General features: G+C 72.6%; 47 protein-coding genes, 1 other RNA gene and 2 pseudogenes (2 of these 50 cut by a window edge). 19 read left to right on the forward strand and 31 right to left on the reverse strand.

Annotated elements, in window-relative coordinates; all coding sequences use genetic code 11:
• Window positions 1-716 carry the 3' portion of a M6 family metalloprotease domain-containing protein gene (locus ACWCSU_RS07080; protein ID WP_357697826.1) on the forward strand. 1,396 nt of this gene lie to the left of the window's left edge, so the window shows 716 of its 2,112 coding nt (coding positions 1,397-2,112); the start codon falls outside the window, past its left edge; it ends in the stop codon at window positions 714-716.
• A 161-nt stretch (window positions 717-877) separates the two neighbouring features.
• On the forward strand, window positions 878-3,304 hold the full coding sequence (locus tag ACWCSU_RS07085; protein ID WP_449934138.1) for an ATP-binding protein: 2,427 nt from the start codon (window positions 878-880) through the stop codon (window positions 3,302-3,304).
• A 23-nt stretch (window positions 3,305-3,327) separates the two neighbouring features.
• Here ACWCSU_RS07085 and ACWCSU_RS07090 read toward each other — a convergent pair whose 3' ends face one another.
• Window positions 3,328-4,401 (reverse strand): hypothetical protein, encoded by a 1,074-nt coding sequence (locus ACWCSU_RS07090; RefSeq protein ID WP_449934140.1) that lies wholly within the window; start codon window positions 4,399-4,401, stop codon window positions 3,328-3,330.
• A gap of 73 nt (window positions 4,402-4,474) precedes the next feature.
• Between ACWCSU_RS07090 and ACWCSU_RS07095 the strand changes: the two genes are divergently transcribed.
• Window positions 4,475-5,257, forward strand: a complete 783-nt coding sequence (locus ACWCSU_RS07095) for a tyrosine-protein phosphatase (RefSeq protein WP_449934142.1) — start codon at window positions 4,475-4,477, stop codon at window positions 5,255-5,257.
• Window positions 5,258-5,266: 9 nt separating this feature from the next.
• On the opposite strand, the gene ACWCSU_RS07100 is transcribed toward ACWCSU_RS07095, so the two are convergent.
• Window positions 5,267-6,307, reverse strand: coding sequence for a Gfo/Idh/MocA family oxidoreductase (locus ACWCSU_RS07100; RefSeq protein ID WP_449934144.1), 1,041 nt, complete (start codon window positions 6,305-6,307; stop codon window positions 5,267-5,269).
• Window positions 6,308-6,396: 89 nt separating this feature from the next.
• On the reverse strand, window positions 6,397-7,296 hold the full coding sequence (locus ACWCSU_RS07105) for a proteasome assembly chaperone family protein (protein WP_357697836.1): 900 nt from the start codon (window positions 7,294-7,296) through the stop codon (window positions 6,397-6,399).
• Between the two features lie 196 nt (window positions 7,297-7,492).
• Here ACWCSU_RS07105 and ACWCSU_RS07110 point away from each other — a divergent pair, with 196 nt between their 5' ends.
• A complete protein-coding gene (locus tag ACWCSU_RS07110; protein ID WP_449934146.1) occupies window positions 7,493-7,687 on the forward strand; it encodes a hypothetical protein in 195 nt (64 codons plus the stop codon).
• Between the two features lie 206 nt (window positions 7,688-7,893).
• Window positions 7,894-8,814 (forward strand): terpene synthase family protein, encoded by a 921-nt coding sequence (locus ACWCSU_RS07115; protein WP_449934148.1) that lies wholly within the window; start codon window positions 7,894-7,896, stop codon window positions 8,812-8,814.
• A 10-nt stretch (window positions 8,815-8,824) separates the two neighbouring features.
• On the opposite strand, the gene ACWCSU_RS07120 is transcribed toward ACWCSU_RS07115, so the two are convergent.
• Window positions 8,825-10,945 carry an ATP-binding protein gene (locus ACWCSU_RS07120; RefSeq protein WP_449934150.1) on the reverse strand — a complete coding sequence of 707 codons (2,121 nt, stop codon included), beginning with the start codon at window positions 10,943-10,945 and terminating at the stop codon, window positions 8,825-8,827.
• A 432-nt stretch (window positions 10,946-11,377) separates the two neighbouring features.
• Between ACWCSU_RS07120 and ACWCSU_RS07125 the strand changes: the two genes are divergently transcribed.
• Window positions 11,378-11,854, forward strand: a complete 477-nt coding sequence (locus tag ACWCSU_RS07125) for a VOC family protein (RefSeq protein WP_449934152.1) — start codon at window positions 11,378-11,380, stop codon at window positions 11,852-11,854.
• Here ACWCSU_RS07125 and ACWCSU_RS07130 read toward each other — a convergent pair.
• From ACWCSU_RS07130 to ACWCSU_RS07140, 3 genes are all read right to left on the reverse strand, one after another.
• Window positions 11,847-12,695, reverse strand: a complete 849-nt coding sequence (locus tag ACWCSU_RS07130) for an ABC transporter permease (RefSeq protein ID WP_357697845.1) — start codon at window positions 12,693-12,695, stop codon at window positions 11,847-11,849. The genes ACWCSU_RS07125 and ACWCSU_RS07130 overlap by 8 nt on opposite strands.
• A complete protein-coding gene (locus ACWCSU_RS07135; RefSeq protein WP_449934155.1) occupies window positions 12,692-15,478 on the reverse strand; it encodes a CocE/NonD family hydrolase in 2,787 nt (928 codons plus the stop codon). Before ACWCSU_RS07135 ends, ACWCSU_RS07130 begins: the two co-directional genes overlap by 4 nt.
• Window positions 15,479-15,574: 96 nt before the next feature.
• A complete protein-coding gene (locus ACWCSU_RS07140; RefSeq protein ID WP_357697849.1) occupies window positions 15,575-15,982 on the reverse strand; it encodes a PaaI family thioesterase in 408 nt (135 codons plus the stop codon).
• A 25-nt stretch (window positions 15,983-16,007) separates the two neighbouring features.
• Here ACWCSU_RS07140 and ACWCSU_RS07145 point away from each other — a divergent pair, with 25 nt between their 5' ends.
• Together ACWCSU_RS07145 and ACWCSU_RS07150 are read left to right on the forward strand one after the other, a co-directional pair.
• Entirely contained in the window at window positions 16,008-17,480 is a 1,473-nt protein-coding gene (locus ACWCSU_RS07145; protein WP_449934158.1) for a cytochrome P450, read from the forward strand.
• Window positions 17,481-17,558: 78 nt separating this feature from the next.
• Window positions 17,559-18,743 (forward strand): hypothetical protein, encoded by a 1,185-nt coding sequence (locus tag ACWCSU_RS07150; protein ID WP_449934160.1) that lies wholly within the window; start codon window positions 17,559-17,561, stop codon window positions 18,741-18,743.
• On the opposite strand, the gene ACWCSU_RS07155 is transcribed toward ACWCSU_RS07150, so the two are convergent.
• Window positions 18,701-19,735, reverse strand: a complete 1,035-nt coding sequence (locus ACWCSU_RS07155) for a CopD family protein (RefSeq protein ID WP_449934162.1) — start codon at window positions 19,733-19,735, stop codon at window positions 18,701-18,703. The genes ACWCSU_RS07150 and ACWCSU_RS07155 overlap by 43 nt on opposite strands.
• Window positions 19,732-20,358 carry a copper resistance CopC family protein gene (locus ACWCSU_RS07160; protein WP_357697857.1) on the reverse strand — a complete coding sequence of 209 codons (627 nt, stop codon included), beginning with the start codon at window positions 20,356-20,358 and terminating at the stop codon, window positions 19,732-19,734. The genes ACWCSU_RS07155 and ACWCSU_RS07160 overlap by 4 nt, the downstream gene beginning before the upstream one ends.
• 51 nt (window positions 20,359-20,409) lie before the next feature.
• Here ACWCSU_RS07160 and ACWCSU_RS07165 point away from each other — a divergent pair, with 51 nt between their 5' ends.
• A complete protein-coding gene (locus ACWCSU_RS07165) occupies window positions 20,410-21,171 on the forward strand; it encodes a class I SAM-dependent methyltransferase (protein ID WP_449934164.1) in 762 nt (253 codons plus the stop codon).
• A gap of 58 nt (window positions 21,172-21,229) precedes the next feature.
• Here ACWCSU_RS07165 and ACWCSU_RS07170 read toward each other — a convergent pair whose 3' ends face one another.
• The 4 genes from ACWCSU_RS07170 to ACWCSU_RS07185 form a co-directional block, all read right to left on the reverse strand.
• Window positions 21,230-22,027, reverse strand: a complete 798-nt coding sequence (locus ACWCSU_RS07170; RefSeq protein ID WP_449934166.1) for an SDR family NAD(P)-dependent oxidoreductase — start codon at window positions 22,025-22,027, stop codon at window positions 21,230-21,232.
• A complete protein-coding gene (locus ACWCSU_RS07175; RefSeq protein WP_449934168.1) occupies window positions 22,024-22,995 on the reverse strand; it encodes an AurF N-oxygenase family protein in 972 nt (323 codons plus the stop codon). Before ACWCSU_RS07175 ends, ACWCSU_RS07170 begins: the two co-directional genes overlap by 4 nt.
• A 69-nt stretch (window positions 22,996-23,064) precedes the next feature.
• Window positions 23,065-23,664 (reverse strand): TetR/AcrR family transcriptional regulator, encoded by a 600-nt coding sequence (locus ACWCSU_RS07180; protein WP_449934170.1) that lies wholly within the window; start codon window positions 23,662-23,664, stop codon window positions 23,065-23,067.
• Window positions 23,665-23,675: 11 nt separating this feature from the next.
• Window positions 23,676-25,031 carry a HAMP domain-containing sensor histidine kinase gene (locus ACWCSU_RS07185; protein WP_449934172.1) on the reverse strand — a complete coding sequence of 452 codons (1,356 nt, stop codon included), beginning with the start codon at window positions 25,029-25,031 and terminating at the stop codon, window positions 23,676-23,678.
• Window positions 25,032-25,189: 158 nt separating this feature from the next.
• On the opposite strand from ACWCSU_RS07185, the gene ACWCSU_RS07190 reads away from it, so the two are divergent.
• From ACWCSU_RS07190 to ACWCSU_RS07200, 3 genes are read left to right on the forward strand one after another with little or no spacing between them, the layout of a single operon-like run.
• The gene (locus ACWCSU_RS07190; RefSeq protein WP_357697869.1) at window positions 25,190-26,356 is read left to right on the forward strand and encodes an acyl-CoA dehydrogenase family protein; all 1,167 of its coding nucleotides are present in this window, start codon (window positions 25,190-25,192) and stop codon (window positions 26,354-26,356) included.
• Entirely contained in the window at window positions 26,353-27,387 is a 1,035-nt protein-coding gene (locus ACWCSU_RS07195) for an acyl-CoA dehydrogenase family protein (protein WP_449934175.1), read from the forward strand. Before ACWCSU_RS07190 ends, ACWCSU_RS07195 begins: the two co-directional genes overlap by 4 nt.
• Entirely contained in the window at window positions 27,388-28,896 is a 1,509-nt protein-coding gene (locus ACWCSU_RS07200; protein ID WP_449934177.1) for an AMP-binding protein, read from the forward strand.
• Here ACWCSU_RS07200 and ACWCSU_RS07205 read toward each other — a convergent pair.
• The 10 genes and pseudogenes from ACWCSU_RS07205 to ACWCSU_RS07250 all read right to left on the reverse strand — a co-directional run bounded on the left by ACWCSU_RS07205 (window position 28,857) and on the right by ACWCSU_RS07250 (window position 39,631).
• Window positions 28,857-29,978 carry a C45 family autoproteolytic acyltransferase/hydolase gene (locus ACWCSU_RS07205; protein ID WP_449934179.1) on the reverse strand — a complete coding sequence of 374 codons (1,122 nt, stop codon included), beginning with the start codon at window positions 29,976-29,978 and terminating at the stop codon, window positions 28,857-28,859. The two genes, ACWCSU_RS07200 and ACWCSU_RS07205, sit on opposite strands and share 40 nt — an antisense overlap.
• 34 nt (window positions 29,979-30,012) lie before the next feature.
• Complete coding sequence (locus tag ACWCSU_RS07210; protein WP_449934181.1) at window positions 30,013-30,972, reverse strand: helix-turn-helix transcriptional regulator; 960 nt, start codon at window positions 30,970-30,972, stop codon at window positions 30,013-30,015.
• Window positions 30,973-30,988: 16 nt separating this feature from the next.
• Window positions 30,989-31,882, reverse strand: coding sequence for an NADP-dependent oxidoreductase (locus ACWCSU_RS07215; protein WP_449934762.1), 894 nt, complete (start codon window positions 31,880-31,882; stop codon window positions 30,989-30,991).
• A 12-nt stretch (window positions 31,883-31,894) separates the two neighbouring features.
• Window positions 31,895-32,848 (reverse strand): annotated as a pseudogene (locus ACWCSU_RS07220) (zinc-binding dehydrogenase); the annotation flags it as partial.
• 47 nt (window positions 32,849-32,895) lie between these two features.
• On the reverse strand, window positions 32,896-34,332 hold the full coding sequence (locus tag ACWCSU_RS07225) for an Nramp family divalent metal transporter (protein WP_449934183.1): 1,437 nt from the start codon (window positions 34,330-34,332) through the stop codon (window positions 32,896-32,898).
• A 61-nt stretch (window positions 34,333-34,393) separates the two neighbouring features.
• The gene (locus ACWCSU_RS07230; protein WP_449934763.1) at window positions 34,394-35,257 is read right to left on the reverse strand and encodes a GNAT family N-acetyltransferase; all 864 of its coding nucleotides are present in this window, start codon (window positions 35,255-35,257) and stop codon (window positions 34,394-34,396) included.
• 18 nt (window positions 35,258-35,275) lie between these two features.
• Window positions 35,276-35,689 (reverse strand): SSI family serine proteinase inhibitor, encoded by a 414-nt coding sequence (locus tag ACWCSU_RS07235; RefSeq protein ID WP_397036584.1) that lies wholly within the window; start codon window positions 35,687-35,689, stop codon window positions 35,276-35,278.
• Window positions 35,690-35,962: 273 nt separating this feature from the next.
• Window positions 35,963-37,024: a M20 family metallopeptidase gene (locus ACWCSU_RS07240; RefSeq protein ID WP_357697885.1), complete on the reverse strand. Its 1,062-nt coding sequence runs from the start codon at window positions 37,022-37,024 to the stop codon at window positions 35,963-35,965.
• Window positions 37,021-38,049, reverse strand: coding sequence for a dipeptidase (locus tag ACWCSU_RS07245; RefSeq protein ID WP_449934186.1), 1,029 nt, complete (start codon window positions 38,047-38,049; stop codon window positions 37,021-37,023). Before ACWCSU_RS07245 ends, ACWCSU_RS07240 begins: the two co-directional genes overlap by 4 nt.
• A 10-nt stretch (window positions 38,050-38,059) precedes the next feature.
• On the reverse strand, window positions 38,060-39,631 hold the full coding sequence (locus ACWCSU_RS07250; RefSeq protein WP_449934188.1) for a flavin-containing monooxygenase: 1,572 nt from the start codon (window positions 39,629-39,631) through the stop codon (window positions 38,060-38,062).
• 117 nt (window positions 39,632-39,748) lie between these two features.
• Between ACWCSU_RS07250 and ACWCSU_RS07255 the strand changes: the two genes are divergently transcribed.
• The 4 genes from ACWCSU_RS07255 to rnpB all read left to right on the forward strand — a co-directional run bounded on the left by ACWCSU_RS07255 (window position 39,749) and on the right by rnpB (window position 43,059).
• Window positions 39,749-40,549, forward strand: coding sequence for a Nif3-like dinuclear metal center hexameric protein (locus tag ACWCSU_RS07255; protein WP_357697891.1), 801 nt, complete (start codon window positions 39,749-39,751; stop codon window positions 40,547-40,549).
• A gap of 2 nt (window positions 40,550-40,551) precedes the next feature.
• The gene (locus ACWCSU_RS07260; protein WP_357697893.1) at window positions 40,552-41,292 is read left to right on the forward strand and encodes a zinc ribbon domain-containing protein; all 741 of its coding nucleotides are present in this window, start codon (window positions 40,552-40,554) and stop codon (window positions 41,290-41,292) included.
• Entirely contained in the window at window positions 41,289-42,524 is a 1,236-nt protein-coding gene (locus tag ACWCSU_RS07265; protein WP_449934191.1) for a bifunctional RNase H/acid phosphatase, read from the forward strand. The genes ACWCSU_RS07260 and ACWCSU_RS07265 overlap by 4 nt, the downstream gene beginning before the upstream one ends.
• Before the next feature lie 144 nt (window positions 42,525-42,668).
• Window positions 42,669-43,059: RNase P RNA component class A (rnpB, locus tag ACWCSU_RS07270), an RNA gene on the forward strand.
• A gap of 83 nt (window positions 43,060-43,142) precedes the next feature.
• Here rnpB and ACWCSU_RS07275 read toward each other — a convergent pair.
• From ACWCSU_RS07275 to ACWCSU_RS07295, 5 genes and pseudogenes are all read right to left on the reverse strand, one after another.
• Window positions 43,143-43,466, reverse strand: a pseudogene (locus tag ACWCSU_RS07275) (DUF7144 family membrane protein); the annotation flags it as partial.
• Between the two features lie 218 nt (window positions 43,467-43,684).
• Complete coding sequence (locus ACWCSU_RS07280; protein ID WP_357697899.1) at window positions 43,685-44,701, reverse strand: NAD-dependent epimerase/dehydratase family protein; 1,017 nt, start codon at window positions 44,699-44,701, stop codon at window positions 43,685-43,687.
• A gap of 33 nt (window positions 44,702-44,734) precedes the next feature.
• On the reverse strand, window positions 44,735-46,921 hold the full coding sequence (locus ACWCSU_RS07285) for a SulP family inorganic anion transporter (RefSeq protein ID WP_449934193.1): 2,187 nt from the start codon (window positions 46,919-46,921) through the stop codon (window positions 44,735-44,737).
• Window positions 46,922-47,001: 80 nt separating this feature from the next.
• Window positions 47,002-48,426: a hypothetical protein gene (locus tag ACWCSU_RS07290; protein ID WP_449934195.1), complete on the reverse strand. Its 1,425-nt coding sequence runs from the start codon at window positions 48,424-48,426 to the stop codon at window positions 47,002-47,004.
• Between the two features lie 199 nt (window positions 48,427-48,625).
• On the reverse strand, window positions 48,626-49,138 hold the full coding sequence (locus ACWCSU_RS07295; RefSeq protein ID WP_357697904.1) for a YbhB/YbcL family Raf kinase inhibitor-like protein: 513 nt from the start codon (window positions 49,136-49,138) through the stop codon (window positions 48,626-48,628).
• Window positions 49,139-49,810: 672 nt separating this feature from the next.
• On the opposite strand from ACWCSU_RS07295, the gene ACWCSU_RS07300 reads away from it, so the two are divergent.
• Together ACWCSU_RS07300 and ACWCSU_RS07305 are read left to right on the forward strand one after the other, a co-directional pair.
• Entirely contained in the window at window positions 49,811-50,332 is a 522-nt protein-coding gene (locus ACWCSU_RS07300) for a PH domain-containing protein (RefSeq protein ID WP_357697906.1), read from the forward strand.
• Window positions 50,329-51,876 carry a PH domain-containing protein gene (locus ACWCSU_RS07305; protein ID WP_449934198.1) on the forward strand — a complete coding sequence of 516 codons (1,548 nt, stop codon included), beginning with the start codon at window positions 50,329-50,331 and terminating at the stop codon, window positions 51,874-51,876. Before ACWCSU_RS07300 ends, ACWCSU_RS07305 begins: the two co-directional genes overlap by 4 nt.
• A gap of 335 nt (window positions 51,877-52,211) precedes the next feature.
• Here the strand turns inward: ACWCSU_RS07305 and sepH are convergent, their stop codons facing one another.
• Together sepH and ACWCSU_RS07315 are read right to left on the reverse strand one after the other, a co-directional pair.
• On the reverse strand, window positions 52,212-55,193 hold the full coding sequence (gene sepH / locus ACWCSU_RS07310; RefSeq protein WP_449934200.1) for a septation protein SepH: 2,982 nt from the start codon (window positions 55,191-55,193) through the stop codon (window positions 52,212-52,214).
• Window positions 55,194-55,354: 161 nt separating this feature from the next.
• The gene (locus tag ACWCSU_RS07315; RefSeq protein ID WP_364090196.1) at window positions 55,355-56,305 is read right to left on the reverse strand and encodes a S8 family serine peptidase; all 951 of its coding nucleotides are present in this window, start codon (window positions 56,303-56,305) and stop codon (window positions 55,355-55,357) included.
• 113 nt (window positions 56,306-56,418) lie between these two features.
• Between ACWCSU_RS07315 and ACWCSU_RS07320 the strand changes: the two genes are divergently transcribed.
• The gene (locus ACWCSU_RS07320) at window positions 56,419-57,354 is read left to right on the forward strand and encodes a hypothetical protein (protein ID WP_449934202.1); all 936 of its coding nucleotides are present in this window, start codon (window positions 56,419-56,421) and stop codon (window positions 57,352-57,354) included.
• Here the strand turns inward: ACWCSU_RS07320 and ACWCSU_RS07325 are convergent.
• On the reverse strand, window positions 57,351-57,671 hold the end of the coding sequence (locus tag ACWCSU_RS07325; protein WP_449934204.1) for a D-arabinono-1,4-lactone oxidase. It continues 957 nt past the right edge of the window; 321 of the gene's 1,278 nt are visible here — the last part of the coding sequence; its start codon lies beyond the right edge, outside the window; the stop codon is at window positions 57,351-57,353. The two genes, ACWCSU_RS07320 and ACWCSU_RS07325, sit on opposite strands and share 4 nt — an antisense overlap.

Here is a 57,671-nt window from a genome sequence, read left to right on the forward strand (position 1 = left end):
AGGTCGTGGACCGGATGGGCTCCGACTCCTTCACCCCCGACTCCGGCGTGCTGCTGGCCAAGACCAAGAACGAGGACCGGGCGCCGTTCGAGTGGGTGATCGACGCCAACCCGCAGGACATCGGCATGACCGACTACGTGATGCCCGACGGGACCAAGGTGCCGATCACCGTCGGCGACTACCGCCAGCTCTCCGACGCCCTCTTCCACGCCGGCACCGACTCCGGCAGCCAGTACGAGTACGTCGACCAGGCCAACCGCCTGCACTTCTACGTCACCGACCTCAAGCGCAACCGGAACGGCGAGCTGTCCTACACCGTCGCCATCCGCTCGCTGGACGGCTCGGGCCCGCAGAAGCGCGGCGTCCGGGTGCTGCCCGGGGCCGGCGTCCCCACCGGCAAGAACGTCTCCACCTGCACGTTCCCGGTGTTCAACACCGGCAAGGCGGCCCCCGCCCAGGGGCAGCACCCCGAGGACGTCAGCTCCTACCTCAACTCCGACGTCTACCGGGTCAAGGCCGAGGTGCAGGGCAAGGGCTGGACCGCCCAGGTGCCCAACGCCCTGGCCTCCGTCGCCTTCGGCAAGCAGGCGCCGGTGACGGTCAACGCGGTGCGTGCGCCCGGCGGCGACCGGCTGGCCCGCGTCAAGCTCACCGCCACCTCGGAGAGCGACCCGAGCAAGACCGCCACGGCCACCTGTCACGTGATCGGCCTGTAGCGGAACGATGGGGCACGGCTGGCGCTCGCCGTGCCCCATCGGCTTGAATCACCCTCGGAAGGGGGTGTTCGGTGCCGGGAAACTTACCGGACAAACCACGACGTAGGCGGGCAAAGTGGGCGGCGCCCGTCTCGGCGGGGCTCGCGGCGGGTGCCGCCAGCGTGCTGGCCGCCTCCCTGGAATGGGACATCCCGCCGCTCGCCAAGATCGGGGTGACGCTCACGGCGGCGCTGCTCGTCGGCGTGACCACCTGGGCCACCACCGAGTCCAAGCCCCGGCGGCAGGCCGCGCCCGAGCCCGGCGTCCTGCCGCCCGACCAGTGGCCGCCCGTGCCCGAGCACTTCACCGGGCGCGCCGACTCCCTCGCCGACCTGCGCGCCGTCTTCGCCGCCCGGCGGAAGTCCTCCGACCTGTCCCCGCCCCTGGTCGTCTCCGTGTACGGCCGCGGCGGCGTCGGCAAGTCGGCGCTGATGACCAGGTTCGGGCAGGAGGTCGCCGGCTGGTTCCCCGACGGCCGGCTCCACGCCGACCTGCGCGGCGGCGTCGACGCCCCCGTACGCCCCGAAGAGGTGCTGATCGGCTTCCTGCGCGGCCTCGGCGTGCGCCTGGCCACCGACCCCGGCGGCCTCGACGAACTGCGCACCCTCTGGCTGACCTGGACCAAGGGCCGCAAGATCCTCATCGGCCTGGACAACGCCCACGACGCCGCCCAGGTCAAACCGCTGATCCCGGCCGAGCCCGGCTGCGCGGTGCTGGTCACCTCGCGCTCCCCGCTGTTCCTGGACGGCACGCAGGACACCCGGCTCGGCGTGTTCAGCGAGGCGCACGCCGTGGAACTGCTGGCCCGGCTGGCCGGCGGCGCGCGGGTCGTCGACGACCTGGAGTCGGCCAAGGAGATCGTCCGGCTCTGCGACCACCTGCCGCTGGCGATCAACATCTGCGGCGGCCGGCTGGCCACCCGCGAGCAGTGGACCCTGCGCGAGATGGCCGGGCGGCTGGCCGACGAGCGCCGCCGCCTCGACCAGCTCCAGGTGGCCCAAGGCGTGGACAAGAGCGTACGGGCCTCGGTGCAGCTCAGCTACGACGACTGCACCGGGATCCAGCGCCGCCTGCTGCGCCTGCTCAGCGCGCTGCCCGCGCCGGACGTGCCCGGCTGGGTGGCCGGGGAACTGCTCGACATCTCCGGCCTCGACGGCGCCGACCAGCTCGAAGCCCTGATCGACGCCCAGCTCGCCGAGTGCTCCGGCACCGACCAGGCCGGCGCGATGCGCTACCGCCTGCACGACCTGGTCCGGGTGTTCGCCGCCGAGCTGTCCGGCCAGGACGAGGACGAACGCCGCAGGGCCGCCGTCGAGCGCGTCCTGCACGGCTACCGCCGCCGGGCCGAGGAGGCGGCCCAGAACCGCTGGCCGCAGAACTGGAGCAAGGGCGGCCGCCGCGCCGGGCCCGAGGGCCGGTTCGGGGCGGGCGACTGGCTCAACGCCGAGCGGCTGTCCCTGCTCGCCATGATCAACCTGGCCGAGCAGCTCGGGCTCTGGGAGCTGACCTGGGGGCTGGCCAGGGCGTTCTGCTCGCTGTGTCACTCGCTGCGGGCCTACTGGGCCGACTGGGCGGCCGTCGCCGACATCGGCTGCGAGGCGGCGCGGCGTACCGGCGACCGGCGCGCGCTGGCCATCGCGCTGCTGGACAGCGCGGCGGTGCGCGGCGGCATGGGCCTGCGCGAGCGCGGCCTGCGCGAGGCCGAGCAGGCGCTGGAGATCTTCGACGGCCTCGGCGAGACCTGGTGGGCGGCCCGCGCCACACGCACGGTCGGCATGACCCTGTTCAGCGGCGGGCACCTCGACCGCGCCCAGGACTACCTGGTCAGGGCGATCACCGCGTTCAAGGCCGAGGACGACCTGTGGTGGACGGCCCGCACCCAGCGCAACCTGGCCGAGATGCGCATGGCGGAACGCCGCCCCGAGGAGGCCCGCGACCTGCTCGAAGACGCCCTGGAGATCTTCCAGCGGGCGGGCAACCGCTACTCCGAGGCCCAGACCCTGCGCGTCTACGGCGAGGTGCTGGCCGCCCAGGCGCGCGGCGAGCGCCTGGCCGGCGACCACCGGGCCTCCGACGCCCTGTTCGTCAGGGCCGGGTTCAGCCTCGACCGGGCGGCCGAGATGTTCCGGCAGCGCGGCGAGCTGTGGGAGGAGGCCCGCTGCCTGCGCGCCGCGGGCGAGGTGGGCGATCCGGCGAGCGGGCTGCGGGAGCTGGAGTACGTCCGGCGGGCCGATGAGATCCTGGTGGCGCTCGGCGACTCCTGGGGGGTGGCCCGCACCGCCGTGTCGGCCGGGCGGGCGCTGGCCCGCCTGCAACGGATCGAGGAGTCCGAGCACGAGCTGCGCCGCGCCGTCCGCGGGTTCCAGGAGCTGGAGGACCGCTGGTGGATGGCCAGGAGCCTGCGCTACCTCGGCGAGGCGCATCTGGACGCGGGCGGGTCCGGCGCGGCGGTCGGGCCGCTGGAGCAGGCCAGGGAGATCTACCGCAGCCTGGGCAACGAGGCGGGCATGCGCCGCACCCTGGAACTCCTGCGCCAGGTCCGGCCCTGACCGCCCGCCGGGGGCGCCGGGGGTCAGGAGTCGCGCGAGGGGTGCCGCTGCGGGCCGCTCGGGCGGTGGGCGTTCGCGTCGCCGTGGCCGGTCGTCCCGTGGGCGTTCGTGTCGGTGTGGCGGGGCGTCCCGTGGGGCTGCGTGTCGCCGTGGCGGGTGCCGCCGTGCGCGCGCCGGTCGGGTCCGTCGGTGCGGGGGCCGATCGCGCCGGTGCCGTACGCGTCGCTGAAGGGGCTTCTCAGCAGCTCACCCGCCGCCTGCCTGGCCTGCATGACGCTCTCCTCGAACAACTTGCGCACGTGGGCCGCCTGGTCGGACAGCTCCCTGATGCGCTCGTGCGCCAGCTCGTCCCGGACGGTGTCGGCCAGGAGCTGCTGGTACTCGGGGGTCTTGGCGGCCAGCGTCTCCAGGCGCCTGTGGGCGTGGTAGACCTTGTCCGCCTTGAGCACCTGCTTGGCGTACTTCTCCAGGTGGCGTACGCGGTGCGAGAGCGACGTCCAGGCGGCGTCGAGGGCGCTGGTGTACGGCTTGAACGCGTCCTCCATGCCCGGCGGCAGCTCGTGGGGGATGATCCGGCCGTGCTCGGCGTGCATCGACGACAGCCGCCGCAGCCGGTGCGCGATCTGCCAGACCTCCTCGGGCAGCGACACCTGGTTCTCCACCGAGTCGATCAGCCCGGCCTTGTGCACCTTGGAGTTCAGCACGGCCGAGGCCGCGTCCTGGGCGCGGCGCAGCAGCACCTGGCAGGGACGGTCGAGGTCCTCGGGGAGCACGTAGCGGTCGGCGTACGTGGTGGCGAGACGCAGTCTTCGTTTGACGATCCGGTGGGAACTGTCCAACGCCATCCACCGGATCAGGGCGATCAGCCCCATGCCGAGCCCGGCCACGAAGGCGGCCGAAGGGCTGTCGGTCACGATCAAGATCATCGCCAGCAGGGCCGGAAGCGCGAAAAGCAGGACGGGGCTGAAGCTGGGATCCATCCGCCTGCCGGAACGGGCCATATGAAGGATGTGCGGGCTCGACCGCAACTCGACCGAGATCTCCGGGGGCAGCGATGGATCGATCACCAGCCGGGGAGGCAGTGCGCGTGGATCCATACGTTCATGCTGCGTTATGAACTAGGAATTCGCTCATGATTGGCCGACATATAAGGTCGAGATGATGAATGACATGACAAGATGGATCGATCTGGAAGGCGCCGTCAACGTACGTGACCTGGGCGAGCTTCCCACCCGTGACGGCGGGGTCACCCGCCGCGGCCGGATCCTCCGGGCCGACAACCTGCAGGGCCTCACACCGGGGGACGTGTCGCTCCTGGTGAGCGAGCTGAACCTGCGCCACGTCGTGGACCTGCGCTCGACCGCCGAGGTCTCCCTGGAAGGCCCCGGCCCGCTGACCCGGGCGCCGGAGGTGACCCACCACCATCTGACGCTCTTCGCCGAGGGCGGCAGGCACACCGACGTCGAGGCCGACTCCATCGACGGCGACCGCGTGCTGCCCTGGCAGGAGCGCGTCGTCGACGAGGAGCTCCGCGTCACCGGCTTCTACTTCGGTTACCTGCGCGACCGTCCCGACGCCGTCGTGGCGGCCCTGCGCGCCATGACCCTCGACGACGGCGCCGCGCTCGTGCACTGCGCGGCGGGCAAGGACCGCACCGGGGTGCTGTCGGCCCTGGCGCTGGAGGTCGCCGGCGCCACCCGCGAGGCCATCGTGAACGACTACGTCGCCACGGGCGAGCGCCTGGAGCTGATCCTCAAGCGCCTGCGCGCCAGCGACACCTACCGGGACGACCTCGACTCCCGCCCGACGGACGACCACATGCCCCGGGCCCGTTACATCGAGCAGTTCCTCACGGTGCTGGACGACCGCTTCGACGGCCCGCTGGGCTGGCTGCGCGGCCACGGCTGGACCGAGGCCGACAACGCCGCCCTGCGCGCCCGCCTGCGCGACTGATCGCGGCGATCAGCCCAGGCGGACGACCACGCGCTGGTCGGCCGACAGGCGGGCGGCCTCGATGACGGCCAGCGTGTCGATCGCGCCGCGCGGGTCGACCGGGGGCGGCGCGCCTTCGCGCAGGGCGCGTTCCACCCCGCGGTAGAAGTCCAGGTACGCGCCCGGCTCGGTGGGCACCGGCCGGGCGTCGTCGTCGGTGCCGAGCAGGCCCCAGCGGCTCTCCTCGTCGGCGCCGAACCCGGGCGAGCCGGGCGCCAGGCCCGCCCGCAGGCGCTCCTCCTGCACGTCCATGCCGTGCTTCACGTACGCGCCCGCCGAGCCCAGCACCCGCATCCGTGGGCCGAGCCGCGCCGCCACCGAGCTGGCCCACAGGTGGGAACGCACCCCGCCCGCGTGCCTCAGCGCGATGAACGTGTCGTCGTCGGAGGCCACGCCCTCCCGCCGGACGTCGCTCTCGCAGTAGACCTCGTGCGCCGGGCCGAACAGTTGCAGCGCCTGGTCGACCAGGTGGGTGCCCAGGTCGTAGAGCAGGCCGCCGATCTCCTCCGCGCCGCCGGTCTCCCGCCAGCCGCCCTTGGGCACCGGCCGCCAGCGCTCGAACCTCGACTCGTAGCGCAGCACGTCGCCGAGCCGGCCCTCGGCGACCAGCCGCCGGACGGTGAGGAAGTCGCCGTCCCAGCGCCGGTTCTGGAACACGGTCAGCATGACGCCGGCCTTCTCGGCCAGCCGGACCAGCTCGCGGGCCTCCTCGGCGGTGCGGGCCACCGGCTTGTCCACCACGACGGGCAGGCCCTCGGCGAGCGCGGCGGCGGCCATGCTCACGTGCGTCCGGTTGGGCGAGGCGACCACCACGAGATCGCTGTGCTCCCACAGCTCCCGCACGTCCGCCACGCCGGCCGCGCCGTACCGGTGGGCCACCTCGGCCTGCCGCTCCGGATTGCGCGTCACGACCGCGGACAGCCGCAGGCCCGGCGTGGCATGGACGAGCGGGGCGTGGAAGTACGCGCCCGCGGTGCCGTATCCGATCAGGCCGACCCGGAACTCGCTCATCAGCCCAGGTTAACCGGTACCGCCCCGGAGCCTTCCGTCACTCGTCGTCGTTCGGCGAGGAAACAACGGTACGGCCCCGGAGCCTTCCGTCACTCGTCGTCGCGTTCGGCGAGGAAACGCTCGAACTGGGCGGCCAGCTCGTCGCCCGTGGGCATCGGGGTCGTCTCGGCCATCAGGTTCTCCCGCTCCGCGCCGCCCGCGAACGCGTCGTACTGCTGCTCCAGCCCGCCGATGGCGGTCGACAGCTCCGAGGAGGCCTGGATCTGCTCCTCGATCTCCGTCGTCGTACGGTCGGCCGCGTCGCGCAGCGCCTCCATCGGGAACACCAGGCCGGTGCCCCGCGTCACCGCCTCCAGGCCGGTCACCGCCGCCGTCGGGTACTCCGCCTGCGACAGGTAGTGCGGCACGTGCACCGCGTACCCGACCGCGTCGTGCCCCTGCGCGCCCAGCCGCAGCTCCAGCAGCGCGGCCGCGCTCCCCGGCACCTGGACCCGGCCGAACGCGCTGGTCTGCGAGTTGATCAGCTCAGGACGGCTGGCGTGCATGGTGATGCCCAGCGGACGCGTGTGCGGCACCGCCATCGGGATGCCGTGCAGCGTGACGATCTTGCTCACCTTCAGCCGTTCCAGCAACTCCCCCACCGCGCGGGTGAACAGCTCCCACTCCCGATCCGGCTCCGGGCCGCTCATCAACAGGAACGGCGTGCCCGTGGCGTCATGGGTGACATGGACGGCCAGTTCGGGGGTCTCACACTCGACCCAGCGGTCGGTGTCGAAGGTCATGATGGGCCGCCGGGACCGGTAGTCGAGCAACCGGTCCACGTCGAACGTCGCCACGACCCGGTGCTCCAGCTCGGCCAGCAGGTGGCCCAGCGCGAGGCGTCCGGCGCCGCCCGCGTCGACGAAACCGTCGAAGTGGTACAGCAACACCGGATCGGTCAGCTCGGGCGCGTCGTCTGCGAGCCTGTAGAGATCCTTCGGGTCGAACACGGTTGGACAGCCTTTCCCTAGGTACTCTTCCCCAGAACCTACGGCGAGTCGGATCGATTCCGCGCAAGGCACCCTATCGAGGGGCAATCCATCGCCTGGACGGGGACCGGGCGGTCCGGGCCGGCGGCTCCAGGACGCCGCGCGCCGGCCGGGGGCTGGCGTTCCGGTCAACTTCGCCATCATCGAAGGTGACACTTTGCTGATGATCGCGGACCGGCTCGGGCGCGTGCGGCCGGATGAAGGCTTCTCGCGTACGGATCCGGCTGCGGCCGCGCGGACGGCGTCGCTCGCCGGGGCCGTGTTCGAACAGAAGTCGGTCGTGGTCAGAGCGCTGGCGGAGACGGAGGCCGATCGGCGGGACGGCACCCCGTCGGCATCGAGCCCAGCCTGAATGATGGCGAATGCCTAGTTTATCCACCGGTTCCCTTAGGGGGTTCCATAGTGTGAAAAAGGCATTAAAGGGCTCCAAGTTGCCGAGTGTGGCCTTTTGAACAACAGATGGTCATGCTGAAGGACGTGGCAACTTCTGCGCATTCCTTCGGTAGCCGACCACTGCACGTCCCTCCGCTCCCGTGCCCGTTCCCCAACGAGATCAACGTGCATGCGACGGAGGTCGACGCGGAAAGTCACGCGTGGCTGGCCGCCTCCAACATGCTCAAGGGCGCCGACACCATCGAGCACTTCCGGCGCTCCAAGATCGGCCTGCTCGCGGCCCGTACCAACCCCGAGGTCCCGCGAGACAGCCTCCGGCTGATCAACGACTGGTACAACTGGCTCTTCGCGTTCGACGACGCGTTCTGCGAGGGCGAGCTGATGGGCCACCGGGCCTCCGCGCTCGCCCGCGCCCTGCCGCCGCTCCTGGAGATCCTGGACGACCGCAGAGAGCCCGACGACAAGGACGCCTTCGGGCTCGCCCTCAACGAACTCCTCCACCGCATCGTCGCCACCTCCACCCCGGCGCAGGTGGACCGGTGGCGCATCACCGTCAAGGAGTACCTGTTCGCCCAGATCTGGGAGGCGGCCAACCGCGAGGTCGACCTGATCCCCACCCCCCAGGACTACGTCCTGATGCGCCGCATCACCGGCGCCACCTACACCTGCTTCGCCCTCGTCGACGCGGGCGGCGGCTACCGCCTCGAAGCCGAGGAATGGCACCACCCCGACGTGCGCATGCTGTCCGACCTGGCCTGCGACCTCATCGGCTGGGACAACGACCTCCTCTCCTACGCCAAGGAGCGGGGCAACGACAAGGCCAGGCACAACCTCGTCACCGTGCTGGCCACCCACAAGGACCTCACCCTCCAGGAAGCCCTCCTGGAGGTCTCCGACATGCACAACCAGGCGATCGCGGCCTTCCTCGACCGGCGCAAGGCGCTGGAGGAGTGGGCCCCGCCGCCGGTCCTGAAGTACGTCCGCGGCCTTGAGCACTGGGTGCGCGGACACATCGAGTTCTCGCTCGGCAGCGCGCGTTACGTGCACGCGTGGCCGGAGGGCACTCGCTGGCCACAGGCCGTCTGAGGCCCCGAGGTCAGTCCTCGGCCGGGGCGTCCAGGTCGCCGAGCGCGAGCGCGGACGCCTCGTCGAGGTCGAGGCGGGCGCCGTTCTCGAAGGCGTTCTTGTAGGCCAGCTCGCCCATCATCGACTTGCAGTCCTCGACGCACGCGTCGTGATCGTCGGTCAGGAACGGCGCGCCCAGCTGCGGCAGACCCGCCGAGCGCCAGTTCTGCTGCAACGCGCCCAGCAGCTTGGCCGCCGTCGGCGCCTGCTTGAGCGCGATGAGGATGCGCGCGGTCGTCTCCAGGACCAGCAGCGTGCCCAGCGTGTCGTGGAAGTGCCGCTTGATCCGCAGGCCCTCGCGGGCGTTGTGCAGCGCCTCCGCCGGCCTGGCGGTGGCGAGCCGCGTGCGCGACATCGCCCACTGGGCGTACGAGCTGACCCACAGCTCACCGCGCTCGCGGCACACCTGGAGGCAGTCCTGGAGCAGCGACTCGGCCTCGAACAGCTCACCCTGCGACGACAGCACCAGCGACAGCTCGACGATCGCGGGCAGCAGACCCGGGTTGAGCTCCTTGTTGTCGGTGTTGAACTCGATCGCCACGCCCAGCAGCGCGCTGGCCTTCTGCAGGTCGCCCTGCAGCAGCGCGGCCGTGCCCTGCATCTTCGAGGCCAGGATCACCGCCCTGGAGTCGCCCACCCGGACGGCCTCCGTGCTGCACTGCTCGGCCGCCGCCAGCGCGCCGACGCTGTCACCCTGGGCGCTGCGCACGTAGGACAGCACCCACAACGCCTTGCAGCGCTCCTTGCTCGGCGCCGGGTTGGCCTCCAGCGCGCGTTCGAGGTAGAGCCGCCCTTCCCGGACGAAACCACAGCACACCCACATGAACCACAACGACGCCAGCAGCGTGAGAGCCGAGGCGCTGCGCAGGGGCGAGGACAGCGCGTGCTCCAGCGCGACCCGCACGTTGTCGTGCTCCTGACGCATGCGCACGAACCAGTAGATCTGCCGAGGGCCCGACCACGCGTCCTCGCTGCGCTGGGCCAGGCTCAGGTAGTACTCCAGGTGGCGCTGCCGCATCTGCTCGGACTGGCCGAGCTTGTCCAGCCACTCCTCGCCGTACTCGGCCAGCGTGTCGATCAGCTTGTAGCGGACGCCGGAGTGGTGGCTCCTGATCAGCAGGATCGACTTCTCCACCAGCCCGGTGACCAGGTCGGTGATGTCCTCCGACGGCAGGCGCCCGTCGGAGCAGACGAACCTGGCCGCGTCGAGCTCGAAGTCGCCGGCGAACACCGACAGCCGCGCCCACAACAACCGCTCGGCGGGCTCGCACAGCTCGTGGCTCCAGCCGATCGCCGCCCGCAGCGTCGCGTGGCGCGGCAGCGCTGTGCGGCTCGCGCCGGCCAGCAGGCTGAACCGGTCGGTCAGCAGCCCGAGGATCTGCTCCACCGACAGGGCGCGCAGCCGCACCGCCGCCAGCTCGATCGCCAGCGGGATGCCGTCGAGCCTGCGGCACAGCTCGGCCACCGCGCCGATGTTCTCCTCGTCGAGCTGGAAGTCGGGCACGACCGCCCCCGCCCGCAGCGCGAACAGCTGGACCGACTCGTTGGTGAACAGGTTCTCCGCCGGGTCCTCGCCGGGCACCAGCAGCGGCGGCACCGGCACCACCTGCTCGTACGGCAGGTGGAGCGACTGCCTGCTCGTGGCCAGCACCTTCAGGTTGGGCGCGGCCTCCAGCAGCTCGTGGACCAGCTCGGCGCAGCCCTGCACCAGGTGTTCGCAGGTGTCGATGATGAGCAGCATGTCGCGTTCGCCGACCCACTCCGACAGCGACTCCGACTCCGCTCGCGAGGACTGGTCGGCGATGCCGAGCGCCGAGGCGATCGTGTGCCTGACCATGCCCGCGTCCTGCAACCGGGCCAGGTCGGCGAACCACACGCCGTCGGGGTACTGGGTGCGGACCTGGTGCGCCAGCCGCAGCACCGTACGCGACTTGCCCACACCGCCGATGCCCGTGACGGTCACCAGCCGGGATTCGGCGAGATGCCGCTTGAGGTTGGCGAGTAACCGGGTCCGCCCCACGAAGCTGGTGAGCTCCGCCGGTAGATTGCCTTCTCTCCGCCAGCCTGAAGGGGTGGCCATGCGCAGCCTCACGGGGGATCGGCGACACCTGCCCTGGCATCGTACCGCCGGGCGCGATGGCTGTCCGTGGAGCCGGGAAGACGACCGGTGTTGGTTTGTACATCTCGGTAGCATGTTTCCCGTGGACGAATTTCTCCCGGAGCAGACTTCGGACGACACCGACCTCGGCTGGGGCGATTGGCGCGAAGCCGACGCCGACGCCTTCTACCTCGACAACAAGCCTCCGCACTGGGGCTGAACCGGGGCTGACCAGGCCACCCGGAGCCTGACCCGCTCCGGCGCGCCCCGCGCCTGGCCGGGGCTTCTCCGCCCGCCTCAGACCTTCTGAAAAATTTCTCGGGACGTGTGTCGATCCGGCCCGATCCCGTTCGACGCGTCGATGAAAAGAGGGGGACGGGCACGGACCCGCCCCCCGCGACACGTCTCGGAAGGACGACCGGCGACATGCAGAAGATCACGACCTACCTGTGGTTCGACAACCAGGCCGAAGAGGCGGCCGAGTTCTACACCTCGCTCTTCGCCGACTCCCGCATCGTGGAGGTCCAGCGCTACGCCGAGGGCGGCCGCGGGTCCGCCGGGCAGGCCATGCTGGTCACCTTCGAGCTGGCCGGACAGCGCTTCCACGCCCTGAACGGCGGCCCCCAGTACACCTTCAACGAGGCGACCTCCCTCTACGTCGACTGCGGCTCCCAGGAGGAGGTCGACGAGCTGTGGGCCAAGCTCACCGACGGCGGCGAGGAGTCGCAGTGCGGCTGGCTGAAGGACCGGTACGGCCTGTCGTGGCAGATCGTCCCCAGGGCCATGCAGGAGCTGATGAGCGTGCCGGACCCGGCCGCCGCCCAGCGGGTCGTGCAGGCCATGCTGGGCATGCGGAAGATCGACATCAAGGGCCTGGAGGACGCCGCCAAGGGCGTCAGCTGACCACGTCCTTGCGCCGGAACCTGCGGAAGGCGACGGCGATCAGGATCGCGGCGTAGGTGATCGACACCGAGGCGCCCTTGGCCATCCCGCTCCAGTCGAGCTCGGGGGCCAGGGCGTCCAGCCACGCGTTGTTCCAGAACGTCGGCAGGAACTCGCGCAGCGTCCCCAGCGCCTCGACCGCCTGCAGGATGGTGCACACGATCCACAGGCCCACCGCCCCGCCCACCGCGCCGAGCGGCGAGTCGGTCACCGTGGAGACGAGGAACGCCAGGGCCGCCACGACGAGCTGGCTGACCAGGGCGTAACCGATCACGATGCCGAACCGGGGCAGCACGTCGAGCGCCGGGATCGTCTCGCCGGTGCCGGGCACCTGGATGTCGTTCCAGCCGAACGCGACCGTGCCGGCCAGCAGCGCCATCAGCGGCAGGCAGATCACCGCCGCCGCCGAGAAGCCGAGCGCCACGATCAGCTTCTGCCGCAGCAGGCGGTCGCGGGGGACCGGCGCGGCCAGCAGGTAACGCAACGACGACCAGTTGGCCTCGGCGGCCACCGTGTCGCCGCAGAACAGCGCGACCGCCACCACCAGAAGGAAGCTCGCCGACACCGACAGGGCGAACGCGGCGAAGTTCAGGCCGCCGGCGGTGGCCAGGTCGCTGATCCGCACCGAGGACTGCCCCTGGTTGCCGGACTGCGGCCCGAACTGGAACGCGATCACCAGCACCCACGGCAACGCCAGCAGCAGCCCGAACATGACCAGCGTCCGCCGCCGCTTGAACTGCCTGACGATCTCCACGCGCAGCGGCAGCGTGCGGCGCGGCGCGTAGCCCGGCGCGGCGGTCATGATCTGTCTCCGATGAGGTCGAGGAACACGTCTTCCAGGCGCGGACCGCCGTGCCCGTTGCCGGCCGCCGAGCTCAGCAGCCGCGACACCGGCCCGGTGGAGACCAGCCGCCCGCGGTGCATGACCACCACGTGGCTGCAGGTCTGCTCCACCTCGGCCAGCATGTGGCTGGAGACGATCACGGTACGGCCGTCGCGCGCGTAGCGCTTGAGCACCTCGCGCATCTCCCTGATCTGGGGTGGGTCGAGGCCGTTGGTGGGCTCGTCGAGCACCAGCAGGTCGGGCAGGCCGAGCATCGCCTGGGCGATGGCCAGGCGCTGGCGCATGCCCTGGGAGTAGGTGCGCACGGCACGTTCGAGCGCCTTGCCCAGGCCCGCGATCTCCAGCGCCTCCTCGAAGTGCGCGTCGGCGGCCGGGCGGCCGGTGGCGGCCCAGTAGAGCTCGATGTTGTCGCGGCCGGACAGGTGCGGCAGGAAGCCGGGGCCCTCCACGAACGAGCCGAGCCTGGACAACACGGGCGCGCCCGGGGTGACGGGGTCGCCGAAGATCCGGATCTCGCCGTCGTCGGGGCGGATGAGGCCCATCATCATGCGCATGGTGGTGGTCTTGCCGGCGCCGTTGGGCCCGAGGAGGCCGAGGACCTGGCCCTGCTCGACCCGGAACGACAGGCCGTCGACGGCCCGCTCGCCGTTGCGGTACGCCTTCGTCAGCCCGACGATCTCCAACGGCACCTCCCGCCCATCAGCCACCCGCTCGCCGTCGACGCCCGGCACCGACGGTGCCGCCGCCTCGGCCGCCCGCTCGCCGTTGTCGCTCGCCGCGGCCTTCGCCGCCCGTTCGCCGTTCCTGACCGCGCCGGGTTCGGCTGCTGATGCCGCCGTGAGGACGGCGGCCGGGGACGGTGCCTTGGTGGGGGTTTGGGGCGGTTCCGTTGCGGGGTGCGGGGGAGCCGTGGGTGCGGGGGTGCGGCGCAAGGAGCCGCCGCGGCCCGAGGTGCGGCCGGTGGCCAGCAGGAGGGCGGCGAGGAGGACGGCGGCCAGCGGCATCGCCCACACCCACCAGGCCACCCCGGTCGGCGGCGCGGCCAGCGCGCGGACCGTGGGGACGGCCAGCGCGGGCGAGGCCAGGGAGACCCCGAACGCGGCGGGCTCGGCCGGGGTCGCGAACCCCATGTCCGTCGTGGTCACCACCAGCCGCAGCCGGTGGCCCACGGCGAACTGGTGATCGACGGCCGGCAGGGTGACCGTGGCCTCGGCGGAGCCGGACCCCTCGGGGATCGTGACCCGGAAGGGCGCCACCAGCCCCGCCGGCAGCGTGGGCGGCTGCGCGGCGTCGGCGACGTCGTAGAGCTTGGCGAACAGCGTGGCCCGGCCCTTGCCCGACACCTTGATCTTGACCGTGGGGCTGCCGGTGAGCTGGAGCGGAGCCGTCAGCGGCGCCGACTCGAACGCCGCGCTCTGGCCGGGCATGTCGATGGACACGCCCGCGCCGCCCTGGCCGCTCAGCAGCCCCCCGACGCCGGGGACGGTCGAGATCGAGGCGGGCGCGCCGCCGGGCGGGTTGATGACGTTCTGCTCGGGGCCGGCGAGCTGCACCGTGGTGGTGTCGGTGCCGGCCAGGCCGGGGTAGGAACCGGCCTCGGGATGCAGCCTGATGCGCTGGCGGGTGCCGGGGTCGCGGCCTCCGTCACGGGTGACGGTGAACGCGCTGACCGCGGGCCCGGCCTCGCCCTTGAGGTGGCGGGCGAACCAGGCCGAGGACTGGTCGTAGAGCCAGTCGGCCTCGCCGTTGCCGCCGTCGTGCCCGCCGTCGAACCAGGCCAGGCTCACCGGCGTGCCGGCGGCGGCGATGGCCTTGGCGTTGGCGTCGGCGTGGGAGAGCGGGAACAGGGAGTCGCGCTGGCCCTGGAGGAGCAGGGTGGGCGCCTTGATCCGGCCGGCCACGGTGACCGGGCTGGATCTGCGCAGCAGCGCGACCGCCTCGGGCGTCGCCCGGCCGTCTTCGGCGACCTGCTGGTAGACGTCGCAGATCGCCGGCAGGAAGCGGCCGCACCTGGCCTGCTCGACGGTCAGCGGGGCGGCGGCCTCGCGGCGGGACTGGGCGGCGAAGGTGTCGAGGGAGACGCCCTGGCCGAAGAAGATGCCCGCCCACATGCGCTTGAAGACGCCGTCGGCCGCGCCCTGACCGATGGTGGCCTGGGCGCCCGACCCCGTGGCGGACCCGCCGGCTGCCGCGTCGGGGAAGAGGGCGTCGGCCAGGTCGGCCCAGGTGATCTGCGGGACGATGGCGTCGATGCGCTGGTCGAAGGCGGCGGTCATCAGGGCGATGGCGCCGCCGTACGAGCCGCCCGTGATGCCCACGCGAGGGTCGCCGGCGGCGTCGAGCTGGACCTCGGGCCGCTTGGCCAGCCAGTCGACGAGCTGCTTGACGTCTTTGACCTCGTAGTCGGGGGAGTTGAGCGCGATCTCGCCCGTGGAGCGGCCGAAACCGCGTGCCGACCAGGTCAGTACGGCGTAGCCGTCCTGGGCCAGGCGGGCCGCCTGCTGGCGGACGCTCTGCTTGCTGCCGCCGAACCCGTGGGCGACCAGCACGGCGGGCGCCTTGCCACCCCCGGCGGGCGGGAAGAACGTGGTGTCGAGCTCCACCCGCTGGTCGTCGGCGGGCCCGTCGACGACCGTGATCCGCTGGTCCTGACCGCGCGCCTCTCCGGCGGACGGCCACACCAGCCACGTCGTCACCCCGAGGACGGCGAGCACCGCGACCAGCGCGGCCACACGTTTCATGGCGGTGAGCCTACTTTCCGCACCTGAGAGATCCCTGAGACGGACCGCCGCCCGGGGAAGGCGGCAGCCGTCGACCAGCACGTCGACCAGCAGCCGTCAGCCGAGGATCGCGTAGACGGTCGAGGCGTGCGCGGCCGGGTCGCCGTCGCCGTCGGGCGTCAGCGTGACCTCCGAGAAGGCCAGCGAACGCCCCAGCTTGGTGACGCGTACGTCGAGCAGCACGTCGCGCCCGATCACCGGTCGCTGGAACGTGGTCGACTGCTGCACGGTCGTCATCGGCACGAACCCGCCCCTGGCGGAGGAGATCGCGATGACGGTGGCGGTGTCGGCGGCGGCCATCATCGCCTGGCCACACAGCCCGCCGCCCTCCCTGGCCAGCGAGTCGGACCAGGGGAGCCGGACGAGGGCATGGCGCTCGCCCACCTCCTCCACCCGCAGCCCGAGCTCCTGGATCCAGGGAGCGAAGTATTGCCGGAGAATCGCCTCTGCGTCTTCTGGAGTCACGCGCTCATCATGCACGCTGTAGGGCATGGCGGAGGAGCGGAGCGAGCGTCCTGTGGATAACCCGGCGAGCCCCCGGCCCGGGCCCCCGGCACCCGCCCCGGCCAAGAAGCCGCCTTCGGCGTCCGAGCAGCCCAAGGAGCCGCCTTCGGCGTCCGAGCAGCCCAAGGAGCCGCCTTCGGCGGGTGAGCCGGTCAAGGAGCCGCCTTCGGCGGGTGAGCCGGTCAAGGAGCCGCCTTCGGCGGGTGATCTGGCTGAGGTGTTCTTGCCGTCCAACTATGCGGCAGGCGTTCCCTATGACCTGTACGCCCGGCTGCGCCGCGAGAGCCCCGTCTGCTGGATCCCCGAGCCCGCCGTGGGCCCCTGGCGCGAGGGGCCGGGCTACTGGGGGGTGTTCCGGCACGCCGACGTCAAGCGGGTGCTGCGCAGCCCCGACGACTTCTCCTCTCACCTCGGCGCCACCCAGATCCGCGACCCCGACACCCCGGCCGACCTGGAGTTCGTCCGGTCGATGATGCTCAACATGGACCCGCCGGACCACTCCAGGCTGCGCCGGATCGTGGCGGCCGCCTTCACGCCGCGCGCCGTCCGCGCCCTGGAACGCACGATCAAGGACCGGGTGGCGGCGCTGCTCGCATCGGGCGAGTGCGACTTCGTCGAGGTGGCCGCCGACCTGCCGGTCTGGACGCTGGCCCACGTGATGGGCGTCCCCGAGCAGGACCGGCGGCTGCTGTACGACTGGGCCTCCCGCGTCATCGGCTACCAGGACGACGACTATGCCGGCCTGTCCACGGCCGAGGTCGAGTCCCTGACCCCCGTGGGCCGCCTGGCGGTCGCCGCCCGTCCTGAGCTCAAGCCGGGCATGAACCCCAGGTCCAGGGCCGCGCTGGCCGACATGTTCGCCTACGCCCACGCGCTGGCCGACACCCCGCACGAGTCCGTCATGTCCGCCATGAGGAAGGGCGGCCTGACCGAGGCCGAGTTCGAGAACATGTTCTTCCTGTTCGCCGTGGCCGGGAACGAGACCCTGCGCAACGGCATCCCCGGCGGCCTGCTCACCCTGCTGAGCCATCCCGCCGAGCTGGCCCGGCTGCGCGCCGACCCGTCGCTGCTGGAGCCGGCGGTCGAGGAGATGCTGCGCCACTGGCCCCCGGTGATGGACTTCCGCCGTACGGCCACCCGCGACCTCACGCTCGGCGGCCGGCGCATCCAGGCGGGCGAGAAGGTGGTCGTCTACCACGCCTCGGCCAACCGCGACCCGGCGGTCTTCGCCGACCCCGACCGCTTCGACGTCGCCCGTACGCCCAACGACCACGTCAGCTTCGGGTTCGGCCCGCACTTCTGCCTCGGCGCCCACCTCGCCCGCGTCCAGCTCCGCGCGGTCTTCGCCGAGCTGCTCGCCTGGGACGTCGAACCCGCAGGCCCCCCGGTGCGGCTCACCTCCAACTTCCAGAACGGGCTCAAACACCTCCCGGTACGCCTGACCCGCCGCCTGACGTGAAGCCACCCCGAAGGCATCCATAGTCACACAAAGGAGACATCTGAGACCGACGCGCCGGATGACCGTAAGATTTGCGCCGTGAAGTCACCAGCATCGTTCAAGAAGGCCGCAGCGTGGGCCTTGCCGTACTGGACCAGAGGCCAGGCGGGGCGCGAGACGCCGCAAGACCTGTTCCGGGTGCTCTACCTCGGATGGCTGGTGGCGCTCACGCTCAAGCTGCTCGGTTCGGCCTGGGACGTGTCGTGGCACTTCAAGTGGCTGCGCGACGACCTGGCCCCGCCCCACCTGCTCAACTCCGCCGGCACCGCCCTCGTCGTCGTCCTGACCGTCATCCACGGTTACACCGGCTACGGCGTGGACAAGGCGGCGTTGCGGCTCATCCAGTGGGGAACCGGGATCTTCCTCGTCGCGGTGCCGCTCGACCTGATCAACCACCGCGTCAACGGGCTCGACATCACCTCGTGGAGCCCGTCGCACATCATGCTCTATGTTGGAACGTTCTTCATGATCATGGGCGTGATCAGGGGTTGGTTCATGGGCGCGCCCCCCGGACGCGAGCGCACCGTCGTGCTCGGCGCCTTCCTCGCGTTCTTCCTGGAGAACGTGCACTTCCCCGAGCAGCACCAGGAGTACGGCATCCTCTCCCTCGGTGCCTGGGACAACCACGCGACCTACGCCGAGCAGATCCTGCTGCGCTTCGCCGCCGACCAGATGGGCCGTCCGGTCGACCGGATCATGATGAGCGGGTTCACCCTGCCCGTGCCCGACTACCTCTACCCGGTCTACGCGGTGGTCGGAGGGCTGTCGGTGCTGGTCGCGGCCAGGCTGCTGATCGGCAGGTTCGGCGCGGCGACGCTGGTGGCCGGCGCGTACGTCGGGTTCCGCACGCTGATCTGGCCGCTGCTCACCTTCGGCGGCTTCCCGCCGTCGGCGCTGCCGTTCTTCCTCGTGGTGGCGGGGCTGCTGGTGGACCTGGCGTTCCTGGTGCGCGTCCCGGCCGTGCGTGCCGTCGTGGGGGCGGCCGCGGTGACCGCCGGCGCCTACGGCGCGCTGGCCGCGCAGAACGCGGTCATGGGCCCGGTCTACGGCGCGATCAAGGGCCAGACCGGCCTGTACGGAGCCCCGCCCCTGGCCACGTCGTCGGCCGTCTGGGCCGGGCTCGGGCTGCTGGCCGCCTGGCTGGCCGCCGAGTGGCTGGCCGGGCGGCGCGACCGGCGGCCTCAGCCGATCGAGGCCCGCGTGATCGCGACCGCCACCCCGTAGGCCAGCCCCATCACGCCCACCTCGGCCGCCGTCCAGCTCACCAGGGCGGTGGCCCCGCCGCGGCGGATCACCGGCAGCAGGCGGAAGCGGATGTGGGCGGCCAGCGGCACCAGCAGCGCCACCAGCACCGTCTTGATCACGACGAGCACGCCGTAGTGGCTGGTCACGATCGCGCCCGGCAGCTCGACGCCGGGCGTGAGCGCCATCGTGCCGAGGCCGGTGACCAGCCCCGACAGCGAGACCAGGAGCAGGCAGACGGTGGCCATCCTGGAGAACTTCGGCAGCGCCACGGCCAGCAGACCCCGGTGGGGCGCGACGAACACGGCCGTGGCGGCCAGGCCGCCCGCCCAGGCCGCCGCGCCCATCACGTGGATCTCCATCGAGATCATGATGGGGTCGTGCCAGACGGAGTTGACCGCGTGCCCGGTGACCGGGATGGGCAGCAGCCCGAACAAAGCGACGATGATCCGCAGCTCCGCGGGCACCTTCTCGCCGAACCGCACCGCCATCAGCCCGATGCCCGCCGCCGCCAGCGCGCACGCCGCGCTGAACAGCAGACCCTGCCCGGTGCCCACCTCCTCGACGTAGGAGGCGATCAGGCCGAACGTGGGCACCCGCCCCGGGTTGAGCTCGGCCGTCTGGAACACGATGGTGAGCAGCGCGCAGATCGCCCACGTCCAGGCCGCCAGCACGGCGAGCGGACGCACCCGGCGCAGGACCGGCTCGGTGGCGTCGGGGTCGTCGAAGCCGAGCAGCTTGGGCACGAGACTCAGGCCGACCACGGCGACCGCGGCCAGGTCGAGCAGCACCCGGACGACGGGCAGGCCGTAGGCCACGACCGGCCCGGGCATGGGGATGCCCGGCACGGACTCCTGGGCGGTGAGCGTGGAGGCCGCGACCGCGGCGACGATCCCGCACACGACGAACGCCCCGGCGACGAGCCGCCCGCCCGCGACGCGCTGCCCGGAACGGGACGTGAGGGTCGCGGTCACGCCCGGGTCCCCTCCGACGGCCGCGCCTCGGCCTCTGCTTCAGCCGTGGAGGCGGCGGCGGTGGAAGCGGCGGGGGCGCGGCGGAGGGCGACGGCGGTGCCGGCGGCCAGGAGCAGCAGCGCGGCCACGATCCACACGACCGCCATGCCGGCCCCGCCGTTGGCGGCGGCCTCGGCCGCCTTCGCGCTGTCGGCCCGCTGGTCCTGCCCGGCAGCCGTGGCGCCGTCGCCCTGCTGGGGCTGCCCGGCGGGGGCGCCCGCGGCGGACGCGGCCACGCTGAAGCCGATCTTCCCGGTCACCGGATGCCCGTCGGAGGACAGGATCCGGTAGCCCACCACGTACGAGCCGCCCGCGGGCAGCGGTTTGACCTTGACGGAGACCTGTTCGGCCGACACCTCCGCCGCGCCGTCGGCCCACGACGAGCCGTCCGCCCCCGTCACGCCGACCTGCGCGTAGCCCTGGCGCACCGCCTGGTCGAACACCAGCGTCACCCGCGCGGGCGAGGCGGACAGCGTGGCGCCGTCCTTGGGATCGCTGCTGACCAGCACGTTGTGCGCCTGCGCCGGCAGGGCGAACCCGACCGCGGCGCACGCGAGCAACAGGACCGTGAGTAGCCGCCTCACCGATCAAAACCTTCCATCGAACGAGTCTCGAACCCGTATATGGTCCCACCCATGACGGACCTCTTCGGCGGCGCGGCGCCCTACTACGCCAAGTACCGGCCCGGCCACGGCGATCCCGCCATCGATCGGCTGGCTCGCGCGTTCGGCCCGGACGGCGTCGTGCTCGACCTCGGCTGCGGCCCTGGGACGATCGCGATCCCGCTGGCCCGGCGGGTACGCGAGGTGCTGGCCGTGGACCCCGACGAGGAGATGCTGGCCGAGGGCCGGCGGCTGTCGGCGGACGTGCCCGGCATCCGCTGGCTGCGCGGCGACTCGACGACGCTGCGGGAGCTGCCGCCGTTCAGTCACGTCGTGATGGGCCGGTCGTTCCACTGGATGGACCGCCGCGCGGTGCTGGCCGACCTGGACGAGCTGCTGCCGCCCGGCGGCGTCGTCGCGCTCGTCGGCCCCACCCGCGACCCCGTCGAGGAGCCGTGGGAGCCGGTCATGCGCCGGGTGCGCGAGCGGTTCGGCGTGAACACCTGGACGGCCGCCGGCTCCTTCCAGAAGACCGGCGAGCACCACCATGACGTGCTGGCCCGCTCGCCCTTCTCCGCCCTGGAGTCCGACCGGTACGAGCACCGCCTCGCCTACGACCTCGACGCCCTGCTCGGCCTGCAGCTGTCCTACTCCTACACGGCCCCGGCCAGGCTCGGCGACCGCCTGCCCGCGTTCGTCGAGGCGGCCAGGGCCGCCCTGCTGGCCGCCGAGCCGTCGGGCCGCTGGGAGCTGACGACGACGACCGAGGTCCTCATCGCCCGCCGCCCCGCCTGACCGCCCGACCCGACCGCTCGACCCCGCCGCCCCGCCTGACCGGTGCGGTTCGTCCGTCTCATTGCTTGGTGAGGCGTCCGACCGCCAGGCCCGCCACCCGTACGGCGGCCGACGGCCACAGCCGGGCCGCCCGCCAGGCGACCCGCGCCGAGGCCGGCGCCACGATCAGCGCCTTGTTCCTGGCCACCCCGCGCAGGACGTCGGCGGCCAGCGCGTCCACGGGATAGAGCCGCCCCTGCGCCCGCACCGCCGCGCTCCGGGCGTGGGCCGCCACCTCGTTCTGCGGCAGCCCCGGGTTGGCGTGGTCGAGCAGCGGCGTGTCGACGAACCCCGGGCACACCACGTTCACCCGCACCCCGTACGCGGCCGCCTCGGCCCGCAGCGCCAGCGAGAGCCCGACCACGGCGTGCTTGCTCGCCGTGTACGGCAGCATCAGCGGCGCCGGCACCAGCCCGGCCAGCGAGGCGGTGTTGACGATGTGCCCGAACCCCTGGTCCGCCATGACCGGATAGGCGGCGCGCACGCCGTGCACGACGCCGCGCAGATTGACGTCGATCGTCCGGTTCCAGTGGTCGAGCGTCAGCTCGCGGGTGACGCCGCCGACCGCGATGCCGGCGTTGTTGAACATGAAGTCGAGCCGCCCGTGCTCGGCCCTCACCCGCGTCACCAGCGCGGTCACGGCCTCGGCGTCGGTGACGTCGAGGCGGGCGAACTCCAGGCCGAGGTCGGCGGCGGCCCGCTCGCCGGCCTTCTCGTCGACGTCGGCGATCACCACCGCCACGCCCCTGCGCCGCAGCTCCCGCGCCACCGCGCGGCCGATCCCGGAGGCGCCCCCGGTAACCAGCGCGACCTTCACCGGCGCGGCTCCGCCCAGATCCCCATGGCCTGCCACACCTTCCTGCTGACGACGTTGACGAGCCCGATCTCGGCGCACAGCTCGCGCGTCCTGGCGAGCGAGTCGCGGACCTCCTGCCGGGCGGCCGGGTCGGCACGGTGGATCCCGGCCACGACGTCGGGCGGGATGCGGAAGTGCCGGACCATCGAGCCGGGCGGCGCGAGCATGATCCGGGCCATCACGCCGAGCACGACCGGCGAGATCACGCTGAGCATCGTGCGCCGGTGACGGGGCATGCGCGGCACCCGGTCGCGGAGGTAGTGGCGGGCGAAGGAGATGTGCCTGGCCTCCTCCGCGATGTGGATGCGCATGATCGTCTCTTCCAGCGGATGGTGGACCTGGCCGTCCTTGAGCACCTTACGCTGCACGTGGTCGATCGGGTCCTCGCCGCCCAGGACGAAGACGAAGAACAGCTCGGTGGAGACCAGCGGGATCCACGGCACGGCCTGGGCGATCAGCGACAGCGGCCGAGGCATGCCGCGGATGGGGAGCTTCGTACGGTTCACGAACTCCTGGAACATCATCCCGTGATGTCCCTCTTCGATGGTCTCGTGGTAGACGTAGCGGAACTCGGGGGAGCCGTTCGGCAGGCGGTAGGCGTAGTTGAGCAGGCCGCGTTTGAGCAGGTTCTCGAACTGCAGGCCGATCTTCATGGCGGTGGCGACCCGCCACAGGCCGATCCTGGCGCGGACCTCGGGAGAGCGGGCGCGGTACCAGGGGTGGCCGCCCAGCCTGTCGGTCTCGGGCAGTTCCCAGCGCGGGTCGTCCTGGTCCACGAGGAACTCCGGGTCGTCCCACGGGATGTCGCGGTAGGGCTCCCAGTGCTTGTCGACCGACGCCTTCGAGAGGCGTTCGACGACCGCTTCGTAGGCGCCGGCGGTCCTCTCGTCGTTCTCCCTGGCGGCGGCAGAGCTCGGTGCGCTTGTCATCGCGGGTGCTCCTCTCCTCCCGCCATCAATTGTACGAAGCATCCAATAGACGGGGAAGAGCGGCCCGGGTCACAGGTTCTCGACGGGCAGCCCCAGTTTCCCGGCGACCGCCGTACGCAGCAGGACGGCGGCCCGGCGGCGCGAGAGCACCCTGGGATGCACGTGCGTCTGGACCGCCAGGCCGTCGATGAGCGCGAAGACGTGCCAGACCGCCTCCTCCGGATCGGCGCAGGAGAACGCGCCCGAGCGCACGCCGTCCTCGATGATCGACCGCAGCAGCGAGCGGTTGCGCGCGTCGATCCCGCGGGAGATCTCCTCCAGTTCCGAGCTGCGCATCGCCTCGGCCCACGCGTCGATCCACAGCCGCCGCTCGTCCGAGGGGATCGCCGGCGAGCAGCGCCTGAGCAGGGCGCGCAGCCGTTCGAGCGGGCCGGCGGGGGACTCCTCGATGTCGGACAGTGCCTCCAGGTGCAGCCTGGCCGCATAGCCGAACGCCTGCGCGAACAGCCGGTCCTTGGTGTCGAAGTGGTAGAAGAGCAACGCCTGGCTGACGCCCGCCGCCCGGGCGATGTCGAGGGTCCGGGTGTGGCCGAACCCCTGCTCGGCGATCACCTCGCAGGCCGTCTTGAGGAGGTCTTCGCGCCTTAATCGGCTGAAACTGGGTGTCACAGCGAGTAACTCTAACTACTGATCAACGGTATTTGTAGGACAAACCGGGCACCGCGTTCGGAGGGCTCGATGGTGAGCGTCCCCGCGTGGGCCTCGGCGATCTCGCGGGCGATGGGCAGGCCGAGCCCGGTGCCGCCGGCGTCGCGACGGCGGGAGTCGGCCAGCCGGATGAACCGCCGGAACACGGCCTCGCGTTCGTCGGGGGCGATGCCGCCGCCGTCGTCGAGCACCTCCAGCACCGCCTGCCCCTTCCGTTCACGCACAGTCACAGTGATCATGGTATCCGCGTGCCGCTCGGCGTTGTCGAGCAGGTTCGCCAGCAGGCGGGACAGGCGCAGCGCGTCCCCCTCGACGACCACGCCGGTGTGCAGCCGGGTCTCCACCGGCTTGCCGTCCGTACGGCGGCCCAGCTCTTCGCTCACCAGCCTGGCCAGGTCGACCGGCTCGCGGCGGCCGGGCGCGCCGGCCTCCAGTCTGGCCAGGGTCAGCAGGTCGGCGACGATGTTCTGGAGGCGGTCGAGGCCCTCCATCATGCGCCGGCCGGTCTCGCGCCAGTCGGCCTCCTCGGGGGCGAGCATCGCCTCCTCGACCTCCATGCGCATGGCCGTGATGGGGCTGCGCAGGTCGTGGGAGGCGTCGGAGGCGAACCTGCGCTGCTGCTCCACCGCGCGTTCGAGCCGGTCGAGGGTCTCGTTCACGGTACGGGCCAGCTCGTCGAGCTCGTCCCGGTGCGGGCCCCTGGGCACCCGGCGGCCGAGGTCGGTGGCGGTGATCTCGGCCAGCTCGTTCCTGATCGCCGAGACCGGGGTCAGCGCCTTGCGCGCGGTCAGCCAGGCCACGCAGGCCGTGACGCCGGCCAGCAGCAGCACGCACAGCGTGGCCGCCGGCGGGTACAGGGGGCTGACGTACCAGGGCGGCGCGGGCATGTAGGCGTAGGCCATCCAGGGCCTGCCGCCGACGTTCGCCCGGAAGCCGACGGTGATCAGGCAGTGGACGCCCGGCACCCGGTTCGTGCAGGACGTGGTGGTGAGGCGGGCGTCGGTGCCGGTGGCGGTGGCGGTGCTGAGCGGCGGCTGTCCCGTCAGGCGGGGGCTGGCCTGCCGGATCCGGCCCCTCTCGTCGACGACCTGGATGAGGTCGGTGCCCTCGGTGACGGCCACGGGCCGCAGGCGGGCGGGGGCGTCGCGCTCGACGACGAAGGCGATGCGGCGCGCGGCGCCGGCGGCCTGCTCGGTGAGGAAACCGGTCGCCACCGTGTGCATGATCGGCGTGACGAGCAGCGCGATGGCGCCGTAGCCCGCCAGCGCGCACAGCAGGGCGGCCAGCGTCAGCCGCCGTTGCACGGACCAGCGCCTGAACACGATCACGCATCCCTCCGGTGACCAGGTGATCACAGGGGGCGGTGATGGTCCTAATTAGCGGAGATTCGGCCGCAAATACGGTCGAAAGGCCCTCCAGAGCATTGCTCTATGCGTGCCGCCGCGACCTGACTAGAGTAAGTGAACACTGATGCCAAGGAGTCGATGTGGACCTTGCAGAGTATCGGCGTGCCGCCGCGGAGTGGCTGCGCGACAACGTCCCGGCCGGCGATCAGCCGGGGGCTGACGCCCTCGCCCACGCCAAGGAGTTCATGGCCAGGCTCTACGACGCCGGCTACTCCGGCATCACCTGGCCGCGGCAGTGGGGCGGCCAGGGGCTGACGCAGGCCGAGGAACGCGCCTTCGCCGCCGAGGCCCGCGACCACACCCTCCCCACGTACGTCTTCTCCATCGGCCTGGGCATGACCGGGCCGACGCTGGTGGACCGGGGCACCGACGCGCAGCGCGAGCGCTTCGTCCGGCCGCTGCTGCGCGGCGAGGAGATCTGGTGCCAGCTGTTCTCCGAGCCGGGCGCCGGCAGCGACGTGGCCAGCCTCCAGACCCGCGCCGTACGCGACGGCGACACCTGGGTCGTCAACGGCCAGAAGGTCTGGACGTCGGTCGCCCACCACGCCGACTGGGGCCTGCTGCTGGCCCGCACCGACGTCGAGGTGCCCAAGCACCGCGGCCTGACCATGTTCGTGGTGGACATGCACCACCCCGGCGTGACCGTCAGGCCGCTCAAGGACATGTCCGGCAGGGCCAACTTCAACGAGATCTTCTTCGACAACGTGACGATCCCCGACGAGCACCGGATCGGCGAGGTCGACGACGGCTGGAGCGTGGCCGTCACCACCCTGCTGCACGAGCGGCTGTCGATCTCCGCCGGCGTCGGCATGGGCGGGCAGAAGGACAACCCGGCCACGTTCGAGGCGCTGCGCGAGACGCTCGACACCAGCGACCCGCTGGTCCGCGACCAGCTCGTCGAGCTGCACATCCGCAGCCGCGCCCTGGCGCTGTTCAACCAGCGGCTCGCCCAGGAGACCAGGGCCGGGATCTTCCCCGGCGCCCGCGGCAGCGCCGCCAAGCTGCTGCTGGCCGAGCTGACCCTGTTCCAGGCCGACCTCGCCACCCAGCTCGCCGGCCCCGAGTCGGTGGTCGGCGACCATCCGCTGTCCCGGTCGATCTCGCTGGCCCCCGGCATGGCGCTGGGCGGCGGCACCAACGAGATCATGCGCAACATCGTCGGCGACCGGGTGCTCGGCCTGCCGCCGGAGCCGAGGATGGACAAGACCGTGCCGTTCAAGGACCTGAAGGTGGGGACGCAGGGGTGAAGCTCGTACTCAGCGAGGAACAGCGGCAGCTCCGCGAGGCCGTGCGCGACTTCCTGCGCGCCGCCTCGCCGCTGCGCAAGGCCCGCGAGGGCTACGACCCCCAGGTGTACGCCCGGCTCAACGGCGAGCTGGGCCTGTCCGGCCTGGTCGTCCCCGAGGAGCACGGCGGCGCGGGGGCCGGGCTCGCCGACCTCGCGGTGGCCCTGGAGGAGACCGGCGCCGCGCTGCTGCCCGGCCCCTTCCTCGCCACCCAGTTCGCCGCGCTCGCGCTCACCCAGGTGCCCGACAAGGAGTTGCTGGGCGCCATCGCCGAGGGCCGCGTCGCCGCCACGCTCGTCCAGCCCGAGCAGGACCTCGCCTTCGACGGCGCGGCCGTCACCGGCGCCCTGCCCCGCGTGCTGTCCGGCATGGAGGCGGACGTGCTGCTCGCGCCCGTCCCCGCCCCCGACGGCGGCGTGCTGCTGGCGGCCGTCGACCTGGCCGGACCCGGTGTCACGCGGACGCCGCTGGAGACCCTCGACCTCACGCGCGGCCAGGCCCGGGTGACCCTGGAGCAGGCCCCCGCCCGCGTGCTCGGCCGGACGCCCGCCGGCAGCGGCATCGGCGACCGGCTGTGCGTCGCGCTCGCCGCCGAGCAGCTGGGCGTGCTGCGCGCCTCACTGGACGCCATCGTCGCCTACGCCAAGATCCGCGTCGCGTTCGGCCGCTACATCGGCTCCTACCAGGGCGTCAAGCACAAGCTCGCCGACATGCACGGCAAGCTCGAACAGGCCGAGTCGATCGTCAGGTACGCCGCCTGGGCCGCCGACGAGTCCCCCGGCGAGCTGCCCGGCGCCGCCGCCCTGGCCCAGGCGTACGTGGGCCGCGCCTGCTTCGAGGTCGCCCGCGACCACCTGCTCCTGCACGGCGGCATAGGCTTCACCTGGGAGCACGACGCGCACCTGTTCTACAAGCGGGCCAAGGCCGACGAGGTGCTGCTCGGCCCGCCCCGCATCCACCGGGCCCGGCTAGCGGAACTCCTGGAGTTGTAGATGGACATCAGCGGCCTTCCCGGCTTCTACGCCATCGCAGCGGCCGACCCCGGCCGCCTGGCCGTGATCGACACCGACGGCGCCGAGACCACGTACGGCGACCTGCTCGCCAGGGTCAACCAGGTCTCCCACGGCCTGCGGGCGCGCGGGCTGGTCAAGGGCGACGTGGTCGCGGGCGTGCTGACCAACGGCCTCGACGCCGTCGTCATGCTCATGGCGACCGGCCAGATCGGGCTCTACTACGTGCCGGTCAACTGGCACCTCACCGACTCCGAGGTGGCCTACATCCTGTCCGACTGCGACGCCAAGGTCGTGGTCACCGACGCGGCGCACACCGTGCCGGGCGGGGAGGTCGGCACGTCCGGGCTGGCCGAGGGGCAGCCCGCGGACGCGCCCGCCGGGCGGACCGCGGGGGCGGTCATGTGGTACACCTCCGGCACCACCGGCTTCCCCAAGGGCGTGCAGCGCGCGCTGCCCGACGCCGAGCCGGAGGCCATCGTGCCGCTGTACACGTGGTTCCTCGGCGAGGTCGTCGACCTCACGCCGGGCGACGCCGTGCACCTGGTGACCTCGCCGATGTACCACTCGGCGCCCTGCGCGCACACCCAGTTCGCGCTGCACCTCGGGCACACGGTGGTGATCACGCCCAGGTTCGACCCGGTCGACATCCTGGAGCTGATCCAGCGCCACCGCGTCTCCAACGCCATGATGGTGCCGACCATGTTCCACCGCATGCTGCAACTGCCCGAGGACGTCAGGGCCAAGTACGACGTGTCGAGCCTGAGGCAGGTCATCCACACGGCCGCGGCCTGCCCGGTCGCCGTCAAGCAGGCGATCATGGACTGGTGGGGCCCGGTGCTGTACGAGTACTACGGCTCGACCGAGTCCACGATCGCCTTCTCCGTCAAGCCGCACGACTGGCTGGCCAGGCCGGGCACGGTCGGCCGCCCTGCGCCGACGTTCGAGGCCAGGATCTGCGACGAGAACGGCGAGGAGCTGCCGCCCGGCGAACCCGGCATGATCTACGTCAAGTCGTCGATGGGCTCCTTCGAGTACCGCAAGGATCCGGCCAAGACCGCCGCCAGCATGCTGGGGGAGTGGTACGCCCCCGGCGACATCGGCTACCTCGACGAGGACGGCTTCCTGTTCCTGTGCGACCGGCGCACCGACCTGATCGTCTCCGGCGGGGTGAACATCTATCCCGCCGAGATCGAGGCCGCGCTGCTGGAGCATCCCGCGGTGGCCGACGTCGCCGTCATCGGCGTGCCAGACGAGGAGTGGGGCCACAACGTGGTCGCCCTCGTGCAGCCCGCCGAGGGCGTCGAGCCGGGCCCGGCGCTCACCGCCGAGTTGCTCGAACACTGCGGGCCCCGGCTGGCCCGGTTCAAGCACCCGAAGGTCGTCGAGTACCGCGAGCGGCTCCCGCGCACCCCCACGGGCAAGCTGTCGCGCTCGAAGGTGCGCGAGGGCTACCTGGCCGAGGCGGGGAACACCAGCTCCTCGCTGTAGTCGCGGCCGTCGCCGAGGTAGAAGCGGGTGGCGAGGGTGCGGTCGGCGGTGTCGAAGACCGTGGTCCACAACGTCCGGAACGGCGTGCCCGGGTCCTCGTCCGGCCGGACCGCGCGCAGCAGGTCGCGCAGGTCCGGGCCGGACAGGGTGACGCCCTTGCTGCGCTCGTACAGGGTGCGCAGCCGCCCGTAGGTGCCCAGGCTCGGCGTGGTGTCGGCGGGCAGGTCCGTCGGGTCCGGGTGGCGATGCAGCAGGTGGTTGGTGACGCACAGCGGCCCGTCGCCGAACTCGACGGCGTGCTCGCTGCCGTCCCTGCCGCGTTCCCAGACGAACGCCTGGCCGTGCGCGTCGGCGACCAGGTAGTGCAGGAGCAGGCCGTGGTCGTACTGCTTGGCGGCCAGCAGCGCCTGCTTGGCCTGGGCCGCGGTCTCGCAGGTGTCCAGGAGGAACCTGGGCAACTGGGTGCTGCCCAGCCCGACCTGCGGGGCGGTGTGCGCCGGCGGCACGGCGTTCTCGACGTCGGCGAGCAGCAGCATGACGGTCAGGCCGGCCTCGTTCATGCCGTCCATGCAGCCGTCGAGGTCGTCCATGGTGATCACGGTCGAGGCGAGCCCGTCGTCGGGGACGGTGGTGATCACGTAGGGGCGGGCGCCCATCGGCAGCTCGTCCGGGCGGGGCTGCCTGCCCCTGATCTCACTGGCGGTCGAGACGAAGAAGTCGTAGTTGCGGCCCACCCTGCCGTGGCCGTCGGCCGAGGCGGACGGCGGGCACCACAGTCCTGAGCAGGCCGAGCCCTCGGGCACGCGGTTCCAGCCGTCGAGGGCCAGGTCGTCCTGGTCCGGGTCGAGGCCGAGCGCGGCCGCCGCGCCGTCCAGACGGGCGTGGTGCTGCGGCCAGTTCCGCTCGAACCAGGACATCCTCGCTCTGTTCACCGCGGGGTCGGCGGCCCTGGGCGACCAGCCGAGCCGGCGGGCCTCCTCGGTGAGCACCCGGCCGATCTCGAACTGGCTGCCGGTGACAGTGAGGTGCGTGACAAGCTGGAAGTCGTCATTGCCGCCTGCGACGCAGGTCATGTTCGTCATGCCGCGAGAGTGCCGCCGTCCGCTGACCGGGCTCCTACCGTCCGCTGACCGCCCGCCGGTAGCGCTCCGACAGGCCGAGGACCGTCTCGGCCAGCTCCGGCGGGTCGAGCACCTCGAAGTCGACGCCGAGGAAGCCGATCCACGCCGCCATCCCGGTGAGGTCGTCGCCGCCGAGTTCCAGCAGGCACGCGTGCTCGCCGGCCGGCTCGACCGCCAGGCCGGGCCGCAGCGCCACGACGTGCTCGGCGGGCGCGTGCAGCAGCACCGTCGCGCGGTGGCGCCACATCGCCGTGCTGACGCCCTGCTCGACGTACGCGGCCAGGTCGCCGTCGCCGGGCAGTTCCCGGGGCGTGAACCGGGGGCCGGTCGGCGTCCGGGGCAGCAGGCGGTCGACCCGGAACGTGCGCCAGTCGTCCCGCTCGACGTCGAAGCCCACCAGATACCACCGCCCCCGCCGGTGGACCAGCCGGTACGGCTCCACGTCCCGGACCGCCGGCGAGCCGTCGTGCCCGGTGTAGTCGAAGCGCAGCCGCTCGTGGTCGCGGGCGGCGTTCGCGATCGCGGTCAGCACCTCCGGCCGGACGGGCGCCGCCCCCGAGGCGGGGACCTGCACGGTGTAGGCGTTGAGGGTGTTCACCCGGCGCCGCAACCGGGCGGGCAGGACCTGCTCCAGCTTGGCCAGCGCCCGCACCGAGGTCTCCTCGATGCCCTCCACGCCGCCGCCCGCCGCCCGGCCGAGGCCCACCGCGACCGCCACGGCCTCCTCGTCGTCCAGCAGCAGCGGAGGCAGCGCCGCCCCGGCGCCGAGCCGGTACCCGCCGGCCGTCCCGGGCGTGGCGTGCACGGGGTAGCCCAGCGAGCGCAGGCGCTCGACGTCGTTGCGGATCGTCCTGGTCGAGACCCGCAGCCGGGTGGCCAGCTCCGGGCCCGTCCATTCGCGATGCGCCTGGAGCAGCGACAGCAGCTTGAGCAGGCGGGCGGAGGTTTCCAGCATGGGCCCAGTGTGCCCGCTATCGCGGCAAGGAGGCTTCCGCGTCCAGGACGAGCTTGCCGAGGAAGTGGCCGTCCTGGCTGCGCCGATGGGCGTCGGCCGCCCGCTCCAGCGGGAACACCTCCGCGACCGGGACGCGCGGCAGCACGTCCACCGGGAACGTCCCGCCCTTGCCCGTGGAGAAGCGCACGCCGTGCTCGGCCGCGCCCGCCGGGTCGGCGATGGTGAGCACCTTGTCCGGGTCGCCGGTGAGCCCGACCGACAGCCCGACCTCGCCGCGTCCTGAGGCGTCCAGCACCCGGTCCACCGGGCCGGGCAGGCGCTGCTCCAGCCCGTCCCCGTAGGTGACCGGGACGACGCCGAGCTCGCGCAGGAAGGCGTGGTGGCGTTCGCTCGCGGTGCCGACCACGTGGGCGCCCCGGGCCAGCGCGAGCTGCGCGGCGGCCAGGCCGACGCCGCCCGCGACCGCGTGGACGAGCAGCGTCTCGCCCGCGCGCAGGCCCAGCTCCTCCAGCGTGCGGTGGGCGGTCTCCAGGGCGACGGGCAGCGCGGCGGCCTCCGCGTACGACAGGTGCTCCGGCTTGGGACGCAGCGCGGCGGCCTCGGCCAGCGCGTACGTGGCCGCCGCCCCCGACGCGACCTGGCCGAACACCGCCTGGCCCACCTCCAGGCCGGTCACCCCCGGGCCGAGCGCGTCGACCGTTCCGGCCAGCTCGATCCCGGTGCCCTGCGGGCCGTCGGGGGGCGTGCCCCCGAAGCCGGTGCGCAGCTTCCAGTCCAGGGCGTTCACCCCGGCCGCCCGGACCGCCACGCGTACCTGCCCGGCGCCCGGCCTGGGCAGCGGCACCTCCTCCAGCGCCAGCACCTCGGGGCCGCCGTGCTCGTGGTAGCGCACGGCCTGGGCGGTGACCAGCAACACCGCCTTCCCGACCAGTTCGCGGGCCTCCAGGGCGGCGTGCGCCTCGTGGGCGCGGTCGAGCGGCACGGCCAGGCCGACGACGGTCGTCAGCTCGCCGGTGGCCGCCATGCCCAGCGCCTGCCCGGCCAGGCGACGGAACTCCTCGGGGGCGAACTGCACCTGTTCCATGCCGACCAGCCGCACGCCGCGCCGCGCCGCCTCGGCGGGGTCCACCAGCGCCGTCGAGCCGCTCGGCACCCCGTACGCGAAGAACACCCCGCCGGGCCCGAGCAACGCGAACGCCTCGGCCCCCACCCGCCCCCCGACCCCGTCGAAGACCACGTCGAACGCCCCCACCGCGTCCCCGCTCGCTTCGGCTGTCCGGAAGCCGGTGGCGGTCAGGGCGGGGTAGTCGACCGCCTCGGCCGCGCCCGCCGCCAGCGCCGCCGCCCGCTTGGCCGGGCCGTGGGCGGCGGCCGTCACCCGGGCGCCGGCGGCCCGCGCGAGCCGGACGATCGGCAGGCCCAGCGCCCCGCCGGCCCCCGTGACCAGCACCCGCGCCCCCGGCTTCAGCTCCGCCGCCGTCACCAGGCTGATCGCCGCCGGGCCGACCTGGAGCAACGCCGCCGCCAGCCACGAGCTGACCTCGTCGGGCACCGGCACGAGCGTGTCCACTCCGGTCACGACCCGCTCGGCGTACCCGCCCGGCACCAGGGCCGCGACCCGCCGTCCCGTCCAGGCGGGGTCCACCCCCTCGCCCACCGACAGCACCCGCCCGGCCACCCCGGTCCCCGGCACGAACGGCGGCCGGTTGGGGAACCACTCCTGTCCCCATCCGGCGCGCAACTGGGCGTCCAGCGACATCACGTCGGCCACCGAGACGCCGACCACCACCTGCCCCGGCCCCGCGACGGGATCGTCCACCCGCCGCACCCGGAGCACCTCGGGACCACCGAACTTCGTCACCTCGACAACATCCATGCCGCCGAGTGTCCTACCTCAAGCGAACTTGAGGTCAACCCCGGCGCTCACCCGGTCAGCTTCTGCACCTGCTGGACGACCACCAGGACGGTCAGCGTCCCGAAGAACGCCACCGACCAGACCAGCGCCCCCAGCCGGTACGACCTGACCCTGATCGCCTCCGGCAGCGACCGCCGGTTCAGCACGATCAGCAGGATCGAGTAGACGAACATCATCACCGCCGCGAAGCACGCCGAGAACACCAGCAGGATCAGCGGCTGGTCGAACCCGAGCAGCAGGATCGCGATCCCGACCAGCGTCATCGCCCAGACGGTGACGAAGTAGACCCGGTTCACCGAGACGGGCCGGTCGCGCAGGTAGACCGTCTTGATCGTGTCCGAGGCCAGCCGCGAGGTGTAGTCGACGATGCCCATCGCCGAGGCGAACAGGGCCAGCGCGCCGATCACCCAGAACAGCACCCCGAACCACGTGCCGACCGCGCCCTGCAGCACCTCGCCCTCGACCTTCAGGAAGCCGATGTCGTTCTTGCCCGCCACCTCCGGCCGGCCGAAGACGGTCGAGTAGGCCAGCATCGACATCAGCGCGATCGTCAGGAACGACACCAGTGCGAACGTGGCGCCCTGCTCGGCGTTGGCGAAGCGCCACCACCGGCGCCAGCGCGCCAGGTTGCCCTCGGTCGGCGGGAACTGGAAGCCGGTCGAGGCGGCCGCCTCCTCCTCGCCGGTGACCGGGCTGACCAGGCGCGGGACGTACGAACCCATGCCGAAGCCCTTGTCGCGGATCCAGTTGCTCTGGCACAGGTTCTGGCCGCCGCCCGCGCCGGCGTAGGCGACGGCGCCCATCAGCACGGCGATCCCGAGCTCCTCTGCGGGGAAACGCGCGCTGACGGTGAGCCCCTTGCCCAGCTCGACCCAGCTGTCGGCGTTGACGGCGAACAGGATCGCGACCACGGCCAGCGTGGCCACCAGGGCGATCTTCACGAAGATCACCCGTTCGAGGGCCGTGTAGATCACCGGCGCCAGCGTCAGGCCCAGCGCGATCACGACGAGCATGCCGATCGCGATCCACCGCACGCCGCCCGCGCCGGACCCGGTCAGGTACGTCACCATCGTGGCCGACGTGGTCACCCAGCCCGGCCAGAGGTTCGAGGCCAGCGTCATCACGACGAAGACCAGGCCCCAGTGCTTCCACATCCGGCTGAACCCGGTCAGCGCGGTCTCGCCGGTGGCCAGCGTGTACCGCTCGATCTCCATGTTCAGGAACCACTGGGTGAGGATGCCGACCGCGGCGCCCCAGACGAACACCAGCCCCACCTGGGAGGCGATGTAGGGCCAGATGATGAACTCGCCCGACGCCAGTCCCACCCCCGCCCCGACCAGCCCGGGGCCGATGACGCGCCAGGTCGAGCGGGGAGGGTCGGGCAGGTCGCGGACGGTGACGGACGGCAGGATTCGCGCCGGGACGGTGGGGGTGAAGTCCGTCATGCGGATCTCCTTGTTCGGCTTCCCGTACCGTCACCTTACGCAGATCTCTTACGCCGGTGAACTATCCGGTCAGGGCCACCACGTAGTCCCCGTGGTCGGTGAGCCCCACCACCCGTCCGCCGGACTCCATGAGGCCGCCGAGCACCTCGCGCATCGCCGCCCGCCAGGCCCTGGCCGCCGCCGGGTCCTGCCCGCGCAGCCGTTCGACGTCGCGCGGCGTGCCCACCAGCACGACGTCGGCGTCCGTGTCCGTGTCCGTGTCCGCCGCCCGGACGAGCGGGCCGTCGCCGCCCTCCTCCAGCAGCCGGGGGCGGCCCTCGGCGGGTTCGACCCGTGGCTCGATCGGCCGCTCGTCCAGCGGCCACACCGCCAGCAGGCGGTCGGAGGAGTCGCCCTCGTTGATCGCGTCGGCCATCACGCCGTAGAAGTCGCGCAGGTACTCCTCGGGGCGGGCGCCCAGCTTGACCAGGTTGAAGCGGGCGTTGCGGCGGACGAGCGGGTCGAACGTCCAGGTGACGCGCTCCAGGCCCTGTTCCAGGCACCACGCCCGCTGGTGCAGCTTGAGCGCGTAGCCGATGCCCCGCCCGATCGACGCGCCCGTCACGTGGGAGTGCAGCGCGCCGCCCGCCGCGCGGAAGCCCACCGACGCCCCCACCAGCACGTCGCCCTCGTAGGCCCCGGTCACGTAGTTCCCGGCGTGCGCGAACCCGATCATCATCTCGACGCTGACCGGCGCGTTGCCCGGGTCGGGCCGCCAGATCTGCTCGAAAAGCCGGAAGACCTGCGAGAACTCGCCGATCTCGTGCAACTCGCGGATCACCACACCACTCTTGGCCGCCGCCGCGGCGGCCTCCTCCCGGCTCGTCATGCCCCCACTATGCCCGCCGGACGGCGACATGCCCGCCCGCGGGTCGCGGACGGGCATGTCAGGCACGGCCGGGGCTCACTTCACGAGCGCCCCGAGCGTGCGCTCCATGACGCAGTCGTTCTCGAACTTTCTGTCGTAGGACGTCGTGCGGCCGTACCAGTGGCCTCTGACGTGGACGTCGACCGGTGCGTAGTTGCGCGGGCAGGCGCCCGGGTCGACGTTGAGGTCCTTGATCACGCCGTCGACCTCGTGCAGCTCCGCGCAGGCCGTCCGGGGGCGCGGGTGCGTGCCGCCGTCGGGGTCGCAGGTGAGCCGCATCGAGTACGCGCCGCCGCCGTTGCTGGGCGTGACGGTGATGAACAGCAGCACGCCCGGCTCGTCGGCGGCGGCGGCGCCCGCCGGGCTCGCCCCGAACGGGACGGCGAGCGCGGCGGCCGCGCAAAGGGTTAGGGCGGCCGTCCGGCGAGCGGCGGTCAGCATGAATGTCATGGGAACCTCCCTGGTCAACGTGCGCCCCGAGAGTGGCGGCGCACGTCACATGACTACAGGGAGTCACCGTGTCGATACCACTGGTGAAGGAGTGACAGAATGCTGTCCCCGATGATCACCCCGGCCCCGAGGCCGGACCCGTCCGTCCGGCGCGAGGCCATGACGCGGGCCCGGCTTCCCGGCGCGCCTGGGCGCCCAGCCTCACGCACCTTGGCGCATCTGGGTGCACAGCCTCATGCACCTGGGCGCACCTGGGTGCGCCGCCTCGCTCCTTCAGCGCACCGCCTCGATGAGGGAGCGGAGGAGGGCGGTGCGGCGTGGCATCTCGGCCACCACCACGTGCTCGTGGTCGGCGTGCGCGCCGCCGCCCACCGCGCCCAGCCCGTCGAGCGTCGGGCAGCCCGCCCCCGCGGTGAAGTTCCCGTCGGAGGCGCCGCCCACCGCGGCGGAGGGCAGCGGGCCCACGTCCAGCCGCTCGGCCAGGTCCTGCGCCAGGGCGTAGAGCGAGGCCGACATCGCGGCTTCGAGCGGCGGCCGGTTGGGGCCCCCTTCGACCTCCAGCCGCGTGCCGGGCACCGCCGGGACCAGCTCCCGCATCGCCGCGTCCACCCGCAGCTGCTCGGCCACCGTGCTCGCCCGCACGTCGACCCCCACGGTCGCCTCGGCCGGGACGGTGTTGAGCGTGGTCCCGCCGCGCAGCACGGTCGGGGTGACCGTGGTGTCACCGGCCCCGAGCGCGGCGATGGCCAGGATCTGGTGCGCCAGCTCGACGCCCGCGTTCGCGCCCTTCTCCGGCTCCAGCCCGGCGTGCGCCGCCTTGCCGCGCACCCGCAACGTATACATCGACGTGCCCTTGCGGGACGTCTTCAGCGCGCCGCCGTCCGCGCTGGCCTCCATGACGAACGTGGCGGCCAGCCCGCGCGCGGTGTCCGTGATCAGCGGCGCGGACGTGATCGAGCCCAGCTCCTCGTCGCCGGTGACCAGCAGCGTGACGCCGTCGAGGGAGTCGAGCCCGGCGAGCGCGTGGAACGTCTGCACCAGCCCGGCCTTCATGTCGAACACGCCCGGCCCGCGCGCCACCCCGTCCACGACCGACCACGGGTGGGTCGCCAGCGTGCCGATCGGCCAGACGGTGTCGTGGTGGCCGAGCAGCAGCACCCGGGGCGTGCCGAACGTCCAGCGCAGATGGGTGACGCCGTCGATGACCAGGAACTCCGGCTTCGCCCCCAGGTGACGGGCTCCCATCGCGGCCACGACCTCGGCGCTGCGGGCCACGGCCTCCAGGTCGCGCGAGAACGACTCGCACAGGACGAGCTCCTCCAGATCCTCGATCATGCCAGCCGCTCTCCGAGGAACCGGTGGACGTTGCCGCCGATGATCTTGGTGACGTCCTTCTCCGGCAGGCCGCGGGCGAGCAGCCCCTCGGTCACCATGGGCAGCCCGGCGGGCCCCTCCAGGCCGGGGACCGACGCCTTGGGGTCGAGGCCATCGGGCTCCAGGTCCTCGCAGCACGGGGGCGTCAGGTCGTCCATGACCTCGCGGATGAAGTCGGGGCCGAGGCCGACGTGGTCGATCCCGGCCACCTGCGCGACGTGCTCGATGTGGTCGAGCAGGCGGTCGAGCGTCATGTCCTCCATGCGGTCGGCCAGGAAGGGGGCGTAGAAGTTCACGCAGACCACGCCGCCCGTGGCGGCGACCCCGCGGAGCTGGTCGTCGGTGAGGTTGCGGTGGTGGTCGCGCAGGGCGCGGGCCGCGGAGTGGGTGGCCATCACCGGCTTGGTCGCCAGCTCCAGCACGTGGGCCACGCCCGACGCGCCGAGGTGTGAGACGTCGAACACCATGCCCAGGCGCTCCATCTCGCTCAGGGCGGCCACGCCGCGGCTGGTCAGGCCGCTGCCGGTGGCGTCCTCGGCGCTGCCGTCGGCCAGCGGCGTACGCCCGAAGTGGGCGATCGAGGCCACCCGCACGCCCAGCCGGTGGACGGTCGAGATCAGCTCCACGCTCTCGTCGAGCCCCGGCATGCTCTCCAGCGCCAGCACCAGGGCGATCCTGCCCTCTTCCAGCGCCGCGTCGATCGCCGAGGCGTCCAGGCAGAGCCGTACGGCGTCGGGGTTGCCCTCCGCGATCACGTGGGCGCACTCGATCATGCGCAGCGTCTGCCGCAGCGCGCCCTCGGGCCGGTACTGGTCGTCGATGAAGATCGGCAGGATCTGCAGGTCGACCCCGCCCTCGACGAGCTGGGGCAGCCACCGCTCGCGGAAGAAGGAGGCCCACTGCTGGGGCGGCCGGGCGGAGACCGCCATGAGGAGATCATTGTGGGTGTCGGCCACGACGGCACGCCGGTGCAGGGGAAGCGTCATGCGAAGGACGTTACCGCGCGCGCCCGACCTGCTCCAATGCACCCGAAGCGCGATTTTCCCCCGCCATCTTGTCCGCCACACCGAAGACGGCCCCTCCTCGACCGTCCCCCGCGCCTTCCAACGCCGAAGACGTCCCTTCCGCGACGGTCCGGTAAGCCCCGCGCGGCGGCCTGCCGGTGAGCCGCCGGTAGAGCATCGTCGAGCCGGGCCAGTTGTTCGTGACCCGTCCCTCGGCCGTCTTGTACCAGCTCCGGCACCCCTCGCCCCACACCATGCGGGCCATGGCCGCGTCGAGCTGCCGGCTCCAGGCGGCCATCGCCTCGGGACGCACCTCGATCGGCCCCTGCTCGGCCACCCTCCGCAGGCACGCCATGACGTGGTCCACCTGGCACTCGATCATGTAGATGATCGAGTTGTGGCCCAGGTTCGTGTTCGGGCCGTAGAGCAGGAACATGCTGGGGAAGTTCGGCACCGAGATGCCGAGGTAGGCGTGCGCGCCGTCGCGCCACTGCTCGGCCAGCGACCGCCCGCCGAGCCCGGTGACCTCGATCGGGGCCAGGAACTCGGTGCTGCGGAAGCCGGTCGCGTACACGATCGTGTCGGCCTCGCGCAGGCCCTCGGTGGTCTCCACGCCCTTCGGCCCGATCCGGACGATCGGGTCGGTCACGACCTCGACGTCCGGCCTGGTCAGCGCCGGGTAGAAGGCGCTGTCGATGACGACGCGCTTGCAGCCGGGCGGATAGCCGGGCGTCAGCTTCGCCCGCAGGACGGGGTCGGGGACCTGGGCGCGCAGGTGGGCCAGGGCGCGCTTCCTCAGCAGGCCGGCGCTCCACCCCTCGGCCAGGGCGGGGTAGAGCGTGGCCTCGGCGTACCGGTAGATCCACTCGCGGTAGGCCCGCTGGAGGCCGGGGACGTGGTGGAAGGCCAGCCGGGCGAGCGGGCCGAACGTGGCATCCGGCTTGGGGATCACCCAGTTGGGCGTGCGCTGGAAGACGTCGAGATGCGCGGCCCGCTCGGCGACGGTCGGGATGAGCTGGGCCGCCGACGAGCCGCTGCCGATCACGGCGACGCGGCGGCCGGTGAGGTCGTGGTCGTGGTTCCAGCGGGCCGAGTGGAAGGAGACGCCCTCGAAGTCGGACATGCCGGGGATCTCGGGCAGGTGGGGGCGGTTGAGCTGGCCCACGCTCATGACGACCACGTCGAACGCCTCGGTGTGTTCGACGCCGTCGTGGGCGCTGGTCACCTGCCAGCGGCGGCCGTCGAAGACCGCCCGCCGCACTTCCGTCCCGAAGCGGATTTTTCGCCTGACGTCGTATTTATCGGCGCAATGCTCTAGGTAGCCGAGGATCTCGGGTTGGGCCGGGTAGCGACGGGTCCAGCTCGCGTACTTCTCGAACGAGTACGAGTACAGATGCGATGGAATGTCGCAGCCCGCCCCCGGATAGCTGTTGTCCCGCCACGTGCCGCCGAGGTCCGCGGCCTTCTCGAAGACCGTGAAGGAGCCGATTCCGGCACGCCGCAGCCGGATCGCCATGCACAGGCCGCCGAAGCCCGCTCCGATGATCGCGACGCTGGGTGCCATGCCGTCCTCCGCGAAGTCAGGATCCACTTACAGTACGCCGAACCGCGTTCTGGCGACACCCTCCGCCACGCCCCGCGCGGCCCTCCCACGGGCCGGTAGTCTGCGCAGGTGGCTGCTGTGACGCTGACTGAGGTGATCGAGGTGCTCGAGGCGGCCTACCCGCCCGCCCGGGCCGAGTCGTGGGACGCGGTGGGGCTGGTCTGCGGCGACCCTGCCGAACGGGTGCACAAGGTGCTGTTCGCCGTCGATCCGGTCGCGGTCGTGGCCGAGGAGGCCCTTGAGTGGGGCGCCGACCTGATCGTCACCCACCACCCGCTCTACCTGCGCGGCACCACGAGCGTGGCCGCCACGACCCCCAAGGGCCGCCTGATCCACCGGCTGATCAAGCACGACGTCGCCCTCTACACCGCCCACACCAACGCCGACACCGCCAATCCCGGCGTCTCCGACGCCCTGGCCAGGGCCGTGGGCCTGACCGGCGACCTCGTACCGCTCCAGCCCTTCCCCGACGACCCCTGGCGCGGCCTGGGCCGCATCGGCGAGCTGCGCGAGCCGTCGACGCTGGGGGAGTTCGCCGCGCGCGCCGCCAAGGGGCTGCCGCGCACCTCCGGCGGCCTGCGCGTGGCGGGCGACCTGGCGCGCCCCGTGACACGCGTCGCGGTCAGCGGCGGCGCGGGCGACTCACTGCTCGGCGCGGCCAGGGCCGCGGGCGTCGACGTGTTCCTCACGGCCGACCTGCGGCACCATCCGGCCAGCGAGTTCGTCGAGTCGGGCGGCCCCGCCCTGATCGACGCCGCCCACTGGGCCACCGAGTGGCCCTGGCTCGACAGCGCGGCGTCCATCCTGCGCTCCAGTGGCGTTACCGTTGAAACGCGCGTCTCCGCCACGGTCACCGATGCTTGGACAAGAGGATATTGATCATGAAAGCAGCCCCTGAGGCCCAGAAGCGACTGCTCGACCTGGCAGAGCTCGACTCCGTGATCGACCGGCTGGCGCACCGCCGGCGCACCCTGCCTGAGCTGGCCGAGATCGACGAGCAGTCCAAGCGCCTGGCCAGGCTCGTCACCCAGGTCATCGAGGCCGAGACCGAGGCCGGCGACCTCGCGCGCGAGCAGACCAAGGCCGAGACCGACGTCGAGGCCGTGCGCACCCGCGCCGACCGCGACCAGAAGCGCCTCGACTCCGGCGCCGTGACCTCCCCCCGCGACCTGGCGAGCCTGCAGTCCGAGATCACCTCGTTGCAGAAGCGCCAGGGCGACCTGGAGGAGATCGTGCTGGAGATCATGGAGCGCAGGGAGGCGGCCGACGGCAAGGCCACCGACCTGGTCGCCCAGCGCGACGAGGTGGCCACCACCCGCGCCGCCGCCGAAGACCGCCGCGACGCCGCGCTGCAGGAGATCGACAAGGAGGCGGGCGAGGTCCAGGCCCGCCGCGCCGCCGTCGCCGGCGAGATCCCCGCCGACCTGCTGAAGCTCTACGACAAGCTCAAGGACCAGTACGTCGTGGGCGCCGCCATGCTGCGCGGCGGCCGTTGCCAGGGCTGCAAGGTGGCCCTGTCCATCGCCGAGATGAACTCCATCAAGGCCGCCCCCCACGACGAGGTGCTGCGCTGCGAGGAATGCCGGCGGATCCTGGTCCGCACCCCGGAGTCCGGCCTGTGACGTCGTACGTCATCGAGGCCGACGGCGGCTCGCGTGGCAACCCGGGCCCGGCCGGCTACGGCGCGGTCGTCAGGGACGCCGCCGACGGCCAGGTCGTGGCCGAGGCCGCCGAGGCGATCGGCGTCGCCACCAACAACGTGGCCGAGTACCGGGGGCTGATCGCCGGGCTGACCACCGTGCTGGGGGTGGGTGGCGAGGGCTCCGAGGTGGCCGTGCGGATGGACTCCAAGCTGGTCATCGAGCAGATGGCCGGCCGCTGGAAGATCAAGAACGAGGGCCTGCGCCCGCTCGCCCTGGAGGCCGGCGCGCTGGCCAGGCGGCTGCGGGTGGTCGAGTGGACCTGGATCCCGCGCGAGCACAACAAGCACGCCGACCGGCTGGCCAACGAGGCCATGGACGCCGCCGCCAAGGGCCTGACCTGGAAGGCGGGCGGCACCCACGACGCCGGCGCACCGGCGGTGCCCGTGCCCGGCGCGGCGGTCCGCACGCCGCCGGTGGTGGTCGAGCAGACCGACCTCCTCGACGCGGGCGAGATCTCCGGGCTGTCGGCCCCCACGGCCTCCGTGGCCGCCGCCCAGCAGCGCACCAAGGGCACCGGCTGGGCCCCGCCCACCCGCGTGGCCACCTCGTTGCTGCTGCTCAGGCACGGCGAGACACCGCTGTCGGTCGAACGCCGATTCTCCGGCCTCGGCGACGCCGAGCTCACCGCCAACGGGCTGGCCCAGGCCGCGGCGGCCGCCGAACGTTTGTCGCGGGAGCCGTACCGGCCGGAGGTGATCGTCTCCTCGCCGCTCAGGCGGGCCAGGCAGACGGCCGAGGCCGTGGCGCAGCGCACCGGGCTCGACGTCGAGGTGGACGAAGACCTCAGGGAAGCCGATTTCGGCGCCTGGGAGGGGCACACGTTCACCGAGGTGCAGCGCCAGTGGCCCGACGAGCTGGCCGCGTGGCTGGCCGGTCCCGACACCGCGCCGCCCGGTGGCGAGAGCTTCGCCACGGCGGCCCGTCGCGTCCAGGCGGCGGGGGAGCGGCTGGTGGAGCGCTACGAGGGCAAGACCGTGCTCGCCGTCTCCCATGTGACGCCGATCAAGATGTTGCTGCGCGAAGCGCTGACCGCGCCCTTGGGCGCGCTCTACCGGATGCACCTCGACCTGGCCTGCCTGTCGCTGATCGAGTACTACGCCGACGGCCCGGCCGTGGTGAAGTCGTTCAACGACACGGCCCATCTGCGTTGAGCGCGGCCGCGCCGGGAGCCGCCAGAACATCCCGGCGCGGCCACTGCTGCCTCCGCCCCCCTCAGGCGGTGACATGCCCATTCCACCCAATCGATCTTGCGACTCGGTTGGGAACGGCTTGAGGTTTGATAATCTTCCTGAAGACGAGTCGGCCGGGCGGCCGCGTCGGGCCTCCGGGCCCGCCGAGGAAGGTCCGGGCTCCACAGGGCAGGGTGGTCGGTAACGCCGACCCGGGGTAACCCGCGGGACAGTGCCACAGAAAGCAGACCGCCCCCCGCCTCGGTGGGGGGTGAGGGTGAAAGGGTGGTGTAAGAGACCACCAGCGCCCACGGTGACGTGGGCGGCTAGGTAAACCCCACCCGGAGCAAGGTCAAGAAGGGACGCTCTCCGGAGCGTTCCGCGCGCGACGTTCGAGGGCTGCCCGCCCGAGCCGCGCGGGTAGACCGCTTGAGGCCGCCGGCAACGGCGGCCCTAGATGGATGGTCGCCCCTTCGTTCGCGAAGGACAGAACCCGGCCTACAGGCCGGCTCGTCTCTCACCTCCCAGTTCCTGGGCCTCCCGGCCGTGCACGATCAGTGCGTACAGCACCAGCACGTCCACCGCGATGACCGCGAGCGACCACCACGGGTTGACCGCGATCCAGGTGAGTTGTGTCATCGCGTTGATCATGACGAGGACCACCGCCACGATGCGGGCCCAGGTCTGCCCCACGGTCACCGCGATACCGGTCAGGAGCAGGACGATCCCGAACAGCAGATGGATCCAGCCCCAGGTGCCGATGTTGAAGAACAGCAGGCGGGATGGCGTGCGGACGAACAGCCCGCTGTTGATCACCGCGTAGAGGCCGGTGATGATGTTGAACACGCCGGACATGATCATAAGCATGCCGGCGAACCACACCCAGCCCACCCAGCCCGTGACGGGCCTGCTCTGGTACGTCATCGTCGAACCCTCCCCCGTGAGTTCACGTACACCGTGGGTCACCTGCCCGCCGGTTTGCGGTGTATGCGTATTCCCACGTCACGAGGTTCTCGGCACCGGAACGAGGCCCCTTCAGCCTCATCCGGGCCCGCCCGCCCATCCGGCCCCGGCCGCCTGCCCGGGGCCGGCGGGCCGCCGACGGTGGCGCGTCGCCGGGCCCGGACGGTTCGCCGTGAGGGTCAGGAGGAGCGGGCGTCCCAAGCGGCGAGGATGCCGGCCTCCTTGTCCGGGGCCATCCCGTGGACCGTTCTGCGGCCGTAGGAACGCTGCTCCTCCGGGATCTCGCGCAACCACGCCCACGTGTCACGCACGGTCTCCGCGACCGGACGCGCCCGCAACCCCGCCGCCTCGGCCTTGCCCGTCGGCACGCTCCAGAAGTGGTCGATCTCCTCGGACGCCGGCCCGCCCCACAGCGGCAGCTCCACGAACGTGCCCGCCCCCTGCTCGACCAGGAACTCCGCGTCCATCCACACGAGCTCCGCGTCGGACCCGGTGACCTGCCTGCACAGCTCCAGCCACTCGCCGTAGGTGGTGTTGCCCGCCGGGCCGGTCACCGCGAACCGGTCGGCGACGCCCCGCTCGGCCTGGTCGAGGGTGAAGATCGCCACGTCGCGGGCGTCGACGAGCTGCATCGGCGTGGCGGCATCGCCCGGCGCCAGCACCCGGCCGCCCCGCGAGATACGGGTCAGCCACCAGGGCAGCCGGGCCACGTTCTCGTGCGGCCCGAGGATCAGCCCCGGCTGGATGATCAACGCGTTGCCGTCGAAGCCCTGCTCGACCGCCCGCTCGCAGCCGGCCTTCAGCACGCCGTAGTCGCCGTCGTCGGGGCCGGCGTCGGGCTCGCACGGCCATCCGGCGGTGTCCTCGGTGGCGGCCTTGGCCGGGAACCCGTCGAGGGCCGAGACGCTGGAGATGAACGCGTACGTCGCCGCCCTGCCCGACAGCGCCCGCACCGACTCGCCCACCACCCGCGGCACATACCCGGACGTGTCCACCACGAAGTCCCACGACCGCCCGTCGGTCAGCCGCTCCAGGTCGGCGACGGACTCGCGGTCGCCACGCACGGTCTCGACGCCCGGCACGTCGTCGCCGCTCAGCCCCCTGTTGAACGTCGTGACCTCATGGCCACGAGCCAACGCCTCCTCCGCGATGGCGCGCCCCAGGAACCCTGTGCCGCCGATGAGCAAAATATTCATGAACCCATCTTCGGCGCCCGGCGGGACGCGGGCTCACAACTTCACGGAGAGCGAAGACCGCAGCGGCGGCACCAGGTGCACCCGCGCCGACCCGATGTCGAAGTACAGGCCCACCAGCTCCAGCTTGCCCGCCCTGACCTGCTCGTCCACCTTCCGGTAGGTCCGCAGGTTCTCCAGCTGCTGCTGCACGTTCACCCGGCACAACACGTCGAGGGCCCCGTTGTGCAGCCGGTCGCCCTCGGTCTCGATGAACCTGGCCAGGCTGTGGTTCCCGTGCCGCAGCCAGCGCCGCAGCCCCGGCAGGCTGCCCGCCTGCACCCCGGCGCTGAGCACCCCGGCCATCGCCCCGCATCCGGAATGCCCGCACACGGTGATCGTGCGCACGCCGAGCACCTGCGTGGCGTACTCGATCGCGGCCACGACCGAGTCGTCGTGCGGCTCGGAGCCGCGGCGCGGCACCAGGTTGCCGATGTTGCGCACGGTGAACAGGTCGCCGGGGCCGCTCGCCGTGATCAGGCTGGGCACGATCCTGGAGTCGGCGCACGTGATGAACAGATGGGTCGGCTGCTGCTTGCCCGCCAGCTCGGTGAAGATCGGCCGCACCGGCGCAGCCGCACGGTGGTGGAGTTCGTGCGACCCCTCGGTGCAGGTGGCCGGGGTCGAGCCGCCGTCGTCGGGGATGGTGCGGCGTCCCGGACGCGTCCGCGGCGTCCACGGCACCCACCGCCGGTCGGGGGACCTGCCGGTACGGGTCCCGCGGGCCGCCAGCGCGTACCACTCGTCGTACGGCTCGTCGAGGTCGACCGTGCCGCCCGTCCGCTCGTGGTCCAGCCGCCAGGAGTGGATGGCCTCGAACGCCGCGTTGTCCATGAAGTCGATGGTGAGATCGAGGTCGACCGGCGTGCCCGCGGCGATCGACCGCAGCCCGTGCGTGAGCCTGGGCACGCCGAGGAACGTCAGCGAGCCGGTGACCGTCACGTGCAGGCGGCCGTCCTGCTCCTCGCGCCTGCGTACGTTCACCCAGGTCAGCCGGCGCAGCGCGAGCAGCCCGGCCAGCGCCAGCCCGGCCAGCACCCCTTCGGCCAGGCCCAGCACGAGCACGGACACCACCGTCACCACGTAGACCGGCACCTCGCCGTGCCCGCGGCCCTTCCTGAGGCGCGCGAGGCCGGCCATCCGCACGCCGGTGAACACCAGCAGCGCCGCCAGCGCCTCCAGCGGGATCAGCCGGACCGTCCAGCCGAACCCCACCGCGAACACCAGCACCCACACCCCGTGCAGGATCGACGACGACCGGGTGCGCCCGCCGGCCCGCACGTTCGCCTCCGTACGCACGATTCCACCGGCGATCGGCAGGCCGCCCAGCGCCCCCGACACCATGTTGGCCACGCCCTGTCCGGCCAGCTCCTGGTCGAGGTCGGCGCGACGGCCGGGGTGACCTCCGTCGGCGGACGTCGCGCCCAGCAGCGACTCGACGCTGCCCAGCATCGCCACGAGCAGCACCGCGCCCACGATCGTGTGCCAGTCGGCGGACGGCAGCACGGGGAAGCCCCACCCGGAGAAGCTGCCGGCCAGGTCGACGCGGGTGACGTCCCAGCCGGACAGCCAGGCGACGCCCGCCGCGGCCGGCAGCGCGACCAGCGGCGCCGGCACCGCCCTGACCCGCTCGGGCAGCCGCGTCCACAACGCGAGCACCACGATCGTGAACAGGCCCAGCGCGACCTTGTGCCCGTGGAGGCCGGCGATCTGCCCGGGCAGGTCGGCCAGGTTGGCCAGGGCCGAGAGCTGGGGCTGCCCGCCGAGGACCACGTGGAGCTGGGAGAGCGCGAGGATCACGCCCACCGCCGCCAGCAGGCCGCGGACGACCGCGGGGGAGAGGACCGGCACCACCCTGGCCGCCTTGACCACGCCGAGCACCAGCTGGACGGCCCCTGCCAGCAGCGTGATCATGCACGTGGCCCGCCAGCCGTGAATGCGCACCAGCTCGACGACCACCACGGACAACCCGGCCGCGGGCCCGCTCACCTGGACGGCCGATCCGCCCAGCGAGCCGGCCACGACCCCGCCCACGACGGCGGCGATGAGACCGGCGGCCGGCGGTGCGCCCGAGGCCGTCGCGATGCCCAGGGAGAACGGGACTGCGACGAGGAAGACCACGAGCGAAGCGGGTAGATCATGCCGTAGCGTACGCAACCAGCTACTGAGGGTATCGCCGATCATGTCGGAAACCCTAGTGGTGCGCCACCCCCGCTTTAGCGGGTCGTCGCGGGGGTTTTACTCATTCGGTAAGGGGCCGGAGATCAGCGGTAGTAGTCGTTGTAGTCCTGCTCCGGGGCCCGGCGGCGGCCGCCGCCGTTGTCGGCCTGGCCGGGAGCGGCCGCGCCCTGCGACTGCCCGCCGTACGTCGGCCAGTTCGCCGTGCCGGACGGCGGCTCGGGCCAGGCGGGGCCGGGCCCGGCGGCGAAGTCGCCCGTCTCGTACGCGACCGAGGAAGGCTGGGGCGTCGCCGGAGGAGCCGACAGCACGTCGTCGTAGGCCGAGACCGCGCGGGCGGGGACGGTCGGGGTGCCGGTGGCCGGGGAGGGCCCGGTGATCGGGGAGCCGGAGTCGTCGGCCACGGCCCAGCCGGCGCGCACCTCGTACGACGCCGGGAAGGCGGCGGACGGGGAGGCGGTGGCCGCGGGCTGCTCGACGAAGGCGGGCCAGGAGCCGGCCGGGGCGGCGTAGGAGGCGGGGGAGGCGGGGGAGGGGTCGTCGAGGATGTCGGGCGAGGCGGCGGGCCAGGAGCCCGAGGTGGCCGCGGCGGGCGCGCCCGTCCAGGTCGTCTCAAGGGGGTCGGCCGCGTTGGTGTAGGCGGGGAACGGGTCGCTGGTCGGCGCGCCGTGGATGGGCGTGACCGGGGCGACCGGGAAGGACCCGCTGGAGGTGACGCCGGAGTAGGACCCGCCGGACGTCGCCGGGTAGGAGGGGGAGGCGGGGAACGAGCCGTTGCCGTTCGCGGGGTGGGCGCCGCTCGCCGGCAGGGCCTCGGGACGCGAGGCCGGCACGACCGGCTGGGCGGCCCCGCCGAGCAGGCTCAGCACGTCGGGCGTCGGCGCCGCGAACGTCACCGTGCGCTGGTCGGCCATGTCGGACGCGGAGGGAACCGGTCGCTTGGCGGGCTCCACCAGGTCGGCGAGGTTGGCCGCGGCGGCCGGGGCGGGCTGGCGCTGGGGCAGGGGGGCCTGGACGGTCGCGGCGTTGGGGTCGGCCGCGGCGGCCACGGGCTGCGGCTTCGCGGGACGCTCACGGCGCTCGGCCGGGCGCTCACGGCGCTCTGCGGGCTGCTCGCGATCGACGGGACGCGCGGCGCCCTTCCTGGCCGCCACGGTGCCGCCGGCGCCGAAACCGCCCTCCTCGGCGTCGCTGCGGATGTTCGCCCAGAACTCCTCGTCCTCGTGGTCGGTGGTCGGGTTGCCCCACTCGTCGACGCCACGCCTGCCACGCTGGCCGGTGCGGACGGGTTTGGGCTTCACCTCGTCGATCGGGGAGAAGTCAGGGCTGAAATTGGCCATCCGTGGTTCGTGCGCGGCGAACTCGTCGGTGGACCGGGCGTGCGTCATCTCCTCCTTCTCGGCCATCTCCTTCAGCCGTTCCGGAGGGAGAGAGCTCTCCCGGCGGTTCATGGAACGCATGCCCAGTGCCACGACGACGAGCACGAGGAGCACGACAGCGACCAAGCTCACGACGACCGCGATCATTGCACCACCCTCAAAGCCATGGCCTCCCTGTGGCATCGGTGAGATCGCGCGGCCATCGACGCGATCTGCCCCCTTTGATCACCAATGCCTAACAATTGGATTTGATTCTGTCGGACCACTATGAGAGTTGTCACACCCTACGCAAAGAATTGGTCCATCCGGTCTACCTGCGGTGATCGCCCTGTCACTGGATGTTCACCGCCGTCAGCCGGCCCCGGGCGATCGTGTGGTCGGCGATCTCCTTCAAGATCTCGGGGAGCCCGCCCTCTTTCGCCTCGACCTTGTCGTTCAACGTGTAGACGGTGAACCGGTAGCTGCCCGGGGTGTTGCAGGGCGGTTCGTAGCCCGCCTTCCCACTGGTGACCTTGGCCTGGCCGGAGCCCTCGGGCGGACTCTCGGCGGCACCCGGCCCCAGCTCGGTCGTGGTCGCCGGGATGTTGTAGAGCACCCAGTGAACGGCCGATTCGGAGGGAGTGTGGGAGTCGACCACGATCGCGATCGACTTGGCCTTCGGCAAGGGCTCGCTGGACCAGCGCAGCGGCGGGCTGCCCTGGCGGCCCCGGCAGGAGTACTCGCCCGGCAGCGGCATGCCGTCGCGCAACTCCGGGCTCGAGACGTTGATCTCCGCGATCTCCTTGGCCTGGGACCTTCCGATGCCCAGGGCGGCGCAACCTGACAAGGTGAGCGCGAAAGCCACCACTGTCACACTGACAGCGGCCCGCCTCACACGTGATGCCGTGTTACACAGCCCCATGCCGGATGATGCTACGCGGCTCTCGGCGGTGCGCAGACCGTTTCCCGATGGTCGGTCGTCGGCAAAGGAGCCGAAACCGGCCAGAATGCCGGGATCTTGGAGGTGAAGTTGGCCACAGCGACGCCGTCGGCGGGTCTGCGGAACGGGTGTCGCCATGACCTTCCTGGCCTGCCCGTTCCCCGGGGCGCGCGGCGGGGTCCCGGCGGGCGGGCGGTAGGGACAAAACGGGCATGGTTTCGGTCGGCGTCCGGCAGGCAAAATTCAGCTGCGCCGGAAGTGGCGGTTGTGCCTTGCGGCGGACGGCGGCTGCCACGCTTCGTGAGGGCGTTTCGCGCGTGGTGCGGTAACGCGCCGCCGGGCCTGGATGGCACGAACGTGGCGCCGCCGACGTGGCCCAGCTCGACAGCCTGCGGCCGGCCGCCACCGAGCATGCACCCGCCGCGTCCGGGCGTCCGCCCGACACGCCGCTACGGCCGACCGATCTTTACCCGCCGCCGCCGGTGAGCGCGATGGGTCGCGGGCGCCATTCCCCATGGGCGTCCTGAGGCCCCTGAGGGCGATCTTCGGGGGGCGTAGCCAGATCGTCTTTCGGGCCGTGCGCCCTAAGCTGGTCGTGTGACGTCAAAAGGCCCACTGCGTGACCCCGCGCACCGAGTCTCGCCCAAGGCCCGCCGCCTGTGGTTGCTGCAGGCGGCCATCGGGTTCGTGTTCTTCGTGGGCGGTTCGGCCGTGGTGGCCGGGTGGGTGGGCGGCAGCGGGTGGTCGTGGGTGCCGTCCTGGCTCGCCGCGCACTCCTGGCTGTTGCCGCTGGTCGTCGGGGTGGTGCTGACGCCGTTCCTCGCGGCCGAGCCGTTCGTCCGGTACGCCGTCCACCGCTGGGAGTTGTCGGGCGACGTCGTCTACGCCAGGTCGGGGTTCCTGACCAGGGAATGGGTGTTCGTGCCGGTGAGCCGCATCCAGACGGTCGACAAGGCCCAGGGGTGGATGGAACGGCTGCTCGGCCTGGCCACGCTGGAGATCCGCACCGCCTCCCACGCCGGCTCCTCCACGATCAAGGGCCTCGACTTCGAGGTCGCGGCCGGGCTCGCCGAACGGCTGGCCCACCGCGCCGAAGAGCTCAGGGACGACGCCACGTGACCCAGTCGCCCCCGCCGCCGCCCCCTCCGCCTCAGCCCCTGCCGCCCCCGCCCCCCGCGCCGCGGCGGCTGAGCCCCAAGGTGCTGCTCATCGATCCGGTACGCATGCTGCCCTCGCTGCTGCTGCCCCTGGTCGGCGTGCTGTTCGTGGGCGGCTTCTCGGCCAGGTCGTACGCGTGGGCGGCGATCGGCGTCGTCGGCACCGTGGCGTTCGCGGTCATCCGCTGGGCCACCTTCACGTACGAGATCGTCGGCGACCGCCTGGAGACCAAACGCTCGCTGATCAGCCGCTCGATCCGGACCATCCCGCTGGAGCGGGTGCGCGGCGTGGACGTCTCCACGCCGCCCATGCACCGCATACTCGGGCTCGCCGTGCTCAAGGTCGACACGGGCGCGAGCGGCGACGACGAGGAGGCCGCGCTCGACGGCGTCACCCTGGGCGAGGCCGAACGCCTCAAGGCGGTGCTGCTGCGCCGCGCCGTCCAGGTCAGGGCCGCCGAGCACATCCCCGGGCCCGGTCCGGCGCCCGTCGACCGGTCGATCATCGCCGTCCCGCGCCGGTGGCTCCTGTACGGGCCGTTGTCCGGGGCGTACCTGCTCACGCCGTTCGCGCTCGCCGGCGGCGCGGTGGGGCTGGCCTTCCAGTGGGGCGACGACCTGGGCTTCGGCCAGGACGCCGCCTGGAGCGCGGGGGAGTGGCTGTGGGAGCACCCCTACCTGCTGCTCGTCGTGGCGTTGCTGCTGGTCGTCGCCATGCCGTTCGTCGGCGGCGTCATGTACGCGGTGTTCAACTGGGACTTCAGGCTCACCCGCCGCGACGGCTACCTCGTGGCCGAGCGCGGGCTGATCAACCGGCGCAGCGTGTCGCTGGAGTCCCGCAGGGTGCGTGGCTACGAGATCGTCGACGGTCTGGCCGAACGCCTGGCCGGGGTCGTACGCGTCTGGGCGATCGTGACCGGGCTCGGCGACTCCGAGACGCGCGGGCAACTCCTGCCCGACGTGCCGCGCCAGGTCGCCGTCGGCGTCACCGCCGACGCGGTCGGGCCCTTCCGCTCCACCCTGCGCCCCCATCCGCCCATCGCCCGCAACCGCCGCCTGTTCCGGGCGGTCTTCCCCTGGCTCCTCCTGGCCGCGCTGAGCGCCGCGGGGGCGTGGGCCACAGGAATGATGCTCTGGTGGGTTCTGACGGTCCTGGCGTTGCTCCTGGCGGGCGCTGGGGTGTTCCTGGGCCTCGACCGGTACGCCTCCCTGGGGCACGGCTACGACGGGGCCCGCCTGGTGGTCCGGTCGGGCTCGCTGCGCCGCGCCGAGGCGGTGGTCGAACGCCGGGCCGTGGTGGGCTGGCGGCTGCGCCAGACCTGGTTCCAGCGACGGGCCGGGGTGCTGACGCTGATCGCGGGGGTCGGGGCGGGGAAGGGCGGCTACCACGCACTGGACGTCTCCGAGGCTCAGGGGGCCGCGTTCCCCGCCGAGGTGACGCCGGAGTGGCTGGCCCCGTTCGCGCAGCCCGACGTACCGGCCCGCCCCTTCCCGCCACAACACTGAACCCCTCAGCCTTCCGGCGGCTGGTTCCATCGCAAGGCGGCGACTTCGCGCCGGCGACTCGGCCCGGCACCACCCGCGGCTGGTTCCGCCGCAAAGCGGTGACTTCGCGCCGGGCGACCCCGCACCGGGGCTCGGTTGGTCCCGCCGCAAGGCGTCCGCACGGGGGCCCGGCGGGTCGGACGGCGATTTTCTCGGGGGGTTTGCGGAGGGGCCTTGTCCGTTCCGCGCGGCCTGGGCGGCACCGCGTCCTCGAACGGCCGAGGCCGCGCCCTCCTGTCGAGGTGGACGCGGCCCCTGGTCGATGACGGCGATCGGTGTCCCTGATCGCGGGTGGATCAGTCCTGGCGGCGGGCGCCGAACATGATCTCGTCCCACGTCGGCACGGAGGCCCGGCGGCCCCGCGCGCCCTTGCGCGCCTGACGCGCGGCCGGCGCGGGCGGCGGAGAGGGCACCGGGACGTCCTCCTTGCCGGGGCCCTTGCTGTCGTCCTTGGCATCGTCCTTGCCGGGACGCGCGGCCGGGATCGGCGGGGCGCCCTTGGGCGCGCCGGGGCCGGGCTTGGGCTTGGGCGCAGGCGCCTTCTTCTCCGGCACCTCGACCGTCTCGGCCACCTCTTCAGGCGTCCCGGCCTTCCCTGCCACTTCCTCAGGCGCCTCGGCCTTCCCGGCCACCTCGTCGAGCGTTTCGGTGTTCTCGGCCACCTTTTCGGGCGTCTCGGCCTTTTGGGCCACCTCTTCAGGCGTCTCCGGCACCTCGGTCTTCGAAGCCGCCTCTTCGGGCGCCTCCGGCGCGGCGGCGTTCTGGGTGGCCGCGTCCTTGGCGGCCTCGTCCTGGATGGCCGCGTCCTGGGTGGCCGTGGCTGCCGGTGCTGGCGCCGGGCTGGTCTGCTCCGCCTGCGCGGAGTCCGCCGCGCTCTGTGGGACTGGCGACGCGGCGGCCGAGGACTCCTGCGAGGTGGCTGCGGGCGTCTCGTCGCGCGGCGCGTCCTGCGAGGTGGCCGTGGGCGTCTCGTTCGTCGATGCGTGGTGGGTGGTCGCCTGCGGCGTCTCGGCGGCCGGTGTGTCCTGGGTGGTCGCCGGTGTGGCCTCGGTGGTCGCCTGGGGGGCCGCTTCCGCGGTGGCGGGCTTCTCGCTCATGGCGGGTGCGGCGGCGGAGGCATCCTCCGCAGCGGCCTTCGGGACGTCCGTCGCACCGGTCGTTGAGGCGTCGGGTGCGTCGGCTGTCGCAACGTTCGCCGCGTCGGCCGTCGGGACGGCGGTTGTGGCGGGCTCTGCGTCGTCGGCGGAGGTGGCGCTGGTGACCTGAGGCGTCGAAGGCGCGCCGGTCTTGGCCTCGATGGTCCGGGCATCGCCGGTCTTGGAGGCGGCCGACGCGACGGCGGGCTCCGGGGCGGCGGTGTCTCCAGGCGCGGGAGAACCGGTGGTGGTGGTCTCCGTCGCGGTGGACGGCTGAGCATCCACGGCCGCCGAGGTCGCCGCCTGGACGTCGGTGGCGGCGGACGCCTCCGGCCCGGCGTTCGTGGCCGACGTCTCCGGCTGTACGGCAGAGGCAGCGGACGTCTCCGGCTGTGCGGCAGAACTGGCGGACGTCTCCGGCTGGACGGTGGAGGCGGCCGGCGGCTCTGGCTGGGCTGCCGAGGTGGCGGCGGGCTCCGGCTCGGTCGGCGTTGAAGCCGAGGCGGCGGGCTGGGCCTGGGCCGAGTCCGGAGCCTCGGACCGGGCGGCGGGCTCGTCGGCCGCCGCCGCCGTGGACGGCTGCTCAGCCGCCCCCGTCGCCGTGCCGCCAGGAGCGGCGGACGTCGCGAGAGTGTCAGGAGCGGTCGACGTCTGGAGGGCGTCAGGAGCGGTCGCTGTCGTCGGGGCCTCGGGAGCGGGTGACGCGGCGAGGGCGTCAGGCGTGGCCGAGGTCGCCGGAGCGTCAGAAGCCGACGACGTCGCCGGGGCCTCAGGGGCGGGCGCCGGGGTCGGGGTGGGTGCGTGCTGGGTGGGGCCGTCCGTGTGCGGCTGAGGCGGTGCGGCGGGCTCGGAGGGCGTCGGCTGCGAAGGCGCAGGCTGGGAGGTGAGCGGGCGGGAGGCCGGGTTGCCGGGCGCGTAGATCGTGTCGTCGCGCTCGCCGGAGCGGCTGGAGCCGAAGTCGGGCAGCCACGGTGACGTGCCGCCGCGGCGGGAGGAGGCGTCGGCGGAGCGGCCGAACCCGGTCTCGCGCCCCGCGGTCTCCCCACGGTGCCCCTCGGCGCGGGTGTCCTCGCCCCGGAACCCGGGAGCCCGGCCGTCGTCACCACGGAAGCCCTGGCCACGGTCGTCGCCGTGGAAGCCCTGGGCGCGGGTGTCCTCGCCGCGGAATCCGTCGGGGCGGGGGGGCTCGGGGCGGTAGGTGTCCCCTCGGGAGGCGGGGCGGGAGCCGTCGGCGCGGGACGGGTCGGGGTGGAAGCCCTCGCCCCGGAAGGGGGCACGGGTGTTGTCGGACAGGGACGACGAGGTGTCCGACGCGGTCTCGCGAGACGGGGACGGCCGGTCGAACGGCACGTCACGCCCAGGCATGTCCGGCCCCCGGCCGTAACCGCCGGTGTCGGCGGACCTGGGCGGCGGGGTGTAGCCGACGGCCGGCTCCTCCGGCTCGCGGCGTACGACCGACGGGAAGGGCAGCGGGTCGGAGGCGAGCGGCGGCACCGGCTGCAGCTTGGCCACCCGAGGCGCGAACGGTGTGACCGTGGTGTCCTCCACCACGGCGGGATCGGGATCGAAGTCGGCGGACGACAGGCGCATGGCCTCGTCGTCGTGCGGGGAGACGTGGCGCTTGCGCGGGTCGAAGAGCCATTCGGCGTGGCGCGTGTGACCGTTCCAGACGTAGCCGAGCTTGACCCGCCACAGGCCGTCGTCGCGCTTGGCCGAATCCCAGTCGATCTCGTCGGTGGGCACGCCGCGCCTGGTCAGCCGCTCGGCCACCAGCTCGCCGAGGGTGGGACCTGGAGCGGTCTCCCCGGGCATGCGGACGGCGACACGCTGCGCCTGCTGGGCGACGTACTCCCGCTCCTGCAGCACCGGGCCCTCGAACCAGCGGACTCGTTCGACCGGGATCCCGGCGGTCGCGGCGATCTGTTCCGCTGTCTCTCCGGCGCGGATGCGTGCCTGGATCTCCTTGGGGCGCAACGGGCTCTCCACTTCGATCTCGTACTGGCCGAGACGGGAGAAGTTGCCACGGACGGCAGCACGGAGCCGATCGTCCACAGGAAGGGTGAAGCGCGTACCTCGCCCGGCAGTAGCCAGCACGAGATAGGTGCCGTCCTCACTCACCGCGACGAGTCGGAGCTCCTGCATGCGAGTCCCTTCGTCAGCGTCGCCATTCTTCCCCCGGACCCTTGAGTCTCTCGCGTGTGCCGGTTGCCTGCCAGCACCGTACCCGGCATGTCCGAACATCGCCTTCCTGGGAAGCCCCGGGGGCGATGTGACGCCGGTCACATTTGTGGAATCCATTTCCTCTAGTGCCCGCCGCTGTGCATGAGGAGGTTAGAGCTCCTCGACGGATTCTGGCGAATCGCGGGGCGTGCTGTTGTGCACTTCAGCGAACTCGCGACAAGGGACGGGCCGGCATCGGGACTGCGTTCGAGAAGACGCGCCGCGGCCGCGGCGAGATACGGGGCGGCCGCCGAGAACGCCTGCCCGCCGGAGGCAACCTGGCACCAACCTGAGTCGGCCGCGCCCGCGACGAACACGCCCGAGCGCACCAGCGACCGTACGGCGGCGCCGAGCGCGGGCGAGTCGGCCCCGTCGGCGGCGAGCGTGACGACGGACGGGCCGCGCGCGTGCCGCCGGATCCAGTCGAGCCCGGCCAGCACGTCGGCCAGCGAGCCCGACCCCGCGCAACCGAGCACCCGCACCGACGCGATCCTGGCCTCCGGCGCCCGCGAGGCGACGGCCTTGGCGACGTGCGTGCCGTGCCCGGCGCAGTCGCGACCGGTGCCGCCGGTGGCGTCGAAGGCGCGCCAGGCCCGGTCGCCGAACTCGGTCCGGGTGACGTCTACTCCGCTGTCCACGACGTAGACGGTGGTGCCCGCGCCGGTGGACGTGTCAGAGGTGTCGGCGGGGGCGGGCGTGTCGCCGGGCATGGCGTGGATCTCGCGATCGGGCTCGACCGCCAGGACGCGGGGGTCGGATCTGAGCTCGGTCAGCTCGCCGGCGGTCAGGAAGGTGGCGAATCCGGGCAGGGCCTCGGTGTAGTAGCGCCGTACCCGCCATCTCACCTCCGCGACGAGGTCCCGGGCGTCCGCGCGGCTGCGGGCGGTGACGATGTAGGGCCGGGTGGGCTCGGAGGCGGAGGGGCGCAGGGCGAGTCCGGAGGCGGGCGTCATGGCGAGAGGGACAGCGGTCGTCGCGGCCGTCGCCACGGCCGCGGCGAGGTAGACGGAGGGTAGGCCGAATCGTCGGGGCACGAGTTACGAGGATGCCTGTCGCGCAGGTCACAGGAACAACGGGACACGCGCTCGCGTCTATTCACGAGGAAGCTCTTTACCGAACGTATGACCAGAGGGGACTGATCCGGGGGATGACCGCCGAGCAGCGGAAGTTCGAGCTGAGCGTGCCACAGATCCTCGGGAGTGCCCTCGCCGCCGTCACCGCCGCGGTGGCCGCCTCCTACCTCGGGGTGGCGGGCACCGTGATCGGCGCCGCCGTGGTCAGCATCGCGAGCACGGTGGCCAGCGCCGTCTACACGCACTATCTCAAGCGCACCGGTGAGCGGGTCAAGCAGCACACGCTGTCCGCGTGGCACGAGGAGCAGGAGGAGGGCAAGGGCCTGCTCGCCGCGGCCGCGTACGCCACCCCGGCCGCGGGCGAGGAGACGGCCGCCCGCCGCCCCCCGGCGGCCGGTGAGGAGACGGCCGCGTTCCGTACTCCGGTGGGCGACGAGGACGACGAGGACGACGAGGACACGGCCGTGTTCGCCGTTCGACCGGGTGGCGAAGGCGGGCGGGACACGCTGGTCATGCCGGTCGCCGTTCCCGCCGACGGGCACAGGGGGCTGCCGTGGCTGAAGATGGCGGTGGCGGCCGCGCTGGTGTTCGCGGTCAGCATGAGCGGCATCCTCGCCTTCCAGGCCGTCGACCACCAGACGCTGCACGAGCGGGTCACCGGCAGGCAGACGCCGGTGAAGGAGCATCAGCGCGCCCCCGTCCAGGACCAGGGGCGCGACCGCCGGGACCGCGAGGTGCTGCCGACCGGGCCGGCGGAGTCGCCGACCCCGCTCCCGACGCCGACGGACACGCCGCGCACGCCGCCGCCGTCCCCGACCGAGGAGCCGGAGCCGAGCGTCACGCCGACGCCCACGCCCACGGACACGGTCGAGCCCGTCGAGACACCTCAGCCCGACGGGGAGGGGCAGGAGAGCCCCGACCCGGGCGAGCAGCAGTCCAGCGCGCCCCCGCCCACGCAACCCCAGGACGACCCGCCCCTCCAGCAGGAGGGCCGCCGGCCGCAGCGCTAGCCCAGCACCACGTCGAGGTAGTCGTTGGTGAACACCCGGCGCGGGTCCAGGCGGTCGCGCAGCGCGACGAAGTCGTCGAAGCGGGGGTAGACCTTGCGCAGGTACGCGGCGTCCCTGGTGTGCAGCTTGCCCCAGTGCGGCCGGCCCTCCAGCCGGTTCATGATCTCCTCCACGCCCTCGAAGTACGCGGGGTTGGGCGTGGGGCGGTAGATGTGGCAGGCGACGTAGGCGGAGTCGCGGCCGTACGCGGTCGACAGCCACGCGTCGCTGGGCGGCGTGACGCGCACCTCGACGGGAAAGGTGATCTTCCAGTCCAT

Source organism: Nonomuraea sp. NPDC001699 (genome assembly GCF_053596455.1).

Coding starts and splice junctions, on each gene's coding strand:
- ACWCSU_RS07225 (WP_449934183.1), bottom strand. CDS start 34,332: ATGACGGACTTCACCCCCACCGTCCCGGCGCGAATCCTGCCGTCCGTC.
- ACWCSU_RS07210 (WP_449934181.1), bottom strand. CDS start 30,972: ATGCTGGAAACCTCCGCCCGCCTGCTCAAGCTGCTGTCGCTGCTCCAG.
- ACWCSU_RS07260 (WP_357697893.1), top strand. CDS start 40,552: ATGAAAGCAGCCCCTGAGGCCCAGAAGCGACTGCTCGACCTGGCAGAG.
- ACWCSU_RS07095 (WP_449934142.1), top strand. CDS start 4,475: ATGACAAGATGGATCGATCTGGAAGGCGCCGTCAACGTACGTGACCTG.
- ACWCSU_RS07135 (WP_449934155.1), bottom strand. CDS start 15,478: ATGAAACGTGTGGCCGCGCTGGTCGCGGTGCTCGCCGTCCTCGGGGTG.
- ACWCSU_RS07175 (WP_449934168.1), bottom strand. CDS start 22,995: ATGACAAGCGCACCGAGCTCTGCCGCCGCCAGGGAGAACGACGAGAGG.
- ACWCSU_RS07280 (WP_357697899.1), bottom strand. CDS start 44,701: ATGAATATTTTGCTCATCGGCGGCACAGGGTTCCTGGGGCGCGCCATC.
- ACWCSU_RS07320 (WP_449934202.1), top strand. CDS start 56,419: ATGACCGCCGAGCAGCGGAAGTTCGAGCTGAGCGTGCCACAGATCCTC.
- ACWCSU_RS07250 (WP_449934188.1), bottom strand. CDS start 39,631: ATGGCACCCAGCGTCGCGATCATCGGAGCGGGCTTCGGCGGCCTGTGC.
- ACWCSU_RS07200 (WP_449934177.1), top strand. CDS start 27,388: ATGGACATCAGCGGCCTTCCCGGCTTCTACGCCATCGCAGCGGCCGAC.
- ACWCSU_RS07090 (WP_449934140.1), bottom strand. CDS start 4,401: ATGGATCCACGCGCACTGCCTCCCCGGCTGGTGATCGATCCATCGCTG.
- ACWCSU_RS07100 (WP_449934144.1), bottom strand. CDS start 6,307: ATGAGCGAGTTCCGGGTCGGCCTGATCGGATACGGCACCGCGGGCGCG.
- ACWCSU_RS07285 (WP_449934193.1), bottom strand. CDS start 46,921: ATGATCGGCGATACCCTCAGTAGCTGGTTGCGTACGCTACGGCATGAT.
- ACWCSU_RS07240 (WP_357697885.1), bottom strand. CDS start 37,024: ATGATCGAGGATCTGGAGGAGCTCGTCCTGTGCGAGTCGTTCTCGCGC.
- ACWCSU_RS07165 (WP_449934164.1), top strand. CDS start 20,410: ATGACGGACCTCTTCGGCGGCGCGGCGCCCTACTACGCCAAGTACCGG.
- ACWCSU_RS07130 (WP_357697845.1), bottom strand. CDS start 12,695: ATGACCGCCGCGCCGGGCTACGCGCCGCGCCGCACGCTGCCGCTGCGC.
- ACWCSU_RS07205 (WP_449934179.1), bottom strand. CDS start 29,978: ATGACGAACATGACCTGCGTCGCAGGCGGCAATGACGACTTCCAGCTT.
- ACWCSU_RS07125 (WP_449934152.1), top strand. CDS start 11,378: ATGCAGAAGATCACGACCTACCTGTGGTTCGACAACCAGGCCGAAGAG.
- ACWCSU_RS07235 (WP_397036584.1), bottom strand. CDS start 35,689: ATGACATTCATGCTGACCGCCGCTCGCCGGACGGCCGCCCTAACCCTT.
- sepH (WP_449934200.1), bottom strand. CDS start 55,193: ATGCAGGAGCTCCGACTCGTCGCGGTGAGTGAGGACGGCACCTATCTC.
- ACWCSU_RS07230 (WP_449934763.1), bottom strand. CDS start 35,257: ATGCCCGTCCGCGACCCGCGGGCGGGCATGTCGCCGTCCGGCGGGCAT.
- ACWCSU_RS07245 (WP_449934186.1), bottom strand. CDS start 38,049: ATGACGCTTCCCCTGCACCGGCGTGCCGTCGTGGCCGACACCCACAAT.
- ACWCSU_RS07145 (WP_449934158.1), top strand. CDS start 16,008: ATGGCGGAGGAGCGGAGCGAGCGTCCTGTGGATAACCCGGCGAGCCCC.